Annotated in this window: 52 protein-coding genes (1 of these 52 only partly in view); 16 read left to right on the top strand and 36 right to left on the bottom strand. The window is 66.0% G+C overall.

What is annotated here, in order from left to right:
* A protein-coding gene (locus tag A1351_RS19940) for an SRPBCC family protein (RefSeq protein ID WP_198022745.1) crosses the window boundary here: on the top strand, positions 1-116 show its 3' end. Its footprint begins 1,246 nt before the window's first position; only the last 116 of its 1,362 coding nucleotides appear in the window; its start codon lies off the left edge, out of view; its stop codon occupies positions 114-116.
* On the opposite strand, the gene rimO is transcribed toward A1351_RS19940, so the two are convergent.
* Positions 117-1,475, bottom strand: coding sequence for a 30S ribosomal protein S12 methylthiotransferase RimO (gene rimO, locus A1351_RS19935; RefSeq protein ID WP_064033753.1), 1,359 nt, complete (start codon positions 1,473-1,475; stop codon positions 117-119).
* 211 nt (positions 1,476-1,686) lie between these two features.
* Between rimO and A1351_RS19930 the strand changes: the two genes are divergently transcribed.
* Complete coding sequence (locus tag A1351_RS19930) at positions 1,687-2,664, top strand: beta-ketoacyl-ACP synthase III (RefSeq protein ID WP_024878928.1); 978 nt, start codon at positions 1,687-1,689, stop codon at positions 2,662-2,664.
* Between the two features lie 7 nt (positions 2,665-2,671).
* On the opposite strand, the gene A1351_RS19925 is transcribed toward A1351_RS19930, so the two are convergent.
* The 12 genes from A1351_RS19925 to A1351_RS19870 all read right to left on the bottom strand — a co-directional run bounded on the left by A1351_RS19925 (position 2,672) and on the right by A1351_RS19870 (position 14,836).
* Positions 2,672-4,450, bottom strand: coding sequence for an FAD-dependent oxidoreductase (locus tag A1351_RS19925; protein WP_064033751.1), 1,779 nt, complete (start codon positions 4,448-4,450; stop codon positions 2,672-2,674).
* Positions 4,451-4,481: 31 nt separating this feature from the next.
* Complete coding sequence (locus A1351_RS19920) at positions 4,482-4,769, bottom strand: hypothetical protein (RefSeq protein WP_134188020.1); 288 nt, start codon at positions 4,767-4,769, stop codon at positions 4,482-4,484.
* 11 nt (positions 4,770-4,780) lie between these two features.
* Positions 4,781-7,204, bottom strand: a complete 2,424-nt coding sequence (pheT, locus tag A1351_RS19915; RefSeq protein ID WP_064033750.1) for a phenylalanine--tRNA ligase subunit beta — start codon at positions 7,202-7,204, stop codon at positions 4,781-4,783.
* 26 nt (positions 7,205-7,230) lie between these two features.
* Positions 7,231-7,500 (bottom strand): DUF2442 domain-containing protein, encoded by a 270-nt coding sequence (locus A1351_RS19910; RefSeq protein WP_051592349.1) that lies wholly within the window; start codon positions 7,498-7,500, stop codon positions 7,231-7,233.
* Positions 7,481-7,717 carry a DUF4160 domain-containing protein gene (locus A1351_RS19905; protein ID WP_026597904.1) on the bottom strand — a complete coding sequence of 79 codons (237 nt, stop codon included), beginning with the start codon at positions 7,715-7,717 and terminating at the stop codon, positions 7,481-7,483. Before A1351_RS19905 ends, A1351_RS19910 begins: the two co-directional genes overlap by 20 nt.
* A 3-nt stretch (positions 7,718-7,720) precedes the next feature.
* Positions 7,721-8,803 (bottom strand): phenylalanine--tRNA ligase subunit alpha, encoded by a 1,083-nt coding sequence (gene pheS, locus A1351_RS19900; RefSeq protein WP_064033749.1) that lies wholly within the window; start codon positions 8,801-8,803, stop codon positions 7,721-7,723.
* 161 nt (positions 8,804-8,964) lie between these two features.
* Complete coding sequence (locus tag A1351_RS19895) at positions 8,965-10,098, bottom strand: hypothetical protein (RefSeq protein WP_024878934.1); 1,134 nt, start codon at positions 10,096-10,098, stop codon at positions 8,965-8,967.
* 319 nt (positions 10,099-10,417) lie between these two features.
* A complete protein-coding gene (locus A1351_RS19890; RefSeq protein WP_024878935.1) occupies positions 10,418-11,602 on the bottom strand; it encodes an acetate/propionate family kinase in 1,185 nt (394 codons plus the stop codon).
* On the bottom strand, positions 11,599-12,555 hold the full coding sequence (locus A1351_RS19885) for a bifunctional enoyl-CoA hydratase/phosphate acetyltransferase (RefSeq protein ID WP_064033748.1): 957 nt from the start codon (positions 12,553-12,555) through the stop codon (positions 11,599-11,601). The genes A1351_RS19890 and A1351_RS19885 overlap by 4 nt, the downstream gene beginning before the upstream one ends.
* Before the next feature lie 34 nt (positions 12,556-12,589).
* Positions 12,590-13,033 (bottom strand): ArsC/Spx/MgsR family protein, encoded by a 444-nt coding sequence (locus tag A1351_RS19880; RefSeq protein ID WP_024878936.1) that lies wholly within the window; start codon positions 13,031-13,033, stop codon positions 12,590-12,592.
* 281 nt (positions 13,034-13,314) lie between these two features.
* The gene (locus A1351_RS19875; RefSeq protein WP_024878937.1) at positions 13,315-14,091 is read right to left on the bottom strand and encodes a M48 family metallopeptidase; all 777 of its coding nucleotides are present in this window, start codon (positions 14,089-14,091) and stop codon (positions 13,315-13,317) included.
* A gap of 118 nt (positions 14,092-14,209) precedes the next feature.
* Positions 14,210-14,836, bottom strand: coding sequence for an SCO family protein (locus A1351_RS19870; protein WP_026597909.1), 627 nt, complete (start codon positions 14,834-14,836; stop codon positions 14,210-14,212).
* 328 nt (positions 14,837-15,164) lie between these two features.
* Here A1351_RS19870 and A1351_RS19865 point away from each other — a divergent pair, with 328 nt between their 5' ends.
* Complete coding sequence (locus tag A1351_RS19865) at positions 15,165-16,712, top strand: helicase HerA-like domain-containing protein (RefSeq protein ID WP_024878939.1); 1,548 nt, start codon at positions 15,165-15,167, stop codon at positions 16,710-16,712.
* Positions 16,713-16,778: 66 nt separating this feature from the next.
* Here A1351_RS19865 and A1351_RS19860 read toward each other — a convergent pair whose 3' ends face one another.
* From A1351_RS19860 to A1351_RS19850, 3 genes are read right to left on the bottom strand one after another with little or no spacing between them, the layout of a single operon-like run.
* Entirely contained in the window at positions 16,779-17,027 is a 249-nt protein-coding gene (locus tag A1351_RS19860; RefSeq protein WP_024878940.1) for a type II toxin-antitoxin system Phd/YefM family antitoxin, read from the bottom strand.
* Positions 17,028-17,053: 26 nt separating this feature from the next.
* On the bottom strand, positions 17,054-17,542 hold the full coding sequence (locus A1351_RS19855; RefSeq protein ID WP_024878941.1) for a hypothetical protein: 489 nt from the start codon (positions 17,540-17,542) through the stop codon (positions 17,054-17,056).
* 15 nt (positions 17,543-17,557) lie between these two features.
* Positions 17,558-18,130, bottom strand: a complete 573-nt coding sequence (locus A1351_RS19850; RefSeq protein WP_024878942.1) for an HNH endonuclease — start codon at positions 18,128-18,130, stop codon at positions 17,558-17,560.
* Positions 18,131-18,456: 326 nt separating this feature from the next.
* On the opposite strand from A1351_RS19850, the gene A1351_RS19845 reads away from it, so the two are divergent.
* A complete protein-coding gene (locus A1351_RS19845; RefSeq protein ID WP_024878943.1) occupies positions 18,457-19,956 on the top strand; it encodes an exopolysaccharide biosynthesis polyprenyl glycosylphosphotransferase in 1,500 nt (499 codons plus the stop codon).
* 136 nt (positions 19,957-20,092) lie between these two features.
* Here A1351_RS19845 and A1351_RS19840 read toward each other — a convergent pair whose 3' ends face one another.
* From A1351_RS19840 to A1351_RS19820, 5 genes are all read right to left on the bottom strand, one after another.
* Positions 20,093-20,398, bottom strand: a complete 306-nt coding sequence (locus A1351_RS19840; protein WP_024878944.1) for a hypothetical protein — start codon at positions 20,396-20,398, stop codon at positions 20,093-20,095.
* Positions 20,399-20,441: 43 nt separating this feature from the next.
* Positions 20,442-24,215: an AAA family ATPase gene (locus A1351_RS19835; RefSeq protein WP_024878945.1), complete on the bottom strand. Its 3,774-nt coding sequence runs from the start codon at positions 24,213-24,215 to the stop codon at positions 20,442-20,444.
* Positions 24,215-25,438, bottom strand: coding sequence for an exonuclease SbcCD subunit D C-terminal domain-containing protein (locus A1351_RS19830; protein ID WP_064033747.1), 1,224 nt, complete (start codon positions 25,436-25,438; stop codon positions 24,215-24,217). The genes A1351_RS19835 and A1351_RS19830 overlap by 1 nt, the downstream gene beginning before the upstream one ends.
* A 63-nt stretch (positions 25,439-25,501) precedes the next feature.
* The gene (locus tag A1351_RS19825) at positions 25,502-25,978 is read right to left on the bottom strand and encodes a cupin domain-containing protein (protein ID WP_064033746.1); all 477 of its coding nucleotides are present in this window, start codon (positions 25,976-25,978) and stop codon (positions 25,502-25,504) included.
* Positions 25,979-25,988: 10 nt separating this feature from the next.
* On the bottom strand, positions 25,989-27,704 hold the full coding sequence (locus A1351_RS19820; RefSeq protein ID WP_064033745.1) for an OFA family MFS transporter: 1,716 nt from the start codon (positions 27,702-27,704) through the stop codon (positions 25,989-25,991).
* 107 nt (positions 27,705-27,811) lie between these two features.
* On the opposite strand from A1351_RS19820, the gene A1351_RS19815 reads away from it, so the two are divergent.
* From A1351_RS19815 to A1351_RS19795, 6 genes are all read left to right on the top strand, one after another.
* The gene (locus A1351_RS19815; protein WP_064033744.1) at positions 27,812-28,045 is read left to right on the top strand and encodes a hypothetical protein; all 234 of its coding nucleotides are present in this window, start codon (positions 27,812-27,814) and stop codon (positions 28,043-28,045) included.
* Positions 28,046-28,114: 69 nt separating this feature from the next.
* A complete protein-coding gene (locus A1351_RS19810; protein WP_026597918.1) occupies positions 28,115-29,113 on the top strand; it encodes an LLM class flavin-dependent oxidoreductase in 999 nt (332 codons plus the stop codon).
* Between the two features lie 285 nt (positions 29,114-29,398).
* Entirely contained in the window at positions 29,399-30,064 is a 666-nt protein-coding gene (locus tag A1351_RS24925) for a hypothetical protein (protein WP_157096396.1), read from the top strand.
* 140 nt (positions 30,065-30,204) lie between these two features.
* On the top strand, positions 30,205-30,909 hold the full coding sequence (gene lexA / locus A1351_RS19805; RefSeq protein ID WP_064033743.1) for a transcriptional repressor LexA: 705 nt from the start codon (positions 30,205-30,207) through the stop codon (positions 30,907-30,909).
* Positions 30,910-31,150: 241 nt separating this feature from the next.
* The gene (locus A1351_RS19800; protein ID WP_245291690.1) at positions 31,151-33,031 is read left to right on the top strand and encodes an AsmA family protein; all 1,881 of its coding nucleotides are present in this window, start codon (positions 31,151-31,153) and stop codon (positions 33,029-33,031) included.
* A gap of 69 nt (positions 33,032-33,100) precedes the next feature.
* Positions 33,101-33,466, top strand: coding sequence for a hypothetical protein (locus A1351_RS19795; protein WP_024878953.1), 366 nt, complete (start codon positions 33,101-33,103; stop codon positions 33,464-33,466).
* Between the two features lie 21 nt (positions 33,467-33,487).
* Here the strand turns inward: A1351_RS19795 and A1351_RS19790 are convergent, their stop codons facing one another.
* The 6 genes from A1351_RS19790 to xth are packed head-to-tail and all read right to left on the bottom strand — an operon-like array spanning position 33,488 to position 38,280.
* The gene (locus A1351_RS19790) at positions 33,488-34,282 is read right to left on the bottom strand and encodes an ABC transporter permease subunit (RefSeq protein ID WP_024878954.1); all 795 of its coding nucleotides are present in this window, start codon (positions 34,280-34,282) and stop codon (positions 33,488-33,490) included.
* Complete coding sequence (locus A1351_RS19785; RefSeq protein ID WP_064033742.1) at positions 34,279-35,193, bottom strand: ABC transporter permease; 915 nt, start codon at positions 35,191-35,193, stop codon at positions 34,279-34,281. The genes A1351_RS19790 and A1351_RS19785 overlap by 4 nt, the downstream gene beginning before the upstream one ends.
* Positions 35,193-36,251, bottom strand: coding sequence for an ABC transporter ATP-binding protein (locus A1351_RS19780; protein ID WP_064033741.1), 1,059 nt, complete (start codon positions 36,249-36,251; stop codon positions 35,193-35,195). The genes A1351_RS19785 and A1351_RS19780 overlap by 1 nt, the downstream gene beginning before the upstream one ends.
* A 55-nt stretch (positions 36,252-36,306) precedes the next feature.
* Positions 36,307-37,017, bottom strand: coding sequence for a bifunctional 2-polyprenyl-6-hydroxyphenol methylase/3-demethylubiquinol 3-O-methyltransferase UbiG (locus A1351_RS19775; RefSeq protein WP_064033740.1), 711 nt, complete (start codon positions 37,015-37,017; stop codon positions 36,307-36,309).
* A complete protein-coding gene (locus A1351_RS19770; protein WP_064033739.1) occupies positions 36,999-37,466 on the bottom strand; it encodes a DNA polymerase III subunit chi in 468 nt (155 codons plus the stop codon). The genes A1351_RS19775 and A1351_RS19770 overlap by 19 nt, the downstream gene beginning before the upstream one ends.
* 37 nt (positions 37,467-37,503) lie before the next feature.
* Positions 37,504-38,280, bottom strand: coding sequence for an exodeoxyribonuclease III (gene xth / locus A1351_RS19765; protein ID WP_064033738.1), 777 nt, complete (start codon positions 38,278-38,280; stop codon positions 37,504-37,506).
* 122 nt (positions 38,281-38,402) lie between these two features.
* Between xth and A1351_RS19760 the strand changes: the two genes are divergently transcribed.
* On the top strand, positions 38,403-39,020 hold the full coding sequence (locus A1351_RS19760; RefSeq protein WP_064033737.1) for an HAD family phosphatase: 618 nt from the start codon (positions 38,403-38,405) through the stop codon (positions 39,018-39,020).
* A 9-nt stretch (positions 39,021-39,029) separates the two neighbouring features.
* On the opposite strand, the gene pyrF is transcribed toward A1351_RS19760, so the two are convergent.
* From pyrF to dnaK, 4 genes are all read right to left on the bottom strand, one after another.
* Entirely contained in the window at positions 39,030-39,746 is a 717-nt protein-coding gene (pyrF, locus tag A1351_RS19755; protein ID WP_064033736.1) for an orotidine-5'-phosphate decarboxylase, read from the bottom strand.
* A 1-nt stretch (position 39,747) separates the two neighbouring features.
* A complete protein-coding gene (locus A1351_RS19750; protein WP_083967428.1) occupies positions 39,748-40,353 on the bottom strand; it encodes a class I SAM-dependent methyltransferase in 606 nt (201 codons plus the stop codon).
* Positions 40,354-40,429: 76 nt separating this feature from the next.
* Entirely contained in the window at positions 40,430-41,548 is a 1,119-nt protein-coding gene (gene dnaJ, locus A1351_RS19745) for a molecular chaperone DnaJ (protein WP_024878963.1), read from the bottom strand.
* Positions 41,549-42,083: 535 nt separating this feature from the next.
* A complete protein-coding gene (gene dnaK, locus A1351_RS19740) occupies positions 42,084-43,985 on the bottom strand; it encodes a molecular chaperone DnaK (RefSeq protein ID WP_064033734.1) in 1,902 nt (633 codons plus the stop codon).
* A 352-nt stretch (positions 43,986-44,337) separates the two neighbouring features.
* On the opposite strand from dnaK, the gene A1351_RS19735 reads away from it, so the two are divergent.
* The 4 genes from A1351_RS19735 to A1351_RS19720 all read left to right on the top strand — a co-directional run bounded on the left by A1351_RS19735 (position 44,338) and on the right by A1351_RS19720 (position 50,003).
* Complete coding sequence (locus tag A1351_RS19735) at positions 44,338-44,928, top strand: phosphatase PAP2 family protein (RefSeq protein ID WP_024878965.1); 591 nt, start codon at positions 44,338-44,340, stop codon at positions 44,926-44,928.
* 169 nt (positions 44,929-45,097) lie between these two features.
* Positions 45,098-46,183, top strand: coding sequence for an efflux RND transporter periplasmic adaptor subunit (locus tag A1351_RS19730; RefSeq protein ID WP_024878966.1), 1,086 nt, complete (start codon positions 45,098-45,100; stop codon positions 46,181-46,183).
* 11 nt (positions 46,184-46,194) lie between these two features.
* Entirely contained in the window at positions 46,195-49,320 is a 3,126-nt protein-coding gene (locus tag A1351_RS19725; RefSeq protein WP_026597936.1) for an efflux RND transporter permease subunit, read from the top strand.
* Positions 49,321-49,472: 152 nt separating this feature from the next.
* Positions 49,473-50,003: a DUF2059 domain-containing protein gene (locus tag A1351_RS19720; protein ID WP_157096394.1), complete on the top strand. Its 531-nt coding sequence runs from the start codon at positions 49,473-49,475 to the stop codon at positions 50,001-50,003.
* Between the two features lie 111 nt (positions 50,004-50,114).
* On the opposite strand, the gene A1351_RS19715 is transcribed toward A1351_RS19720, so the two are convergent.
* The 5 genes from A1351_RS19715 to A1351_RS19695 form a co-directional block, all read right to left on the bottom strand.
* A complete protein-coding gene (locus tag A1351_RS19715) occupies positions 50,115-51,944 on the bottom strand; it encodes a tetratricopeptide repeat protein (RefSeq protein ID WP_024878969.1) in 1,830 nt (609 codons plus the stop codon).
* Positions 51,945-52,105: 161 nt separating this feature from the next.
* Entirely contained in the window at positions 52,106-53,305 is a 1,200-nt protein-coding gene (gene sucC / locus A1351_RS19710) for an ADP-forming succinate--CoA ligase subunit beta (RefSeq protein ID WP_024878970.1), read from the bottom strand.
* A 77-nt stretch (positions 53,306-53,382) separates the two neighbouring features.
* Positions 53,383-54,345: a malate dehydrogenase gene (gene mdh, locus A1351_RS19705; RefSeq protein WP_064033732.1), complete on the bottom strand. Its 963-nt coding sequence runs from the start codon at positions 54,343-54,345 to the stop codon at positions 53,383-53,385.
* 181 nt (positions 54,346-54,526) lie between these two features.
* A complete protein-coding gene (locus A1351_RS19700; protein ID WP_024878972.1) occupies positions 54,527-54,949 on the bottom strand; it encodes an EVE domain-containing protein in 423 nt (140 codons plus the stop codon).
* Entirely contained in the window at positions 54,949-55,236 is a 288-nt protein-coding gene (locus tag A1351_RS19695) for a YciI family protein (RefSeq protein ID WP_024878973.1), read from the bottom strand. Before A1351_RS19695 ends, A1351_RS19700 begins: the two co-directional genes overlap by 1 nt.
* Positions 55,237-55,694: 458 nt before the next feature.
* Here A1351_RS19695 and A1351_RS19690 point away from each other — a divergent pair, with 458 nt between their 5' ends.
* Positions 55,695-56,753 (top strand): 30S ribosomal protein S2, encoded by a 1,059-nt coding sequence (locus tag A1351_RS19690; protein WP_026597939.1) that lies wholly within the window; start codon positions 55,695-55,697, stop codon positions 56,751-56,753.
* Positions 56,754-56,835: the final 82 nt, after the last annotated feature.

The following is a 56,835-nucleotide window of genomic DNA, read 5'->3' as shown; positions in this document are numbered from 1 at the left end:
CGACGCTGGCCGCGCTCGTCGCGACGTTCATCGTCTATGCCGGAGCGGCGCAATATTTTCTGCCGACGGCGACGGCGGCCTTGCAGAGCGATGCCGACGCTTCGACCACCGAATAGTCACACCGCCGCGCCGTAGAGATCATAGGCGTCGGCGCGGTCGATCTTCACCGTTACGATGTCGCCGGCGCGCAGCGGACGGCGCGAGGAGATATGCACCGTTCCGTCGATCTGCGGGGCGTCCGCCTTGCTGCGTCCACGCGCGAGGCCGGTCGCGCCGCCGCCCGGTTCGTCCACCAGAACTTGCAGGCGCTTGCCGATCTTCCGCTTCAGCAAGCGGGCGCTCACCTTCTGCTGGCGCTCCATGAAGCGCTTCCAGCGCTGGTCCTTCACCTCGGGCGGGATGGCGTCGAGCGGCAGATCATTGGCCGGCGCGCCGGCCACGGGCTCGTAGCGGAAGGCGCCGGCGCGGTCGATCTCCGCCTCCTCCAGCCAATCGAGCAGATAGGCGAAATCCTCCTCCGTCTCGCCGGGGAAGCCGACGATGAAGGTGGAGCGCAGCGCGAGATCGGGGCAGATGCGCCGCCACGCCTTTATCCGCTCCAGCGTCTTTTCCTCATTGGCGGGACGCTTCATCGCCTTCAGCACGGAAGGGGCGGCGTGCTGAAAGGGAATGTCGAGATAGGGCAGGATATTGCCCTGCGCCATCAGCTCGACGACCTCGTCCACATGCGGATAGGGGTAGACATAATGTAGCCGCACCCAGGCCCCGAGCGAGCCCAGCTCGCGTGTGAGATCCAAAAAGCGCGCGCGCACGCTGCGGTCGCCCCATTGGCTCTCGGAGTAGCGCAGATCGCGGCCATAGGCGCTCGTGTCCTGCGAGATGACGAGCAGCTCCTTGACGCCCGCCTTCACCAGCCGCTCGGCCTCGCGCAGCACCTCGCCGGCCGGTCGCGAGGCCAGTGAGCCGCGCAAATGCGGAATGATGCAGAAGGAGCAGCTGTTGTCGCAGCCTTCCGAGATTTTGAGATAGGCGTAATGGCGCGGCGTGAGCTTGACGCCCTGCTCGGGCACGAGATCGAGAAACGGATCATGGCTCGGCGCGGCGGCGGCGTGGACGGCCTCGACCACGCTCTCATAGGCTTGCGGGCCGGTGATCGCGAGAACGTCGGGGAAGCGCTCGGTGATCGCCTGCGGTTCGGCGCCCATGCAGCCGGTGACGACGACCTTGCCATTCTCCTTCAGCGCCGCGCCGATCGCCTCCAGCGACTCGGCCTTGGCGCTGTCCAGAAAGCCGCAGGTGTTCACCACGACGACATCGGCCCCCGCATGGGTGCGCGAAAGCTCATAGCCTTCGGCGCGCAGGCGCGTGAGAATGCGCTCGCTGTCGACGAGCGCCTTGGGGCAGCCGAGCGAGACGAAGGAGACGCGCGGCGCCTCTTTGGCGGGCGCGGGCGGGTCGGAGGGGACGTTCTGCATGGGCGAAGGCTTGCCATGGCGCGCGCGCCGTGGCAATCGCCCCCGGCGCGGATCGAAACGTGAACTCGGCCGAACTCGAGCTGGGCCAATCTCGAGCTAGGCTTGGGGATTAACGAATTTTAAGGTTCGCGCCTCGCCGATCCCTGCTAGGCATGAGGTTTCCCCAGCGGCGCACGTCCGCCCGGGGTCAGAAGGAAGAGGCTGCACGCCGTTGCTCAGAACCGTCATACTCGGAACCGGATCCTACGCCCCCGCGAAGGTTCTGACCAACGCCGACCTCGAGAAAATGGTCGCGACCAATGGCGCCTGGATCGTCAGCCGCACCGGGATCGAGGAGCGGCGCATCGCCGCGCCGGGCGAATCCACCTCCGATATGGCCGCCGCCGCGGCGAAAAACGCGCTGGAGCTCGCCGGCGTCGATCCGCGCGAGCTGGATCTCATCATCGTCGCCACCGTGACCGGCGACGCTCAGACGCCCGCCTGCGCCGCCTTTCTGCAGGCCAAGATCGGGGCCGAGAACGCTTTCGCCTTCGATGTCTCGGCCGCCTGCGCCGGCTCGCTCTATGCGCTCTCCATCGCCGATCAGTTCATCAAGACCGGCAAGGTCCGCCGGGCCCTGGTCGTCGGGGCGGAGACGCTGAGCCGCGTCGTCGATTGGACTAATCGCGAGACCTGCGTGCTGTTCGGCGACGCCGCCGGCGCCATGGTGCTGGGGCCGGGCGAAGAGGAGGGCCGCGGCCTGCTCTCCACCAGCCTGCGCACCGATGGGACCATGACCGGCATTCTCGGCATTCCGCGCGCCTATGATCCGCGTCAGGACGGGCCGACGCCGGGGGAGGCGCATAAGATCAAAATGCGTGGCCGCGAGGTCTATAAGGTCGCGCTGCGCCTATTGCCGGAGATCGTGACCGAGGCGCTGGCCATGGCCGGCCTCGAGGCGAAGGATGTCGATCACGTCATCGCGCATCAGGCCAACGCCCGCATCATAGAGGCGTCGCTGGCGCAGCTCGGCGTGCCGCTCGAGAAATGCTGGATGAATATTTCCCGCTTCGGCAACACGTCGAGCGCCTCCATGCCGATCACGCTGGACGAGGCCAATCGCGCCGGCCGGCTGAAGAAAGGCGATGTGATCGCGATGATGGCGATCGGCGCCGGAATGACCTGGGGCGGCGCGGTGCTGCGCTGGTAAGGCGTTTTCAACGTCGCGCCGTCTCCAGCGCCTGCAGCGCGGCGCGGCGGCCGGAGCCGATCGCGCTCTCGATAGAGGGGGCGCCTTCGACATGCTGGCCTGCGAAAACGATCGGCCCCAGAGGCGCGCAGGCGATGCGCCGCGGCGCCTGGGCGCGGTCGAGCTTTCCACTCGCGTCTCGCGTCGCGCCGAAGAGAAAGCCCGGCGGCGGCCGCAACATGCTGTGGCCCCACCGATAGAGGAAGAGCGCGCGCACATCGCGATCGAAATCGAAATCCACGCCGCGCATCAGCCGTGACAGATCGGCGCGGAGCGAGTCTTCGTAATCGGAGAAGGGCGTGTGCATCAGCTTCATGCGCGCTTCGGCGAGGCCGTCGAGCGGCGCGTCGCAGCCGCCATAGAAGGTGAGAATCGTTTGCCGCTCGGGATCGGCGCGCTTGTCGCTCATCCAATCGGCGACGATGTAATTGACGAAATGCCGGCCGCCCCACCAGCTCTGACTGTAACCGAGCCCGAGCTGCGATAAGGGCGCCGCGCGGCGCAGCGCCACATTGGCGGTGACGAGCGGCGCCGCATGGAATTGCGTCCAGGCCGCTTTGCGCGCGCCGTCGGAAAGATGCGCGACGAGATGGCGCGCGCTCTGCGCCGGAGCGGCGACGATGATCCGCTCGCCGAAGATGCGATGAAAGCGGCCATCCTGGAAATAGACGACACTCGCGCCCCGCGCCATCGCCTCGATCCGTAGCGCCGTGGCGTTGGTTTCGAAATGCGGCGGCGTCTCGCTCTGCGTCAGCCGGCGCAGCGTGCGGCGCGCGATTTCCGACGTTCCGCCCGGATAGGTGAAGACCGAGCCGCGGGTCAGCTCGCTCGACAAGAATGTGATGGCGCTGTGAGCGTTCACCTGCGCTGCTGTTCCGCCGAAAGCTGTCAGCGTATAGGCGGTGAAAAAGCGCGAGACGATCGCGTCGCAACCGAGCGTCGTCTCGAGATGCTGCGCGAGGCTGACGCTCGAGAGATCGTCGAGCGCGGGATCGCTCTCATCGGCCGGATCGGCGAGGCCTTTTTCGCCGAGCGCGCGGATCGCCGCGAAAGCGCGGGCGAAATCTTCCCGCAGGCGCGCGTCATAGGGAAGATGCGCGGCGCCGCGCTCGAATGTGTCTATGTTCCAGCCGTGCGCGCCGACGCCGAGGCCTGGCGCGAATTGGTCGAAATAAAAGCTGCTCTCCGGGCCGGGGACGCTCTGCGCCAGCCAATCGACGTCGATCGCGCGATAGAATTGCCTCAGCCAATCGGCGGAAGGCGCGGCTCCATAGGCGCCGGCGGTGGAGGCCGGGCTGGGGAGGGGCGGGGCGTCGTCACGGCCTGCATTGCCGCCGAGGACAGGCGCCGCCTCGAGGATCAGCAGGCGCGCCCGCGGGCGCTCGCGCAGCAGGTGATGCGCGGCGGAAAGGCCAGAAATGCCGCCGCCGATGACGATGAAGTCGAAGCTTCCGTTCGCATCGAGAACGGGAAAAGTTCCGGCGCTCTCGTCGCATCCCGGCGCGAGCGAGACGGAGCCTTTCTCGAACGTCAGGCGACCGTCGCGCAGCCAATGCGAGACGGCGAAGACGGAGGGAAGATTGCCGCCGCGCAGAGCGCGCGGATCGAGGCCGATCGGCCCGTCGCAGGTCCCGCCCGCGAATGCGCGCGCGGGAACGCTGCGCAAAACGGCGCCGCCCGCGGCGATCAGCAGGCCATTGAGAAAATCGCGTCGCGCTATGCCGTCGGGGAAGGGCGCTCGAGCCATTGGTCTCGCTCCTCCCTCGCCGGCGGCGGCGTCAGCGGCCGCCGGGCGTGAACATCATGCGCAGGCGCCCGCGGTGGCCGCGCTCGGCGAAAGCGCCGGGGCGCTTGACGCTATGCGGGACCTGCTCCTCCGGCGCGAAGGAGAGCGCGGAATGGCTGTTGCGCGCATGGGCCGCCGGGCCGAAGGAGGCGAGGCACCGATTATAGGCGTCCGCCGCCTGTATCTGCTCGCAATCGCCTATGTTGCGCGGTTCGGCCGCCGCCGCGCCGGCGGCGAGGCAAGAACCGGCGAGGCAAGCAATGAAGACGAAGCGAATCATGCGAAGCATCGTCATCCTCTGAGTTGGGCGCCCGTTTTCTTGCCCGCCTCTGTGACAATTTTGTGGGCGAGCGCCTCGATCTCCACATCGGTGAGCGTTTTGTCGCGGGGCTGCAGCCGCACGGCGACGCCGACCGATTTCTTACCCTCCGGCACGCCTTGTCCTTCGTAAATGTCGAAGACGCTGACATCGGTGATGAGCGCGCGATCGGCGCCCTGCACGGCGCGAATGAGATCTCCGGCCGGCTGGCCGCGATCCAGCAGAAAGGCGAAATCGCGCGAGACCGGCTGGAGATCGGAGAGCTCCAATTTCGCCTTGGCCTTGGTGGGCTTGGCCTTGGGCGCCGGAAGCGCGTCGAGAATAATCTCGAAAGCGGCGATCGGCCCCTCGACGTCGAGCGCTTGCAGCACGCGCGGATGCAATTCGCCGAAATGGCCGATGACCGCCTTGGGGCCGAATTGCAGCGTTGCCGAGCGGCCCGGATGGAGCCAGGAAGGCCCGCCGGCGACGATCTGCAAGCCGCCGGTGGCGACGCCGAGCGTCTGCAGCAGCGCGAGGGCGTCGGCCTTCACATCGAAGACGCCGACCGCGCGCTCCTTGCCCGACCAATGGCGGCCAGCGCCCGAGGGCAGAGCGAAGCCGCGGCGCAGGCCCGTGGCGGCGATCTTCTGGCCCTTCTCATCCTCGCCGAGGAAGATTTGCCCGACCTCGAACAGCGCGACATCGGGAAAGCCGCGCGCGGCGTTGCGGCCGGCGGCGGTCACGAGGCCGGGCAGCAGGCTCGGTCGCATGTCGGAGAGCTCGGCGGCGATCGGATTGGCGAGGGCGAGGCGATTGTCGTCGCTGCTTCCGAAAGCCTGCGCCTGCTCCTTGGAGACGAAGGACCAGGTGACGGCCTCGACGAGCCCACGCGCGGCGAGCGCGCGCCGCGCCGCGCGCGTGCGCTTCTGCAGCAGAGTGAGAACCGGCTCGGTTACGCCGGCGTTGCGCGGCAGCGGCGCGGCGGCGATGGTGTCGAAGCCGGCGATGCGGGCGATCTCCTCGACGAGATCGGCCTTGCCTTCAATGTCCGGGCGCCAGCTGGGGACGCCCACCAGCGCGTCCTCGCCCGCCGCTTCGACCGTGAAGCCGAGGCGCGTGAGTATGGCGGTCGATTCGTCTTTCGAGACGTCGAGGCCGGTGAGGCGCTTCGTCTCGCTCCAGGGGAAGCGCAGCTGGCGCGTCGGCGTTTCCGCCGAGCCGCAAATGGCGACATCCGAAGCCTCGCCGCCGCAGAATTCCAGCACCAGTTTCGTCGCCAGCTCGAGGCCGGGCAGAGCGAAGGCCGGATCGACGCCGCGCTCGAAACGATAGCGGGCGTCGGTGGAGATGCCGAGCTTGCGCCCCGTATGGGCGATATTGGCCGGATCCCACAGCGCGGTCTCGATCAGCACGTCCGTCGTGTCGTCGGAGCAGCCGGAATGCTCGCCGCCCATGACGCCAGCGAGAGATTCGGGGCCTTTGTCATCGGCGATGACGACCATGTCGGCATCGAGTCTATAGGTCTTGCCGTCGAGCGCGAGCAGCTCCTCGCCGGCGCGGGCGCGGCGCACCACGAGATCGCCGGCCACCTTCTTCGCGTCGAAGACATGCAGCGGACGCGCGCGGTCGAAGGTCAGATAATTGGTGATATCGACGAGCGCATTGATCGGGCGCAGGCCGATGGCGCGCAGGCGATCCTGCAACCAGGCCGGGCTCGGGCCATTCTTCACGCCGCGCACCAGACGCAGCGCGAAGAGCGGCGCGAGATGCTCGTCCGCATCCACGAAATCGAGCGTGACGCGCTGCGGAATGGCGAAGCCGCCCTCGAGCGTCTCGACCGCCGGCGTCTTCAGCGTTCCGAGGCCCGCGGCGGCGAGATCGCGCGCAATGCCGTAAATGCCGGCGGCGTCGGAGCGGTTGGGCGTAAGATTGATCTCTATGACCGGATCGTCGAGCCCTGCCCATTGCGCGTAGACCGCGCCGATGGGGGCGTCCTCTGGCAGCTCGATGATGCCGTCGTGATCGTTGGAGAGTTCCAGCTCGGCGGCCGAGCACAGCATGCCGAGCGATTCGACGCCGCGGATGACGCCCTTGCCGAGCGTGATCTTCTTGGCCGGAATATAGGTTCCCGGCGCGGAGAAGACGGTCTTCAATCCCGTGCGGGCATTGGGCGCGCCGCAGACGACCTGCACCGGCGCGCCTTCGCCGGTATCGACCATGCAGACGCGCAGGCGATCGGCGTTGGGATGCGGCTTGGCCTCGATCACATGCGCGATGCGGAAATCTTTCAGCTGCGCGGCGGGGTCGTGCAAGTGCTCGACCTCGAGGCCGATGCGCGTCAGAGTTTCGACGACCTGCTCGAGCGAGGCGCTCGTCTCGAGATGGTCTTTCAGCCAGGAGAGTGTGAGTTTCATGCGTCCAGCTTTCGAAAGCTTTCTGTCTATTGAATCGGCGGCGTCGCGCCCGGCGCTTTTTGACCGCGCAGCATGCTCGCGACGCTGATGTCTTCGTCGATCTGCGGCCAATGCATTCCCATCGGCATGAATTCGACGACATTGCGCGCCGAAGGCGAAGCGCTCGCGAGGCGGGGATACCACCATAGAGGCGTGCGCAACTCGCGGCCGTCGGCGAGCGTCACATTCAAGAAGCCGTCGTCGCAATGCGCGGCGATCGGGCGGCTATCCTCGATGTCAATTTGCAAAATAGTCATGCCACGCCTCCAGAAAGATATCGCGCTCCTCGCGCGTCTTTCGGATGATCTCGTTCAACTCCTTGGCGGAGTAACCGAGATTGATCGCGAGATTGAGGTCGTTCAGCCAGATTTTCGCTTCCTTGCCGTCCTTGACTACATGGATATGAGGCGGCTCCCATCCATCCGCCGAGTAGAAGAAGAAGCGATAGCCTCGCCATCGCAGCAGGGACGGCATGCCTCACCCGCTCAAGCCCCCCGCCAGCGTCGGGAAATCCAGCGGCCGGAATCCATAATGCGTCAGCCAGCGCGCGTCGGCCTCGAAGAAGGCGCGCAGATCGGACATGCCGTATTTCAGCATGGCGAGACGATCTATGCCGACGCCGAAGGCGAAGCCCTGATATTTGTCCGGATCGAGCCCGCAATTGCGCAGCACATTGGGATGCACCATGCCGCAGCCCAATATCTCCATCCAATCCTCGCCCTCGCCGAAGCGAATGTCGCCGTCCTTGCGGCGGCATTGCACATCCACTTCCGCGGAAGGCTCGGTGAAGGGGAAGAAGGAGGGGCGAAAGCGCATCTTCACCGATTTGACCTCGAAGAATGCCTTCAGAAACTCCTCCAGCACCCATTTCAAATGGCCCATATGGGTCGTCTCGTCGATGACGAGCCCCTCGACCTGATGGAACATGGGCGTATGCGTCTGGTCGCTGTCGCAGCGATAGGTGCGGCCGGGGCAGATCACGCGGATCGGCGGCGCCTTGCTCAGCATGGTGCGCACCTGCACTGGGCTCGTATGCGTGCGCAGCAGCTTGCGCTTGCCGTCGGCGCCCGGCGGGAAGAAGAAAGTGTCGTGCATCTCCCGCGCGGGATGCCCCTCGGGGAAGTTCAGCTTGGTGAAGTTGTAATCGTCGCTTTCAATGTCCGGACCCTCGGCGACGGAGAAGCCCATATCGGCGAAGATCGCGGTCAATTCGTCCATCACTTGCGAGATCGGATGAATGCGGCCGAGCTCCTGGCCGCTCTCCTGCACCGGCAGCGTCACATCCACGGTCTCGGCGGAAAGGCGCTTCTCCAGCGCCTCGGCCTGAAGGACGTCGCGACGCGCGGCGATCGCCTCTTGGGCCTTGTCCTTCAGCGCATTGATCTTGGCGCCTTCGGTCTTGCGGTCATCGGGCGACATTTTGCCGAGCGTCGCCAGCAGCGCCGAAATGCTTCCCTTCTTGCCCAGCGCGCCGACGCGCACGGCCTCGAGCGCGGCCTCGTCGGCCGCCGCCGCGATCGCCGCCAGAGTCTCGGTCTCCAGTTCCGCTATATCCGTCATCGTCCCGCCACGGCTTTTGATTTTCTGGGGCGGGTTGTGCCACGCTCGGCAGGCGATGTCGAGAACGCGGGCGGGGCGCCGCGCCCCGCCGCTCGATCCCTCAGCGTCGAGTTCGCATGTTCTTTTTACGAAAACCGCTTCGCACTATTCGGGAGCATGCTCTAGATTTTCCAGCGCAGCGCCATGCCGGCCTGCCAATTTTTGGAGAGCTGCGGCCCCTCGAGGCTCTGATAGACGGGAATGCCCGCCTCCAGCGCGATGGTGAGCGCCTCCTGGCCGATGAGGCCGCCGCCGATCGTCGCGCCGCCCCATAGCTCCACGCGCTGGCCGCCGTAGAAATTGGGATTGGCCGCCTGCGCCTTGCCGCGGATCATCGGATCGAGTCCGCGAATCTCGCCCTGCGTCGTCGCGTTGACGCGGAAAGTGGTGGTAAGGCCCTTTATCCAGCTATAGCCGGCCCAGCCGTTGAACTCGTGCAGATCGCCGTAGAGATAGCCTTCCGGATTGGCGGCCAGCGGAAAGCGGCCGCGGTAGGAGAGGCCCCAGGACCATTTGTCGATATGCCCGGCGTAGACGATTCCGGGCATGACGTCGAAAGTGCCGGCGCCGGGCTGCAATGCGTAGAAGGCGCGGCTCGTCGCATAGCTGCCGTCCGGCAGCAGCAGGCGGAATGTGTTGTGGGTGCTTCCCGTCGGGAAGCTCATGCCCAGATTGAGCTGAATGCGATGTATCGGGTCCTGATAGGCGCGATAGATCGTCGAGGCGGTGAAATCGGTGAGGCCGTCGGTTCCCGTATGGCTGAGCCCGAGTCGGTTGAGACTCGTCGGCCCTTGGAATGTCAGCATGTCGAGATTGCGCTCGATCATGCCGCCGGTAACGACAACGGACAGATAATTGGTGATTCCATAGGCGAGCGCCAGCGTTTGCGAGGCGACGGAGACATTCTGCGGCACCAGCCGGAGCTTCGATGTCGGATGGCCGAACCAGGGCGTCGTCGCGACGACCTCCTCCGAAGAAACCTGCCGCGTTCCCTTCAGCGTATGCGAGAGATTGGCGAATTGCGGAATGATGGAGACGACGAGCTTGCCGGCGGCCGGCATATCGGCGCCGAAGACGCCGAGCGGCGCGGGCGGCGGCGGAGCAGAGGCGGCGACATCGGGCGCGGGCGCGGCGACGAGCTTGGCGGGCGCGTCCGCCGCTGCGGCCTCTCCGACGCAGACGCCGAGCAGAGCGGCGGCGACGGCCAAAGTCTTCGCGCTCACAAAGATCGGGCGCGGCGGAGCGCTTCGTTTCATTCTCATCATTTTCGTGTCTGCCCCTCGTCGGCGTCGCGCTCCGTCGGGGCGCGACGGACAAAAAAAGCCGCCGTCCAACGATCGCGCTTTGGGCGCGACTCGATCGGAACAGCGGCGTTGCTGATCTTGGCCCCTCTTTGGGCCACGCCGAGGCTCACGCCACGGCGGGAGACTACTCGCAATCTGGGCGCCAGACCAGCGCCGCGAGCCTCATCTCGACAATTCAGCTATTTGTGAAAAGCGGCTCTGCAGCAACGCGAAAACGCGCCTGCAAATCATGCGACCGGCGCCGAATTGCTGTGCGATTTTCGGCGCTTCATCAGCCGCGAAGCAGCGCCCGCGCGGTCTCGGCGATCACCGCTTCCTCATTGGTGGGAAGCACGAGGGCCTCGATGCGGCTCGACGGCGCGCTGATGATCTGAGCATTCGCCGCATTCGCCTCATCGTCGAGGGCGAGGCCGAGAAAACCGAGATAGGCGCAGATGCGCGCGCGCATGGACGGCGAATTCTCGCCGACGCCGGCCGTGAAGACGAGACGGTCGAGCCCGTTCAGCGCGCTCGCCAGCGAGCCGATCTCGCGTGCGGCGCGATAGGCGAAGAGCGCCATTGCCTCCTCCGCCGCGGGGGAAGCGCTCGCCTCGAGCGCGCGCAGATCGTCGCTGATCGCGGAGACGCCGAGCAGGCCGGATCGCTCATAGAGCAGCGCATGGACCTCTTTGGGCGAAAAGCCCTCCTGCATCACGAGATGCAGCAGCAGGCCCGGATCGATCGCGCCGCTGCGCGTGCCCATCATCAGCCCGTCGAGCGCGGTGAAGCCCATTGTCGTGGCGACGCTCTCGAGATCGCGCATGGCGCAGAGGCTGGCGCCATGGCCGAGATGCGCGACGATCGCGCGGCCCGGCGCGCGCTCGAGGCGGCGCAGCTCTTCCGCGATGAATTGATAGGAGAGGCCGTGAAAGCCGTAGCGCAGCACGCCGCGCTCGGCGAATTCGCGCGGCAGCGGAAACAGCTGCGCGAGACGGGGCTGCGTGCGGTGAAAGGCCGTGTCGAAACAGGCGATCTGCGGCAGGTTCGGCGCGCTGTCGAGCAGGCTGCGGATCGGCGCGAGATTATGTGGCTGATGGCTCGGCGCGAGCGGCGAGAGCGCCTCCAGCTGCCGCAAAATGTCCGGCGTCACCAGGACCGGGCGGTCGAATTCCGCGCCGCCATGGACGATCCTATGCCCAACGGCGGCGAGGGGAAGCTCCGCCAGCCGCTCGCCGATCGCCGAGATGAGCCAGCGCGCCGCGCCTTCATGGTCTATGTCCGGCGCGGGGCCGGGGCCTGCGGAGAGCGCCGCCGCGACCTCGCCTTTGACAGAAAAGCGCGCCGGCTGGTCTTTCTCCTTTATGGCGGTGACGCCGCCGCGGCAAAGAGGCGCGAGCGTCGCCGCATCATAGAGCGCGAATTTGAGGCTCGAGGAGCCGGCGTTGAGCGCCAATAGGACTTTCGCCGCAGCGCTCACACACCCTCCACCACGCGATGGGCGAAGAGCTGCGCCAGCGCGCAGGAGACGATGCGGGCGCGCACGCCATCGGCGCGGCTCGTCAGCACGATCGGCGCGCGGGCGCCGAGCACGATGCCGGCGTCCTCGGCGTCGGCGAGATAGACGAGCTGCTTGGCGAGAATATTGCCGGCCTCGAGATCGGGGACGAGGAGAATGTCGGCATAGCCGGCGACATTGGAGACAATGCCTTTCGCCTTCGCCGCCTCCGGCGAGATGGCGTTGTCGAAGGCGAGAGGCCCGTCCACATCGGCGCCGGTGATCTGGCCGCGATCGGCCATTTTGCACAGCGCCGCCGCCTCTATCGTCGAGGGGATCTTGGCGTCGACCGTCTCCACGGCGGAAAGAACAGCGAGCTTGGGGCGCTCTATGCCGAGCGCATGCGCGAGGTCTATGGCGTTCTGCGCAATGTCGCGCTTCTCTGCGAGCGTGGGGGCGATGTTGATCGCCGCGTCGGTGACGAGCAGAGGCTTGCAGTAATTGGGCACGTCGAGAACGAAGACATGGCTGACGCGCCGCTCGGTGCGCAGGCCCGTTCCCTCGCGCACCACGGCCCCCATCAGTTCATCGGTGTGGAGCGAGCCTTTCATCAGCGCCTCGAGCTCGCCGCGCCGCACCAGCTCGACGGCGGCGTCGGCGGCGGCGTGGCTATGGGGCGCGTCGATGATCTCGACGCCCTCGAGCGAGAGATTGGCCGCGGCGGCTGCGGCCATGATTTTGGCGCGCGGCCCGACCAGAACGGGAGTGATGAGCCCCTGATCGCGTGCGGCGAGCGCGCCTTGCACGGAAACCGCGTCGCAAGGATGCACCACGCCGATGCGAATGGGCCGCATCGCGCGGCAACGCTCGAGCAGCGACTCGAAATACAAGCCGCAAGGCGCGCCGGAGCCCGCGACATCGCGCCGGAACAGCATCAGACCTCCTTGTGACCTTCGCTCGCTCCCGCGATCAGTCGGCGGGCGCGGCTCCGGCCTCGCTTTCGGCGCGTAGCGCCGCCGCTTCGGTCCGCACGCAGGTGTCGCTCACCCGCTTCTCGGTCGGCTGCAGCCCGATCCAGGCGCCGATCCGCTCAGGATCGAAGCCCGCCTCGCAGCGGCCGCCGACCTTGATGAGCGGCCTGCGGATCAATATCGGATCGATGATCATCATGACCAGCGCCGCCTGCGGCGTGACGGTCTCTATGTCGATCTCGCCGGATTTGACGCGCGGCGCCGCGAGATTGAACCATTCGCGCACCGGCGTCTCGCCGAAATAAGGCCGCAGGCTGGAGACGCTCCAAGGCTCGGCGAGCAGATTGCGCACCTGCAGCGCATGGCCGGAGGAGAGCAGCAGAGCCTTTTGACGCGCATTTCCGGCGCAGCCGGGTTTCTCGTAGAAGATAACGTCGGCCATACGTCACCTCGATGAGCGAATACCGAAGAAGGAGCTTTGTCTCTTTCATAGCGCATTTTTGTGCGCCGCGGAACGGCCGTGATTCGTTCGGGAGGAGAATTTTAACGAATCAGAAACCATTGGCGGTGAAGCGCCGATGACCGCGCGTCTTTACTTAGAAGGGCATGACGCGCCGATGACAGCGCGTCTCGCGAAGGGGCGGGCCGCGCGTTTCATAAAGAGGCATGCCGCGCCGATGACGGCGCGGTCGTTTCATAAAGAGGAAGGTGAGAAGGCCGCGTCTATTCGGTCGCGCCGAATTTATGCAAATGCGCGCCATGCGTGGAGAGCCAGCCCTCGGCGCGATCCGTCTCCGCGCAGAGGCGCCGCGTCAGCGCCCAGAATCGATCCGAATGATCGAGATATTCGAGATGGGCGACCTCATGCGCGGCGAGATAGTCGAGCACGAAAGCGGGCGCCATGATGAGCCGCCAGGAGAAATTCAGCGAGCCCGACGCCGAGCAGGAGCCCCAGCGGCTCACCGTGTCGCGCAATCCGACGCTGCGCGCGGGCAGGCCGAGCGCGCGCGTGTGGCGCTCCACCGCCGCCTCGAGATCGTGGCGCGCCTCGCGCTTCAGAAAATCGACGATGCGGCGATGCACATGCTCCTCGCGGCCGGCGACGCAGAGGTCGAAACCGTCGCAGAGCGCCGTGTCGAGAGCAAAACGCGTCTCCGCCCACACGGTCCCGCGCGCGCTGGGGCGATGCGCGATGGAATGATCGACGCCGCGCAGCGGCACGACGGCGCCGTCGCGAAAGGGAATCGTGTCCGGCAGCCGGTTGAGCCGCGCGGCGATCCAGGCGGCGTGACGCTCGGTGAACTCGCGCGCCTCGCGTAAGGAGGCGCGCGCGGGCATTGTGAGCACGGCGTCGCGCGCAGCGAAGCGCACGCGCAGCGTGAAGCGTCGCGCGCTGCGCAGACGGCGCAGCGAGACGGTGAGCGTCTCGCCCGCATGTGTGAGTGTCAGGGCGGTGGAGCCCGCGGCTTTCGCGAGCCCGTCGCGTCGAAGACGAAGCATGATTCGATGCTAACGCAAAGCCGCGCCGAGTCGCGACAGGGAAGTTCGCGACTTACGCAAAAAAATGTCGACTGTGTCGTTTCTGCGTCTCTGCGTCTTCGCGTCTCGGCGTCTCGCGTCACAGAAAGCGTTCGAGATCGCGCGCGGCGTCGGCGGGCTTGCGTCCGACATTGAAGGAGCTGACGAAGCGGCCGTTCTTGTCCATCAGATAGACGACGGTCGTGTGGTCGACCGCATAGTCCTCGCCGCTTTCCGCAGCCTTCTTCGAATAGATGCGATATTCCTTCAGCATCGGATCGAGCTGCGCGCGCTCGCCGGAGACGCCGACGATGCGCGGATCGAAATTGGAGAGATAGTCCTTGAGCACGGCGGGCGTGTCGCGCTCCGGATCGACGGTCACGAATAATGCGCCGGCATTGGCCTTCGGCCCCAGCGCGCGCAGCACCTCGGAAATCTCGAACAGAGTGGTGTGGCAGATGTCCGGGCAATGCGTGTAGCCGAAGAAGACGAGGAAGGGCCTGCCGAGAAAGTCCTTCTCGGTGACTGTCTGGCCATTGTGCGCGACGAGCTGGAACGGCCCGCCGATGGCGGAGGCGGGCGGCGGCGGCGGCTTGAGGCTGGTGAACGCCACCAATGCGGCGAAGGCCGCAAGGAAGACTCCGCCGATCGCGAAGAGAGGCAGCTTGGGAAGGTCGCGGCCCTTGGCGCGACCCTTTTGCGAACTCTTGGCGTAGCTCTTGGACATGCGTTTCTTCCCGAAGATATGGCGTCGTTTCTCGTTATCGCCGCGGCCGAGGGGATCGCGGCGTATCGCGATCATCGGCGGCTCTGAAGAGCTGCTGGGCCGGGCGGCGGCGATCTCGCGTGACGCTCCTCTCTATGCGCGGAACTTAGCCTGCGGAGGGGCGTTCGCCAAGCGTCACAGCAGAGCGTCACAGCAGAGCGTCGCCGCGGAGCGAGGCCGTCGCCGCGGCGCCGCGCCGCAGCACGCCTTACGAAATCGCCCGCGGCGGCGACGGCTGGATATATAATGTCGGCGCATCGATTCTCCCATTGAGCGCAGGCGCGAGAACATGACTGACGATCCGAACGCCAGCCCCGGAAAAATCCTCGTCGGCGCGAGCACTGACGGCGTTTATAGTTACCTCACCCTTTCCGTCGGCAATCGCCACGGCCTCATCGCGGGCGCGACCGGCGGCGGCAAGACGGTGACGCTGCAAAAGCTCGCGGAAGGCTTCTCCAATGCGGGGACCGCCGTCTTTCTCGCCGATGTGAAAGGCGATCTCGCCGGCTTGTCGCAGCCGGGCGAGATGCGCCAGGCTTTCGTCGATCGTTCGCTCGAGATCGGCCTCGCCTATGCGGTGGACCGTTTCCCCGTCGTGTTCTGGGATTTGTTCGGCGAGCAGGGGCATCCGGTGCGCGCCACCATTTCCGAAATGGGGCCGCTGCTGCTCGCGCGCCTGCTCGAGCTCAATGATGTTCAAGAGGGCGTGCTCAATGTGACGTTCCGCGTCGCCGACGAGCAGGGCCTCTTGCTGCTAGACCTCAAGGATCTGCGCGCCGCGCTCACCTATGTCGCCGACAATGCGGGCTCTTTGAAGACAAAATACGGCAATGTCGCGCCCGCGACCGTCGGGGCCATTCAGCGCCAGCTGCTGGTGCTGGAGACTCAAGGGGCCGAGAAATTCTTCGGCGAGCCGGCGCTCGATATTTCCGATTTTCTGCGCGTCGATCGCGACGGCCGCGGCGTCATCAACGTGCTCGCTGCCGATAAGCTGATGCGCTCGCCGCGGCTCTACGCCACCTTCCTGCTGTGGCTCTTGTCGGAGCTGTTCGAGCAGCTGCCGGAGGTCGGCGATCTCGCGCAGCCCAAGCTCGTCTTCTTCTTCGACGAGGCGCATCTTCTCTTCGACGACGCGCCCAAGGCGCTGCTGACGGCGATCGAGCAAGTGGTGCGGCTCATCCGCTCCAAGGGCGTCGGCGTTTATTTCGTCACGCAAAATCCGCTGGATGTGCCGGACAGCGTGCTCGGCCAGCTCGGCAATCGCGTGCAGCATGCGCTGCGCGCATTCACCCCCCGCGACCAGAAGGCGGTGCGCGCGGCGGCGGAGACCTTCCGCCAAAATCCCGCCTTCGACACGGCGGAGGCGATCATGCAGCTCTCCGTCGGCGAGGCGCTCGTGTCCATGCTCGACGCCAAGGGCAAGCCGGAGATCGTCGATCGCGTGCTGATCGCGCCGCCCGCCGCGCGCGTCGGGCCGATCACCGCCGAGGAGCGCGCGAATGTTCTGGCGGAGAGCGCGCTGCGCGGCAAATACGACACGCCCATCGACCGCGAATCGGCCTTTGAAATATTGCAGAAGCGCGCCGAGGGCCATTTGACCTCGGCCGGCGCCGGCCCCGCCCGACCCGAGGCGCAGACGACGCAGGCGAGCGCCGGCGGCGGCCTCATCGGCACGCTCGGCGGCGTGGTCGGGGGATTGTTCAAGCGCGAGAATCCAAAGCGCATGTCCACCGGCGAGCTGGCCGTGCGCTCGGCGGTGCAATCGGCGGCGCGCTCCATCGGCACGCAGATCGCGAAGGAAGTTTTGCGCGGCGTGCTGGGCGGTATATCGCGCTGAGCGCGCAATATTGCCGCTCTCAGTCGATGGAAGGCGTCGGGGCGCGACGACGGCGGATTTGTATCGTCAAAGCTCGACGTCTCGCGACGGCCAGCCGTCGCGTTCCAATTCGCCGCCGGGAAAAGCTTTCAAATAGCCGACGAGGCTTGGTCGATCGCGCTTCATCGCCGCGTGGGCGATCCCGGCCGCCTCGATCGAGACGAGAGCCGCCGCCGGCTCGCCGTGACGCGTGATCGTCTCGGGCTCCCCGCGCATGGCGCGATCGACGAGATCGGAGGGGTTCGCCTTCGCGTCGTTCAGATCGATGGTCGCCATGCAATGACCCGCCTGATGGTCAGCTATCAGCCGCGCAGCTCGCGACCGCGCATCTCTCTGTCGCGCGGCTCTCGCCCGCGCATGGCGATCAGCCAATAGATCGTCCCCGTCAAAGCCCCGGCGAGGAAGAACAGCAGCGCGAAGCGCCCTTCGGCCGGGCTCGCCTCGACGAGGCGGCCGCTCCCACGCGCGGCGCGGAGAATCGTGGGCGCGGCGGCGGCGAGCAGCGCTGTCGCCCCGGCATACCAAGTATAGGCGCGCGCCCCGGCGATCTCGCCGATGAGCGCTACAATGGCGAGCGGAGCCGCGCAGCCGGCGATCCCCATGGCCCACAGCACATAGCCGAAGGCCGCCGCCACATCATCGGGCTCGGCCCAGAACAGCGCGCCCATAGCCAGGGACGAGCCGGCCTCGCGCGTCGCGGTATCGCTGAGCGCGGCGATCGGCAGGAAGATCATGCCCGCGCCGGCGGCGAGCACGAAGGCGAAAGAGACGACGAGAAGGCGACGCAGCATGTGGCTCGATTGCGATCAGGGCTCCAGCACCGAATCCCAATAGAGATAATCGAGCCAGCTGTCGTGGAGATAATTGGGCGGGAACAGCCGTCCATTGCGGTGAAGATCGGCGACGCTCGGCTGAAAGGGCGGCTGGGCCGGCAGCATATGCGCCTCATGCGGCAGCCGGTCGGCCTTGCGCAGATTGCAGGCCGAGCAGGCGGCGACGACATTTTCCCAGGTGGTGGCGCCGCCCTTGGAGCGGGGGATCACGTGATCGAAGGTGAGATCGTCCTGCTGTCCGCAATATTGGCAGGTGAAGCGGTCGCGAAGAAATACATTGAATCGGGTGAAGGCGGGATGGCGGGCGGGCTTTACATAGGCTTTGAGCGAAACGACAGAGGGCAATCTTATTTCGAAACTCGGACTTTTGACCGTCTTGTCATATTCCGAGACGATGTTGACCCTGTCGAGGAAGACCGCCTTTATCGCGTCCTGCCACCCCCATAGGGACAGAGGATAGTAGCTCAGCGGCCGATAGTCGGCGTTGAGAACCAACGCAGGACAGGCCTGCGGCGAAACATTTGACTGGCGAAAGTGAACGGTCACCTCGGCCCTCTTTCCGCGAATCGTTCGGACGCCCTCCAGCCCCCGAGCCGCGGCCATAGTCTATAGGCAGGATGACGCCATTGTGAAGGCTTCTCTCGGCGCCGCGGCGCCGCGGCCGCGCGATTTCGCCCTGAAATATGGTAAATATTTTATTTATCAATGAGTTGGGCGCGGTCTTCGCTTTCGCCTCCCCGCCGCTCGCTCCGATTCGCCGCTTTTTCGCCGCTCTGCGGGCAGGCGGCTTGCAGCTTCCGACCCGAAAGCCGGCCAAAACGGGGGAATTGCTCCATTACGGCACGGTGGCAGTATCGGGTTGGAGACGAGCCGTGTCGAGTATCGCCGATCTTCCCTTTTCGTCGCTCCGCAAGGACGACGCTCGCGTCAAAGCTGGAACCGACAGCGCAGCATTGCGCAGCGGCTGGTCGCGCGCCATGCCGAGCCCGAATGCGGCGCTGATGCGCGCCTCCTTCTCGGTGATCGCGGCGCTGATCGATGTGGCGGTCATTCTCGCCACGGCCATCGCCTGCGAGACGCTGTATCATTATTTCGCCTATGGCTATGACGGCTCGACGCTTCCCAATCTGCGGCTGTGCATGTTCGCGGCGATCCTCTTCGTGCTCTCCAACGTCATGCGGCACGAATATGCGATCAAGAATTATCTGACGCTGGACGGCCATGGCTGGCGCGGCGCGGTGCTGTGGAGCGTCGCTTTCGTCTGCGCCTTGACCTTCGGCTTTCTCGCCAAGGCGACCGAGGAATCCTCGCGCGGCGCCTTCGTGCTCTTCTATGCGACGGGATTTCTCTCCGTCTATGCGGCGCGCGCGGCGCTGGTCGGCGTGGTTCGGCGCAGCGCCGAGCGTGGCGGAGCCTCGGCGCGTCGCGTGTTTCTCGTCGGTTTCGAGAGCGACATCGACGAGTTCATGCGTCGCTATCAGCCTTGGGAGAGCGGCATGAATGTCGTCGCCGCCGTGGCGCTGCGCGACCGCGCCGACGCCATGCAGGACGATCTCGCTCTGGCGCAGGCCTCCGCGCGCATGCTGCTGCCCGACGATGTGTTCATTCTGGCGCCCTGGAGCCGCACCGACGTCATCGACGATTGCGTGACCGCCTTCCTGCGCGTCCCGGCGTCGATTCATCTCGGGCCGGAGCGCGTGCTCGACCGTTTCGTCGATGCGCATATCAACAAGATCGGCTCGATCGCCAGCCTCAATCTCAGCGGCCGCCGCGCCGACTCGCTCGAGATCATCGCCAAGCGGCTCTTCGATATCGTCTTCTCGTCGCTCGGCCTCATCGCTCTGTCGCCGCTGCTGCTCGCCGTCGCGGCGGCGATCAAGCTCGACAGCAAAGGCCCGGCGCTGTTCTTCCAGCGCCGCCACGGCTTTAATCGCGAGCCCTTCCGCATCGCCAAATTCCGCTCCATGACGACGATGGAGGACGGCCGCGAGATCACCCAGGCGACAGCCGGCGACAAGCGCGTGACGCGCGTCGGCCGCTTCATCCGCCGCTACAATATCGACGAGCTGCCGCAGCTCATCAATGTGCTGCGCGGCGAGATGTCGCTCGTCGGCCCGCGCCCGCATGCGCTGGCGCATGACCAGATCTTCGAGCGCAAGATCGCCCTCTATGCGCGCCGCCACAATGTGAAGCCCGGCATCACCGGCTGGGCGCAGGTGAACGGGCTGCGCGGCGAGATCGACTCGCCGGAGAAGATCCGCCTGCGCGTCGAGCATGATCTCTATTACATCGACCATTGGTCGCTGCCGCTCGACGTGTGGATCATCTTCATGACGATCTTCTCGCGCAAGGCCTATCGCAACGCGCTGTGAGGCCATTTCCAAGTGATTGCTTCGCTCGAAGAAGCGATGATCGCCGTGGCCGTCATTGCGAGCGAAGCGAAGCAATCCAGAGCCGTGAGGCGGCAGAAAAAAAACGTATGACACGGCCGTCCCGGCGCGCGTCAATTCAGTCGATCGCTTGCTCTCCGATGGTCAAGGCGGCGAGAATGCCGAGGGAGACGACAGGAAACGCCAGCAAAAAGCCGAGCAGAAGCGAATCGGCGTGAGCAATTTTGGCGAGGCGGATCGAGCAGGCGGCGAACACCGAGTAGACAATCACGAAGGGTATCAGGATTTGCGGGTAGGTCGATTCGTTCGGCAGTCCGATGAAACGAAACAGTGTCGCGACCAGTGTCGCCATCCAGATCAGGATCGGGAAGGCGAACACTGTTCCGACAGAGAGTCCGAGCAAGAATCCGATGAAGAACCGCATTTGATATTCCCATTTTCGAACGACCGTCGGAGGCGCCGCGTCATCATGTCGGTTGCAGCGCAGCGATCCATCCTCCTCGCGCCTCTATGCGCACCGCGCTGCGGCCGCCGCCGCGTTTCTCGACCCTTATCTGCACAGGAATGCGCTGACGCAGCGACTCGACATGGCTGATGACGCCGACCTTGCGGCCCTGCCCATGCAGCCTCTCCAGCGCGTCCATGGCGACGTCGAGCGTTCCTTGATCCAGCGTGCCGAAGCCCTCGTCGATGAACAGCGTGTCGACGAAGGAGCCGCGCCCCTCGAGGCTGCATAGGCCGAGCGCCAGCGCGAGCGACGCCAAAAAGCGCTCGCCGCCGGAGAGCGAGCGCGTCGAGCGGCGCTCGTCGCAAAGATCGCGATCGACGATCTGCAGACCGAGATCGGCCGTGTCGCTGGCGGAGCGCTCCAGCCGATAGCGCGTCGTCAGCGTCGCCAGATTGCGATTGGCGAGCACGACGAGATGCTCCAGCGTCACGCTCTGCGCGAAGCGGCGGAACTTGTCGCCGCTCGCCGAGCCGATGGCGGCGTCGACCTCGGCCCAGCTCTTATGCGTCGCCTCCGCTGCGGCGATCTCGCCGGCCAGCGTCTGCGCGCGACCATGCGCGAGATCATCGGCGGCGAGCCGCTCGCCGATCTCGCCGAGCCGCCGCGCCAGCGCTTCCAATTTCGCCTCCGCCGCGGCGCGGCGCGTGTCCGCAATTGCGACATCCTGCTCCGGGCGTCCGGCGGCGAGCGCATCGGCGAGATCGCGCCCGCGCGCTTCTTTTTCCGTGCGTGCGGCGGCGAGCGCTGCGTCCGCCGTCGCCAGCCGCGCGCGCAATTCGGCTCGCTCCTGTGGCGAGACGGCGAGCAGGGTGAGCGCCGCCGCTTCGTCGATTTGCGCGATGGTCAGAGCGTCGGCGAAATTCCGCGCATCCGTCTCGCTCCGCGCGCGCGCTTCTGCGAGCGCCTCGCCGGCATGGGCGAGATCGCGCTCGGCGCCCGTGCGGCGCGCCTCGGTCTCGGCGCTGTCGCGCGTGGCGGATTCGAGCGCCTGCTGCGCGAGGAGACGCGCGTCATTGCAGCGTGTGCGATGGATCGCCGTCGGCTCGCCGCCGAGCAATTCGCCGCGTTGCGCGCGACGCTCGGCGAGGACGCTGGCGCGCTCGCTCTGCTGAAACTTCGCCGCCGCCGCCGCCTCGGCGCGCGCGCGCGCCTCTATGCGCAGGCCGGCGAGATTTTGCGTCAGCTCCTCGAGGCTGCGCGCCATATGCGCGGCGCTCTCCTGCGCATTGCGAAAATCCTCGCCTTTCGTCCTCAGTCGCCGCATGGCGCCCTCAGCATCGCGATCGAGATCGGCGAGCGAGAGATCGCAGAGCGGCAGAAAGGGCGCGAGCGCACGATCCACGGCGCTCAGACTCTCGGCCGCGGCGGCGCGGGTCTCGCCGATGCGCGCCGTCTCTTCACGCGCGGCGGCGATGTGCGCGACAATTTCGTCGCGCCTTTGCCGGCGCTCGTCGATCGCGGCGGCGAGACGATCATGCGCGAGACGTAGCGCATCCATATCGGCGCGCAGCGCCCGCGCGCTCTTCAGCCGCTCGTCGAGCGCATTGCTCTCGCGCTCGAGGCTTTCCGCGAGGCGCGCGAGCAATGCGCTATCCTCGATCGAGGTCGGCGCCGGCGCATCCGCGGGCCAGCGCGCGCGCGCTTCATCGTAATCTCTCGCGGCCTCGTCGCTTTCGGCGAGCGCCTCGTCGCGTCGGCGCGTGGCGTCGGCGGCGCGCTCCTGCGCTGCGGAGAGGCGGCCGCTCGCCGCGGCGATCGCGCGCTCGGCTTCCACCATCTCGCGGCGCAGCGCGTCGCGTCGCGCGCGCAGCTCGGCGATCAGCGCATCGGCGGCCTCGCTCTCATGCGCATGGGGATGCGCGCGCGCGCCGCAGACCGGGCAGGGCGCGCCATCGACGAGGCTCGCGCGTAGCGCCAAAGCCTGCTTGGAGACGGCGGCGTCGGCGATCTCGCCCAGCCGCTCCACCTCGCCGCGCTTCGCCTCGCAAAGCTCGCGCGCGTCGCTCGCATCGCGCAGCGCGCGCGTCTCGCTTTCCTGCACGACATTCGCGCCCTCGAGATCGAGCATGGCGCGGCGCCATAGGTCTCGCGCCTTCGCATGGCGGCGCATTTGCGTCTCGATCTGCGCGGCGAGACGCGCGAGCGCGTCCAGCGCGCGGCGGCGCTCGCTCGCCTCGTCTTCCTTCAGCTGCGCGAGCGCGGCGCTGCGCGTCTCTATCCGTTCCGCCAGAGTGGCGCGCTCGGCTTTCGCCTCGCGATCCGCGCCATCGAGCGTCTCCATCTCGCGCGTCGCGGCGTCGATCTCCGCGCCGAGCGTTTTCGCGCGCGTTGCATCGCGGGCGAGCGACTTCGCCGCCTCGCCTCGACGTCCAAGCCATTCGGCGATTTCGCTCCAGCGCGTGAGCAGCGGCTCTGCTGTGGCGAGACGCTCCAGCGCGGCGCGCACCGTCTCGGCTCCTGCTCGCGCGGTCGCGACTTGCGCGATCAGCGCGGTCTCTTCGTCGGCTTTCTGCTGCGCGATGCGCGCGGCCTCATGCGCGATTTTTTCGGCTTGCATCGCCTCTCGCTCCGCCGCGAGGATTTCGGCGTCGAGATGTTCGGCCGCCGACCATAGCGGGCCGAAGTGTTTGAATTCGGTTTCCGCCGCCTCCAAACGCGCGCGCTTTTGCGCTTCTCTCTCGCGCCCCTCCTCGAGCGCGGCCTGCGCTTTCGCTGCGGCTTCGCGCGCGGCGATCTCGCTGATCGTCGCACGCGCGAGATTTTGCGTCGCCGCCTCGCGCGCGGCGAGGGGCGCGCGCAGCGGCTCGGCGAGATCGAGTGTCTTCGCCCGCTCGCGCGTTTCCGCCAAGGATTCCTGCGCGGCGAGCGCCGACTGCTCGCGGGTTTCCGCCTCGGCGAGGCGCGTCTCCATTTGCGTGATCGCCGCATGGCGCTGCAGCAGAGCGGCGGCTTCGTCGCGCTCGCGCGCAGCCTCGGCGCGGGCGGCGGCGGAGGTGTCGCGCTCGTTCTCCAGCGCGGCGCGCGCTTCCGCCGGCAGCAGGCCGATCTCGTCGCGGCGGCGGCGCAGACGATCCAGCGCCTCCAGCGCAGCCTTGGTGCGCAGATAGACGCGCTTGGAAATCTCCGCATAGACGGAGGCGCCGGTGATCTTCTCGAGCAGATCGGCGCGCTCTTTCGAATCGGCGCGCAGAAAAGCGTCGAAATCGCCTTGCGCCAGCAGCACGGTGCGGCGAAATTGCTCGAAGGTGAGATCGGTGAGCTCTATGACCTTGGCGCGCACAGGCTCGACGCCCGAGGCGACTGCCGCAACCACCGCGCCTTCCGCATCCAGCCGATGCAGCGCGCGGCTGCGCTGCTGAAGATTGCCGGTCGCTCGCCCGCGAGCGCGCGCAATGTCGCAGCGGGCGCGATAGCGCTCGCCGTCGCGGCCGAGAAAATCGACCTCCGCGAAGCCGCGTCCGGCGCCGCGGCGCAGAATGGAGCGCGGATCGGCGGCGCTCACCGTCTGGCCGCTGGGGTCGGGAACGCTCTCATTGACGCCCTGCGCGGCGACGCGCGGAAAAGCGTCATAGAGCGCGAGGCAGAGCGCATCGAGAATCGTCGATTTGCCGGCGCCGGTCTCGCCGGTAATGGCGAAGAGGCCGGCGCCGCGCAGAGGCTCCTTCTCGAAATCGATCTCGAAACGCTCGGCGAGGCTTGCGAGATTTTCGCCGCGGATCGCGAGAATGCGCACTATTCCTCCATCGCGGCGGAATGGAACAAAGTGAGATGCTCCGCGGTCGGCTCGGCTTTGTGGGTGAGCGCGAAAGCCTCGCGAAACAGCTCGACCGGCTGGCGTTCCGAAAGGCGCAGAGCGGCGGGCGCCGGCGCCTCTGTTTCCGCGCGCTGCGGGCGCTCGACGGTGAGCGAGGCGAGGCGGATCGGAAATTTCTCCGCTATCGCGTCGATCTCGGCGTCCAGGCCGACGATCGGCCCTTCGGCGGCGATGGTGAGGTGAATAAACGGCTTCTCATCCGCTGGCGTCGCGGGATCGAGGGCGAGCGCGGCGAAAGCGGATTCGACATCGTTCCGCGCCATGCCGCCGCGCGGCGGAATGCGCAGGCAAAGAGTCGGACGCGGCAGCGGGACATGCTCGACCGTCGTCGCGGCGCCCGCGATCGTGACGATCGACACGCCGTGACGATAGTCGATCTCCGTCTTGGAGAGCGGAAACAGCGAGCCGGAATAGCGGATGCTCTCACGGCCGATCGCCTGTGGCCGATGCAAATGGCCGAGCGCGACATAGGCGACATCCGGCGGAAACACGTCCGGCGGAACCGCATGCTCGCCGCCGACGAGAATGCGGCGCTCGGCGCCTTCCGATTCGAGGGCGCCGGCGACATGCAAATGGCCGGTGACGATGAGCGGCGCCGCGCCGATGCGCGCCCGCGCCGCGGCGATCAGCTCGCCATAGAGCGCGCGCACGGAGCGCACGACGGGCGAGCCCTCGCTCTCACCTTCCAGAACCGGCAGATCGGCGGCGCGCGGATAGGGCACGGCGAGAAGATGCGCCTCGACGCCGCCGCCGGCGCCGCGCAGCGGCACGAGATGCACGTCGGCGTCGATCTCGCCATTCTTCCGCGCGATCGTGCCGACGCCGGCGACATTGACGAGATCGAACAGAGCGCGCGGCGCTTCTATGCGGCCGGCGGGATCGTGATTGCCGGCGAGCAGCACGATGGTCGCAGCGGGCAGGGCGGCGCGCAGTTCCTTCAGCGTGTCGTAGAGGAGCTTCTGCGCCTCGGCGGACGGGTTGAGGCTGTCGAATATGTCGCCGGCGACGATCACCGCATCGACGCGGCGCTCGGCGGCGATGGCGACCAGCGCGCGCAGGACCTTGCGATGCTCCGCCTCGCGCGGCCAACCTTGCAGCTGCGCGCCGAGATGCCAATCGGCCGTATGGAGGAGGGTGAGCAGCGTCTTGTCCTTCGCGTCTTCGTGGCTCGATCTACCATGAAGATGCGGAAGACAAGAAGGCGATCAGCGCTGTGGAGCGGGCTTTGGCCACAGGCTGGCGCCGGAAGGGCCGACGCCAGTCTCGAGCAATAGGACCTCACCGTCCTTCGCCCAGCCGAAATGAACCGTCTCCGCCGGCACGACGATGGAATCGCCGGGGCCGAGGAGGCGCAGCGATTTCTCGTCGAGCTCGCCGCCGACGCCGGCGTAGAAGCGCCCGGAGATCACCGTCACCAGGCGCGCGTCGGGATGCGTATGCGGCAATGATTTCGCGCCGGCCGCATATTTCACCGAGAGCGCATAGAGCGCGCCCGGCTGCGTCGCCGTGCCGCTGACCGGGGCGGCGGTGACGCCTGAAAAGATCGGCACGGGCGCATATTTCAATTCGCTCTGCAGCACGGCCGGCGGCGGGCCGTCGGCCAGCGCCGCGCCGGCCGAGGACGCCAGCGCCGCGCCGGCAAAGAACGCCAGCGCGAAGCCGAGAAGATTGCGCGCGCGCATGAGGCCTCCGTCAGTGGAAGAGGACGAAGGTCTTCTGCAGCGTGATCGACACGCCCCAGGCGAGCGGAATGCCGACGGCGGCCCAGGCGGCGAAGAGCAGAATGCGCGAATTGCCATTCTGCGCGGCGGCGGCGCGGCGCGCCTCGGCCGCGGCGGCTTCCGCAGCCTGTCCTTCCTCGACATAATCCTCGAAATCGGCGTGCGGCTCTCTTTCTTCCTGCGCGATGGCGGCGACGCTGGTCTTCTTTTCCGCGGCGACCTCCTCATCGGTCATGAACAGCTTCTCGGCGACCGGCCGCACCGAGAGATCGCAGATGAGGCCGAGAATGAGCAGGCCGGCGAGAATATACATGGTCTGATTATAGACCGCGTCACGCGCGACGCCGTGGTCGAGCTGATAGTCGCGCAGATAATTGACGAGCACCGGACCGAGCACGCCCGCCGTCGACCAGGCGGTGAGCAGACGGCCGTGAATCGCGCCCACATAATGCGTGCCGAAAATATCGGCGAGATAGGCGGGAATAGTGGCGAAGCCGCCGCCATACATGGACAGGATCACGCAGAAGAACAGCACGAAGAGCACGATATTGCCCTGCTGCGCGGCCCAGGGCGCGGCCGAATAGAGAATAATGCCGAGGATGAAGAAGACGGCGTAGGTGGTCTTGCGGCCGAGCTTGTCGGACCATGTCGCCCAGGCGAGGCGGCCGCCGATGTTGCAGAGGCTAAGCAGGCCGGTGAAGCCGGCGGCGATGGCGGCGATCTTCGCCTTTTGCGCCGCGTCGAGCTCGGAAAAGCCGATGTCGAGGCCGATGAGCTTGCCGCCGAATACTTCCTGCAGCATGGGCGAGGCCATGCCGAGCACGCCGATGCCGGCGCTGACATTGAGCATCAGCACCGCCCATAGCAGCCAGAATTGCGGAGTCTTCCAGGCGACGTTCAGATGTACGTGGCGGCTCGTCACCATCTTGTTGGCGGCCGTCGTGGACGGCGCCCAGCCCTCCGGCTTCCAGCCGTCGCGCGGCACGCGATAGCCCAGCGAACCGCCCACCATGAAGACGAAATAGATCGCCGCCATGGTGACGAAGGTCTGCCACACGCCGACCGAGCCGGGCGTCGCGTAAAAGGACATCAGCCTGTCGGCGAGCGGCGCGCCGATCATCGCGCCGCCGCCGAAGCCCATGATCGCCATGCCGGTCGCCATGCCGCGCCGGTCCGGGAACCATTTGATGAGCGTCGAGACAGGCGAAATATAGCCGAGCCCGAGGCCGATGCCGCCGATGACGCCGGAGCCGAGCCACAGCATCCAGATCTGATGCAGATAGACGCCGGCCGCCGAGATCAGCAGGCCGCCGCACCAGCATACCGACGCCGCCAGGCCCGCCTTGCGCGGACCGGCGGTCTCCAGCCAATGGCCGAACACCGCCGCCGAGGAGCCGAGAAAGACGAAGAACAGCGTGAAGGTCCAGCCGAGCATGCTGATCTTCCAATCGCAGCTCGTGGCGAAGACGCTGGCGAAAAAGCCCATATCCGCGGGGCAGGCCTTCGGCTCGGCGCCGCCGATGACGCGCGACAGCGGAAGCCAGAACACGCTGAATCCATAGGCCATGCCGATGCACAAATGCACGGCGAGAGCCGCCGGCGGCACCAGCCAACGATTGAAGCCGGGCGCTGCGATGGAGCGCTCCCGGCTGAAAAATTGCCGGGATGGCATAGCGGCTACCGACATGAAATCCTCCGAAAATCGAGCCGCGCTTCCTCTGCGGCGTCGTGAGCGGTCCCCCGAACGCCGCCCCCGCGGCGCCCGCTTTTTCGCGATGAGCGCCCTCGCGGCGCGTGCTGGTTTTCGACAATGCCGAGCGTTGCGACTTTTTCAACTCTTTCTATCGGAAAATCGTCACAGCGCCGATGATCGATCAATATGTTTTTCTCGTCGCTTTATTTGATTTCTCTATTATGACGCCTATGCGCCGGATTGGACGAGAGCTTTCTATCGGCCGACCGAAATTCGCACGCGACGCCAATGTTTTTGCGCTTGCGGGCGGGCTTTTGCGTCCATATTCTGTATGACAATATGTAACTGCCGTATATAGCCAAGGCGCGCATGGGAGCGGCGGCGCGCATCTCGAGGCCCTCGCCATGCGGTTCGGCGTCTTCTCCACTTACGAAAACCCGCAGCAGGATTTCGCGCGCTGCTTCGAGACGCAGACGCGCCTGGTGCGCCACGCCGAGGCGCTCGGCTTCGAGGAGGCCTGGGTCGCCGAGCATCATTTCGAGCCGGACGCCGCCTGTCCCTCCATTCTCACGCTTCTCTCCTATCTCGCGGGCGTGACGACCACGATACGGCTCGGCTCGGCGGCGGTGCTGCTCGCCTTCCGCAACCCGATTCAGGTGGCGGAGGATGTCGCCACCATCGACCTTCTCTCCAAGGGCCGGTTCGATTTTGGCGTGGCGCGCGGCGGACCTTTCGAATTGCAGAATCGCCATTTCGGCGCCGGCAAGGATTCGACGCGGGAGATGACTCTGGAGGCGCTCGGCCTCGTCAACCGCCTGCTCTATGAGGACAAGGTGACTTTCACCGGCGCGCATTACGAGGCCAATGGCCTCAGCCTCACGCCGCGCCCGCTGCAAAAGCCCATCCCCACCTATCTCGCCACCACCACGCCGGGGGCGATTCGCTACGCCGCGCGCAATGGCCATGGCGTGATGGCCGGCCCGCCTTTCCCCATAGAGCAGATCAAGGAGACCTTGCGCATTTATCGCGAGGCCGCGGGGCCGGAGGGCGATCCGCGCTTCACCATGGCGCGCTTTTATTTCGCTGCGCCGCGCCGCGAGCAGGCGCTGGCCGAGGCTGTTCCCTTCCTCTCCCGCTTCGCCGAGCGCATGCGCGGCAATTTCGCCCGCCAGGACGGCGCGGCGCCGGCCTCGCTGACCGAGGAGGGACTGCTGCAACGCTCGCTGATCGGCGATTTCGACGAAGTGGCGGAGAAGATCGCCGCCTATCGCGAGGAGACCGACGCGCGGGCGATATTGCTGAAGCCGATCTCGCGGGATCCGGAGAAGAACTTGCGCTCGCTAGAGGATTTCGCGCGGCATGTGCGGCCGATGCTGGGGGTGGAGGCGGCGGCGGCGCAGTAGAGGGGCGGAACCGTAGGATCGTAGCCTGTGTGAGCGACTCTTCGAATCAAGCAAGAACTCTGCTATTCTTAGCGAATGGAAACTAGAGAATCTGAGCCCGCAACGGCGTCACATCAACGGATAGTTGATGTTATAATAAATGCCGGTTCGCAAATTTGGCCCTTTGCAACCTCGTTGCCGGCCCTCGTTTCCGCCTACTGGGAAGGGTTGCCTATCGCGGCGACCGTCGTTCTCCTAGCCGCTGCCGTGGCATCCGGGTATCTAGTTTTTCTTGCTCGAAATGACATGAAGGGGCGTCTGATATGGTTCGTGGCTGGCGCCGTCTTTTCCGCAATAATTCTTGGCATTTTTCAGCTAAATAAAGATAGGTTTTTCTTATCGAATATTGACCGAGAAGTTTTTGACACGGCTAAAGAGTTTGGGGGAAAATTATCGGTTGAGCATTGGGCTGTTCAGAAGAGTGATGTGGCGTCGCAGACCCATTTTGACAGTGGGGCTACTATTTTATTTTTTAGCTCACGATCTGATCTTTATGTATTGTTATCAACAAACGAGGCTTTTATGTTCCCGCCAGCAGAAGTTGTAGTCGAGAAAGAGTGGTTCGATGAGGCGTATGTGAGACAACAACTAGGGGTCCCGCCAAACAAAGTTTCTCCTCGCGGAGGGGTAGCAAAATACTGGCATGAAATTAACAAGCGTGTGCCTGGAGGCGTGCAATTGGGTTGGCCTGATTGGTTTTGTGATACCGACAAGTTTAGCGTCATCTCAAAGGGGTATGAAAACGGGGTGATTGCGGGGCCATTCCGTTCTTCGGGACGGGACAATGTTAATGACCGAGGGCAGTGGTTTGTCATTAACAGTCGGGATAAATCGCTTGAATGGCGTTCTCAGCGAGCCCGAATAGATTTGGATCACGATGTTTCTGACTGGAAATGCATTCATGCTCCCTGACCAAGGACCGCCGAAGAGTCTCCCTTGCGGAACGCACCGAGAACGCCTATCCTCCCGTTCATGATTTGTTTATGAACCCGCGCCATCATGGCTAGGTTCGGACGTGGCGCGACGCGGGCGGGCGGCGCCGGGGGGCTTCCATGCTGACCAAGAAACAGAGCGATCTGCTGCGCTTCATCCATGAGCGCCTGAAGGAGACTGGCGTGCCGCCCTCCTTCGACGAGATGAAGGACGCGCTCGATCTGCGCTCCAAATCCGGCATTCACAGGCTCATTCTCGCGCTCGAGGAGCGCGGCTTCATTCGCCGTCTGCCCAATCGCGCCCGCGCGCTCGAGGTGTTGCGCCTGCCCGAATCGGCGACGCCCCGCGTCGCCGCGCGCGGCGGCAAATTCTCGCCCTCGGTCATAGAGGGCGCGCTCGGCCGCGTGCGCCCCGTCCCGGCCGGCGAGCCCGAGTCCGATCAGCAGGTGGCGATCCCGGTCATGGGCCGCATCGCCGCCGGCACGCCCATTTCCGCGCTGCAGAATCGCAGCCACACCATCAGCCTGCCGCCGGATATGCTCGGCGGCGGCGAGCATTTCGCGCTCGAGGTGCGCGGCGATTCGATGATCGAGGCCGGCATTCTCGACGGCGACGTCGTCGTGGTGAAGAAGCAGGACAGCGCCGACACCGGCGATATCGTCGTCGCCCTCATCGACGACGAGGAGGCGACATTGAAGCGCCTGCGCAAGCGCGGCGCGTCAATAGCGCTCGAGGCCGCCAATCCGGCCTATGAGACGCGCATTTTCGGGCCTGATCGCGTCCGCATCCAAGGCCGTCTGGTCAGCCTTCTGCGCAAATACTGAGGGCCTCGCGCCGCCACGATCTCGCCGCCCTTTGCCGCCATGGTCCGGCCTCGCGCGCTTTTGGCGCGCGGGCCTTTTCGCGTAGCGGCAGAGCGATAAAGGCATGTTGCTCTCGTCTCGCGCCCTCGCCGAGGGCGCGCGCTGTGTCGCCAGCGGCCCGTGGCCGCCCCGCCTTTTTTTCATGGACGATGGAATGTCGCACTCGACCGGCCCGATGCGCGAAATCGAAGGATCGAAGCCCTTGGGCCAAAGCCGCCGCCTGCCTTTCCCGCGCCTCTCGCGCCGCTGGCTGATCGCTCTCGGCGCCGTCGCCGCAGTGGCGCTCGGCGCGGCGCTCGCGCCTTGGACCTTCTCGACCAATGCGCTGCTCGAGGAGATTTCGGGCCAGCTCAACGCCTCATCCGGCCTGTTCATCGCCGCCAAAGGCCGCTCGACCTTCTCGCTGCTGCCGCGCCCGCACATCACCATAGACAGCATCGCCTTCGCCGATCCCACCGCCGCGCTGACCATCGAGGCGGAGAGGCTGCACGGCAATGTGCTGCTGCTGCCGCTGCTGGCCGGCCGTTTGGAAATCGCCGATATCGAGCTCATCCGCCCCGCCATAGAGGTCGATCTCGATCGCAAGCCGATGAGCACGTCCGGCGCAGCTGTGCGCGCCGCGGCGGCGCGGCCCTCGACGCCGGCGGCCGAGAAGGCCGATCGCGCCCGGCTCGGCGGCGTCTCCATCGTCTCCGGCGTCGCAAGGCTCAAATATTCGGGCGGCGAGGAAACGCTGCAGGACATTGACGCGACGCTCGATTGGCGCACCGTCGGCTCGCCGGCGACGCTCGACGCCGCTTTCTCCTGGGGCGGCGAGCGGCCGCGCGCCATGCTCTGGGTGCTGAAGCCCGGCGCGCTGCTGCGCGGCGAGCAGACGCCGGTCACTGTGCGGCTCGATTCGGACAGCGTGCGGCTGGAGGCGGAAGGCTTCGGCCAGATCGGCGCCAAGCCGCGCTATATGGGGCGGCTCAACGCCTCTTCGCCCTCGCTGCGCCATGCGCTCGGCCTCGCCAAGGTGAGCGCGCCGCTGCCCGGCGCCTTCGAGAATGTGCAGCTCTCCGCCAAGGCCAGCGTCGGCCTGCGCGATTTTCAGCTGACCGATGTGAAGCTCTCGGCCGACGACAATGAGTTCGAGGGCACATTCGCGCTGCGGCACGAGGGCGAAAAGCCCATCGTCCATGCGACTCTCGCCAGCAATTTCGTGTCGCTGAAGCCGATGATCGCCGATCTGCCGCCGCTCTCCGGCGCCGACGGCCAATGGAGCCGCGACGCTTTCGTCCTGCCGAATATTCAGGACGCCGATGTCGATCTGCGCCTTTCGGCGACGCGCGCCCGCATATTGCGGCTGAATCTCGAGGACGCCGCTCTATCGCTGCTGCTGCGCGGCGGAAGGCTCGAGCTCTCGCTCGCCGAGGCGCAGGCCTATAAGGGGACGGTGAAGGGCCGCGCCACTTTCGCCGCCAATGCGGCGGGCGCGCTGGAGTTTCACGGCAATGCGCAGCTGACCGGGGTCGACGCCGGCGCGCTCGCCTGGGACCTCGCCGCACGGCCCGATCTCGGCGGCGCGCTGGACGCCAATTTCACGCTCGACGCCACTGGCGACAGCGTCGCGCAGATCACGCGCGATCTCGACGGCCGCGCCAGCCTCACGCTGAGCGAGGGCGAGGTCGGCGGCATAGATCTCGAGCGCGCGCTGCGCCGCGTCGACAAGCGGCCTTTGTCGAGCGCGATGGATATTCGCTCCGGCCATTCGCTGGTGGATCGCGCCAGCGCGACCATCAAGATCGTCAAAGGAACCGCGAATATAGAGGACGGCCAGGCGCATGGGCCGGGCTTCGCGCTGGCCTTCGCCGGCCAGACGCGCATTCCCGAGCGCAGCCTCGCGATGAAGGCGCAGGCCAATGAGGCCGACGCCGCCGGCAAGCCGCGCGAGAAGGGCGTGCAGATCGGCTTCGATCTCTCCGGCGCCTGGGACGATCCCGTCTTCGCGCCGGACGCCGCCGCGCTGATCAAGCGCTCGGGCGCGGCCGCGCCGCTGCTGCCGCGCGTCGAGCCGGAGGCGGGCGCGGCGAAGGAGCGGTGAGAGCTTCCCGCTGTTTTTCTCGTTCACTCGCGCGAGCGTCACGAGACCGCAGCGAGCTCGGGGGCGGCAATGATGGGTCGTGAGGAGCTTTTGGGCGCATTGGTTGCCGCCTCTGGTGGCGTGCAGGCTGCATACGAGGAAATCCTCGACGCGTGGGGGTCGGAAGAGCCGCCTGTCACGACGCTCCTCGCCGCCCTAGGCTATCGGATCGCCGAGGACTTCGATAGCACGGACGTCGACGCCAACCGCCGCCTGTTCTCGTTGATCGAGCAGGCTATGGAGAGTGGCGATAACGGATTGAGGACCGTTGTCGCTACAGGCCTGATCGAAGCTTTGGCGGTTCGGGCTGTCCAAACTGAGGGCCTGTGGAAGCGGATGGCGCCACTTCTCGGCCCGCGATCTCTGTATCACGCAGAGGCTTGGTTGTCCGAGTGACGTAGAGCGCAGAGAGCCCGGCTAGCCCGCCCCGCCGCCCTTGGCGCGCCCGCGCGTGAGCAGCGCCGAGAGGCCGAGCGCGATGGCGACGAAGCCGAGCAGCAGCGTCGAAATGGCGTTGACCTCAGGCGACACGCCGAGCCGCACTTGCGAATAGATGCGCATCGGCAAGGTGGTGGCGCCGGGGCCGGTGGTGAAGCTCGCGATCACGAGATCGTCGAGCGAGATGATGAAGGCGAGGAGATAGGCGCTGACGACGGAGGGCGCGATCAGCGGCAGGGTGACGAGCGCGAAGGCGCGGACCGGCGTCGCGCCGAGATCCATCGCCGCTTCCTCGAGCGTGCGGTCGCAGCCTTTCAGCGCGGCGTGGATCATCACAGTGGCGAAGCACATTGTGAAGGAGGCGTGCGCCAGCACGAGGGTGAGAAAGCCGCGCTCGACGCCGAAAGCGACGAAGACCAGCAGCAGGCCGAGGCCGAGCACCACTTCCGGCATCACCAGCGGCGCATAGATGGAGCCCGCGAAGAGCGTGCGCGAGCGGAAGCCGCCGAAACGCGCCAGCGCCAGCGCCGCCAGCAATCCGTTGAGCGTCGCGATGAGCGCGGAGAGCGCCGCGGCGGAGAGGCTGATCTGCGCCGCGCGCAACAATTGCTCGTCATGGAGGAGGGCGGCGTACCATTTGGTGGAGAAGCCGCCCCACACTGTCACCAGCCGCGAGGCGTTGAAGCTCATCGTCGCCAATATGACGATCGGCCCATAGAGAAAGCCGAAGCCGAGAAGCAGCGCGGCGAGGCGCAGAAGACGCGCGCCGCTCATCGCGCGCCCTCGCGCAATTGCGCGCGCTCATAGAGAAGAATGGGGACGAGCAGCAGCGCCAGCAGCGCCACAGCCGCGGCGGAGGCCGCCGGCCAATCGCGATTGGCGAAGAAATCATTCCATAATGTGCGGCCGATCATCAGCGTGTCGGAGCCGCCGAGCAGATCGGGAATGACGAATTCGCCGACCGAGGGAATGAAGACGAGCAGCGCGCCGGCGACGATGCCGCGGCGCGACAGCGGCAAAGTGACATGCAGAAAGACTTGGAACGGCGTCGCGCCGAGATCGGCGGCGGCCTCGCGTAGCGAAGCGTCTTGCCTCTCGATCGCCGCATAGAGCGGCAGCAGCATGAAGGGCAGATAGGAATAGACGATGCCGACGACCACCGCGCCGCTGGTCGCGAACATGGGCAGAGGCGCGTCGATAACGCCGAGCGCCATCAATGCATGATTGATGATCCCCTCGTCCTTCAGCAGCGTGATCCAGGCGTAGACGCGGATCAGAAAGCTCGTCCAAAAGGGCGCGACAGCGAAGCCGATGAGCACGGGGCGCAAGCGGCGCGGCGCGCGCGCTATGGCGAGCGCGAAAGGATAGGCGATGAGAAGGCAGACCAGCGTCGCGCCGCCGGCGATGGTCAAAGAGGAGAGATAGGAATCGAGATAGAGCGTGTCCTCGGCGAGGCCGCGATAGGCGTCGAGGCCGAGCTGCGGGAGCTTCTCGAAAAAGCCGGCGAGGCCGGCGCCATCGAAGACGGGCTCATAGGGCGGGCGCGTCTGCGCCGGATGCGACAGCGAGATTTTGACGATGAGCGCGAAAGGCGCGAGGAAGAACAGCGCGATCCAGGCGTAGGGCGCGGCGATGACGAGCGTCTCGCCGCGCGTGAGCCTGCGTCTTTTGCCGCCCTCCGGCATCACTCGCTCGCGAAGATGCGCCCGGCTTCGGGCGCGATGGAGATGCGCGCCGTGTCGCCGACGCAAAAAGGCGCGCCGCTATCGGCGCCGCGCGAGACGCGCAAGGCCTCGCCGCCGGAAAGGCGCAGGCGAAAATGCGTCGTCTCGCCGCGAAAGGCGACGTCTTCCACCACGCCGTCGAAGCCTGGGGTTTCTTCGGTCGTTGGCGCGATGGCGATGCGCTCCGGCCGCACGGCGAGCACGGCTTTCGCGCCTTGCGAGAGGCCGCCGCCTTCCGCCGGCAGACGGCCGAAGGCGCCGACGAAAGCGCCGTTCTCGATATGGCCCTCGAGGAAATTCATCTGGCCGATGAAGCCGGCGACGAAGCGCGTCGCTGGGCGCTCATAGACCTCTGTCGGCGCGCCGATCTGCTCTATGCGGCCGGCGCGCATCACGGCGATGCGATCGGCCATCACCAGCGCCTCGTCTTGATCATGCGTGACGACGACGAAGCTCGTCTTCAGCCTGCGCTGGATTTCCTTGATCTGAAATTGCGTCTCCTCGCGCAATTGCCGATCGAGCGCGCCCAAGGGCTCGTCGAGCAGCAGCAGCCGCGGGCCGGGCGCGAGGGCTCTCGCGAGCGCCACGCGCTGGCGCTGGCCGCCGGAGAGAAGGTCGGGCCGGCGCGCCTCGACGCCCTCGAGCCGCACGATTTGCAGCAGCTCGGCGACGCGGGCGGCGATCTCCGCTCTGCCCTTGCCCTGGCGGCGCAGGCCGAAGGCGATATTGTCGAAGACGGAGAGATGCGGAAACAGCGCGTAAGATTGGAACATGAGATTGACCGGCCGGCGATGCGGCGGCGCGCCGCTCATATCGGCGCCGCCGATCTCGATGCGGCCGGCGTCCAAGGTCTCGAAGCCGGCGACGAGGCGCATCAGCGTGGTCTTGCCGCAGCCCGACGGGCCGAGCAGCGCGAAAAACTCGCCGGCGCCCACCTCGAGCGAAACGTCCTCGAGCGCCGCGATCGCGCCGAAGCGCTTGGACGCGCCTTTGATCGAGAGTAGCGGCGCGTCGGTCATTTCGCTCCCGTTCTGCGATCATGGCGTCGCGAGCCGTCCGGCTCGCCGATTGCCGTCAGCCGTCCCGGCGGAAGGACGCGCGCCAATGGCGGACCATGGCGTTCGTCGCGGAAATATCCTCGAGCGTCTCGCAACGCAAGCCGCCCACGGCGAGCGCTTCGATGCGGCTCGGCGGCAGCGGCCAGGGCGGGCCGGAGGCCTCCTGGCCCTCATCGCGGGCGCGGGCGATGACGAGCAGCAGCCCGCCCGGCGCGACCAGGCCGGCGAGCGCCTCTGCCGCTCTATCCAGCAGCGTGTCGGGCAGGGCTTGCAGCGTGTAGCATTCATGGACGAGATCGAAGCCTCCGCGCCATTCTTCCGGCGTAGCGAAGAGATCGGCGACGCGATAATCGACGGCGCTCTGTGGAAAGCGGCGCTTCGCCCAGGCGACGGCGTCCTCGACGAGGTCGAAGGCGGTCACGCGCGCGCCGGCGGCGGCGAGCGCCTCGGCGTTGTCGCCGAGACCGCAGCCGATATCGAGCGCGCGCAGACCGTCGAGGCGCCGGGTCGCGAGCCTGTCGGCGAGCAGCGGATGCGGCGCGAGATGCGCCCATGGCACACCGGCGGCGTCGCCCTCGGCGAGGCGATAGACGGCCTCGAACCAATCCTTGCGCTGCGGATCGGCCTCGACGCCGCCGGGCCTCTTATGCGGGTCGATCTCGTCGAGACGGGCTCGCGCAGCGGCGCGGCGCGCGAAAAACTCCTCGGTCACGCCTGCTTCTCCCATTTGCCTTCCTCGCTCTGGCGCCAATAGGAGAGCGTGTGGCCGTCCGTCTTCAGCTGCCGCCATTGCGCGCGCGCGGCCAGCACCGCCGCTTCGTCATTGCCGTCGAACATGAGTATGGCGCGGTCTTCCGGCGCGCTCGCAGGGTTTGCGAGCACGGGAGACAGCTCCGCATTTTCCACGAAGAAGCGGACATGGGCGCGATTGGGATTGTCCCGGCCGATGGTGAGGAAGATCGGCTGCGTCTCGGGATCGTCGTCCTTGGCCGAGCCATGCGGCAGAAAACCATCCCCCGCATAGGACCAGAGCAGATCGTCGAGCGCCTCCAGCCGCCGCGCGCTGGTCGCCTGCACCACGACACGCCAGTCGCGCGCCAGCGATAGCTCGAGCAGCTTGGGCAGAGCGCTCTCCAGCGGGAGGCGCTGGAGATGATAGAACCAGACATCGGTCATGGCGTGAGCTTCCATGCTTCGCGCGTGATCATGGGCGTCACGCGAGCTCGCATCTGATCGGCACATGGTCGGAGGGCTTCGCGCCGGCGCGCAGCTCCTTGTCGATGGTCACGCTCTGCAAGCGGTCGGCGGCCTGCGGCGAGAGCAGAAGATGGTCGATGCGAATGCCATTGTTCTTCTGCCAGGCGCCGGCCTGATAATCCCAGAATGTATAGAGGCCGGCGGCGTCGGTGGAGGCGCGCAGCGCTTCCGTATAGCCGAGGTTCAGCAGCTCTTGGAATTTGGCCCGCGTCTGCGGCAGGAACAGCGCGTCGCCGGCCCAGGCTTTGGGGTCGTGGACGTCGCCGGCCGCGGGAATGACATTGTAGTCGCCGGCCAGAACCACCGGCTCCTCTAGCGCCAGAAGACTCGCCGCATGGGCGATGAGGCAGTCCATGAAGGCGAGCTTATATGTGTATTTCTCTGTGTCCGGCGGATTGCCATTGGGCAGATAGATGCTGGCGACGCGCACGGCGCCATGATCGGTGGAGACGACGGCCTCTATGTAGCGGGCCTGCGGATCATGCTCGAATTTCGGCAGGCCGCGCACCACCTCTATCGGCGTCTTGGAGAGAATGGCGACGCCGTTGAAGGTCTTCTGCCCATGCGTCTCGACATTATAGCCGAGATCCTCGATCTCGGCGCGCGGGAAGGCCTTGTCCTCGCATTTGATCTCTTGCAGGCACAGCACGTCCGGCGCGACCTCGCGCAGATAGGCGGTGAGCGGCTCCAGCCGCTGGCGGACGGAATTGACGTTCCAAGTGGCGATGCGCAAGGCGGGCTCCCGGTCATGGACCGGACCTCGTCATAGCGCGCGCGCCGCCGGAATGAAACGTGCCGCTCCAATTGTCGTCACAGGCCGAGGCTATATGCTCGCCTCGAGCCCGGAGCCCCCGAATGTTCGTGAAATCCCACGTCACCACCGTCGTCTTCGATGTCGGCAATGTGCTGGTCGATTGGAATCCCCGCTATCTCTATCGCAAGCTCTTCGACGATTCGCAGGCGATGGAGCGCTTCCTCGGCGAGGTCTGCACCTCGGATTGGAATCTGGAATTGGATCGCGGCCGCCCCTTCGCCGAGGCGGTGGCCGAGCGCGTCGCGCTCTTTCCCGATCTCGCCGATCTCATTCGCGCCTATGACGCGCGTTGGAGCGAGATGATCGCCGGGCCGATCGCCGGCACGGTGGCGCTGCTGGAGCGGCTCGCCGCGCGCGGGACGCCGCTCTATGGGCTCACCAATTTCTCGGATGAGAAATATGGCGAGACCTATGAGCGCTTCGCCTTTTTCCAGCGCTTCGCGGGCGTCGTCGTTTCCGGCCGGGTGGGGCTGCTGAAGCCCGACGCCGCCATCTATCGGCTGCTGCTCGAGAGCTACGGGCTCGATCCGGCGGCCTGCATTTTCATCGATGATTCGGCGGCCAATGTGGAAGGCGCGCGCGCTGTCGGCATGCATGCGACGCGATTCGAGAGCCCGGAACAGGTCGAGCGCGATTTGCGGGAGCTGGCGCTGCTGTGAAGGGCGCGCTCAGCCGCCCATAGCGGCGGAGATTTCCGCAACGATCATGTCCGCGGCGGCGCGTGGGGCGGGCGCCTGCGTCACCGGCCGGCCGACGACGAGATGATCCGCCCCGGCGGCGATGGCCTCGCCCGGCGTCATCACGCGTTTCTGATCGCCGAGCGCGGCGCCGGCGGGGCGCACGCCCGGCGTCACCAGCGCCATTTTCGGCCCGACGAGCGCGCGAATCGGCGCCACTTCCTGCGGCGACAGGATCAGCCCGTCGATTCCCGCGTCCTTCGCCTGAACCGCGCGGCGCGAAACCAGCTCGGCGACGCCGATAGAATAGCCGGCCTCGGCGAGATCGGAATCGTCATAGGAGGTCATCACCGTGACGGCGAGCAGCCGCAGGCCGCTATCGCCCGCGCCCTGGCGGGCGGCGCGCATCGTCTGCGGAAAGCCGTGAATGGTGAGGAAATCCGCGCCGAGCCGGGCGATCTGCCGCGTCGCGCGCTCGACCGTCTGGCCGATGTCGTGCAGCTTCAGATCGACGAAGACCTTCTTGCCGCCGGCCTTCAGCTCCTCGACCAGCGGCAGGCCGCCGCCATAGGCGAGCTCCATGCCGATCTTGTAGAAGGAGACCGAATCGCCGAGCCGCGCGACGAGCACGCGCGCCGCTTCCACACCGTCGACGTCCAGCGCGACGATGAGGCGATCTCGCGCCGGGATCGTCGCGCCATTCGTCATGTCAGCCCGCCCGCCGGCTGTAGCGCCACACGCGCGCCGGCGGAATATTCGCCCAGACCTGCGAGCCCGTAGCCGTGAAGGCGGAGCCGTTCGGATGGCGCTTCAGCGGCATGGGCGAGAACAGGCCATAGGTGAACTGAATGATGATGCCGCCCGGCGCCATCATCTCGAAGCCCTGATCGAGCAGGCGCAACCGGTCCGATTCGGGCTGGTTGAGCAGCGGCAGGCTCGAGACGATGGTGGAGATCGGCCCTTCGACCTTGCCGGCCAGCGTCTGCTTCAGCGAATAGGCGTCGCCCTGCACCACCTCGACGCCCGGAAAGCGCTGGTGCAGGAGATCGCAAAAAGCGGTCTCATATTCGACCAGCAGCAGGCGCGAGGCGGGAACGCCATGCTCCAGCAGCGCCTGCGTGACCGGGCCGGTACCCGGTCCGAGCTCGACGATCGGCCCCTCGCGGGAGAGATCGACATAGCTCGCCATGGCGCGGGCGAGCATAGGCCCCGAGGGCGAGACGGCGCCGACGCCGCGAGGATTTTCCATCCAAGACCGCAGAAAGCGCGCATTATCGGCGAGAGCGGATTTCAGTGGCTCGATATTCAGTGACACGCTGAGACAGCCTCTCGATCGTTCCAAACGCGCGCGAACATGTATGAGGTCGCACGCCCGGTCAATGGCGTCCGCCTCATTTGCCGAACAGGTCTTTCATCTTCGCGAAGAATCCGGTCGCCTCCGGATGCGTCTGGTGGGACGATTCCTCCTCGAATTCGGTGAGCAGCTCGCGTTGGCGCTTGGTGAGACTTTGCGGCGTCTCGACGCTGATCTGCACATAGAGATCGCCCGATTCGCGACCGCGCAGCAGTGGCATGCCCTTGGCTTTCACCTTGATCTGCTTGCCGGTTTGCGCGCCTTCGGGAATTTTGATCTCGGTCTCGCCGCCGTCGATCGTATGCACTGTGATCTTGCCGCCGAGCGCCGCGCGCACCATGGAGATCGGCACGCGGCAATAGAGATCGGCGCCGTCGCGCTGGAAGAACGTATGCGGCTTCACCGACAGGAAAATATAGAGGTCGCCGGAGGGGCCGCCGCGCAGCCCGGCCTCGCCCTCGCCGGCGAGGCGGATGCGCGTGCCGTCCTCGACGCCGGGCGGCACATTGACCGAGAGCGTGCGCTCTATGGTGGCGCGGCCGGTTCCCGAGCAGGCGGTGCAGGGATTGTCGATCACCTCGCCGCGGCCCTGGCAGGTGGGGCAGGTGCGCTCTATGGCGAAGAAGCCCTGCTGGGCGCGAACGCGGCCATGACCGGCGCAGGTAGGGCAGGTCTTGGGCTTGGAGCCCTTTTTGGCGCCTGTGCCGCCGCAGGGCTCGCAGGAGACGGAGGTCGGCAGCTTCAGCGTCGCCGCCTTGCCGTGGAAGGCCTCCTCCAGCGTGATTTCCATATTGTAGCGCAGGTCCGAGCCGCGCTCGCGCGCGGAGCCGCGGCCGCCGCCGCGCCGTCCCATCACCTCGCCGAAGAGATCGTCGAAAATATCGGCCATGGAGGCGGCGAAGCCGTCGCCGCCGCCGAAGCCGCCGCCTTGCTCGAAGGCGGCGTGGCCGAACCGGTCATAGGCGGCGCGCTTCTGCGTGTCGGAGAGGCATTGATAGGCCTCATTGACCTCCTTGAAGCGCGCCTCGGCCTCCGAGTCGCCGGGATTGCGGTCCGGATGATATTGCATCGCGGCCTTGCGAAAGGCGATCTTGAGCTCGACGTCGGTCGAGGTCTTGGCGACGCCGAGAATTTCGTAGAAGTCGCGTTTGGACATGGGGTCGGTCGATAGGAGTTGGGGAAGGCGTCCTGCGGGCGGAAGCGCCGAGGATCGCAGCCGATATAGGAACTCGGAAAATTTGTTACCACGGTTTGACGGACGCGCCAAAGTCGCGTTTCCGAACCCGCTGGGGTCTTTCGCGCCTCGGCGAAATTGCGCCCGATCCTGTTTGTCAGCGTCGACTGTCTCAGCGCGAAAAGCGTGGCGGGCGTGAACCGAGGCTGGCCGCGCTCGCTCTCGACGCGCCTCTCCTTCTCCCACTCGTGGGAGAAGGTGGCCCGACGCAGCCGGGTCGGATGAGGGTTCCGCGAGCTTAGAGCGCTTTCCGATCGAACGGAAACGGTCGATCGATTAGAATTCGCTCCAACGAAAAAAGGCGAGAGCGCCATCCGATCCAGTTGGATCAAGTGGCGCTCTACAGCGTCGTCGAATGTCGGCGGAATGCGATAGGGACCCTCATCCGACCCTCGCTGACGCGAGGGCCGCCTTCTCCCGCGAGCGGGAGAAGGGAGCGCCCTTTCGACGAACCGGCTTACTTCTTCTTCTCGTCGCCGCCGACTTCCTTGAAATCCGCGTCGATCACATCGTCCTGCGCATGGGTCTCGCCCGTCGGGGCGGCGCCTTCGGACTGCTGGGCCTTGTACATCGCCTCTCCGAGCTTCATCGAAGCCTGGGTCAGCTCATTGGTCTTGGTCTTGATCGCCTCGGCGTCCTCGCCCTCGAGCGCGGTCTTCAGCGCCGCAATGGCGGCCTCGATCGCGCTCTTGTCGGCGGTCGACACCTTGTCGCCGAACTCGGCCAGCGACTTCTCGGCCGAATGCACGGCCGCCTCGCCATGGTTCTTGGTGTCGACGAGCTCACGGCGCGCCTTGTCCTCGGTGGCGTGCGCCTCGGCGTCCTTGACCATTTTGTCGATGTCGGCGTCCGACAGGCCGCCGGAGGCCTGGATGCGGATCTGCTGCTCCTTGTTGGTGGCCTTGTCCTTCGCCGTCACATTGACGATGCCATTGGCGTCGATGTCGAAGGTCACCTCGATCTGCGGCACGCCGCGCGGCGCCGGCGGAATGCCGACGAGATCGAACTGGCCGAGCAGCTTATTGTCCTGCGCCATCTCGCGCTCGCCCTGGAAGACGCGAATGGTGACGGCGGTCTGATTGTCCTCGGCCGTGGAGAACACCTGGCTCTTCTTGGTCGGGATCGTCGTGTTGCGGTCGATGAGGCGCGTGAACACGCCGCCCAGCGTCTCGATGCCGAGCGACAGAGGCGTCACATCGAGCAGCAGCACGTCCTTCACATCGCCCTGCAGAACGCCGGCCTGCACCGCCGCGCCGATGGCGACGACCTCGTCCGGGTTGACGCCCTTATGCGGCTCCTTGCCGAAGAACTGCTTCACCACCTCCTGCACTTTCGGCATGCGGGTCATGCCGCCGACGAGCACCACCTCGCCGATCTCGGCCGCGGAGAGGCCGGCGTCCTTCAGCGCCTTGCGGCAGGGCTCGATGGTGCGCTGGATGAGATCGTCGACCAGCGCCTCGAATTTCGCGCGCGTCAGCTTCAGGGTCAGATGCTTCGGACCGGAGGAGTCCGCGGTGATGTAGGGCAGGTTGATCTCGGTCTGCGTCGCGGAGGAGAGCTCGATCTTCGCCTTCTCGGCGGCTTCCTTCAGGCGCTGAAGGGCGAGCTTGTCCTTGGTGAGATCGATGCCCTGCTCCTTCTTGAACTCGCCGGCGAGATATTCGACGAGACGGCCGTCGAAGTCCTCGCCGCCGAGGAAGGTGTCGCCATTGGTGGACTTCACCTCGAACACGCCGTCGCCGATCTCGAGGATGGACACGTCGAAGGTGCCGCCGCCGAGGTCATAGACCGCGATCGTGCCGGCGCCCTTCTTGTCGAGGCCATAGGCGAGCGCGGCCGCTGTCGGCTCGTTGATGATGCGCAGCACCTCGAGACCGGCGATCTTGCCGGCGTCCTTGGTGGCCTGACGCTGGGCGTCGTTGAAGTAAGCGGGAACGGTGATGACCGCTTGAGTCACGGTCTGGCCGAGATAGGCCTCGGCCGTCTCCTTCATCTTCTGCAGGATGAAGGCGGAAATCTGCGAGGGCGAATATTGCTTGCCGTCCGACTGCACCCAGGCGTCGCCATTGGGGGCCTTGACGATATTATAGGGGACGAGGCCGATGTCCTTCTTGGTCATCGGATCGTCGAAGGAACGACCGATGAGTCGCTTTATCGCGAAGAAGGTGCGCTCTGGATTGGTCACCGCCTGACGCTTGGCGGGCTGGCCGACGAGACGCTCTCCGTCCTCTGTGAAAGCGACGATGGACGGCGTCGTGCGCGCGCCTTCCGCGTTCTCGATGACCTTGGGGCTCGACCCTTCCATGACGGCCACGCAGGAATTGGTCGTGCCGAGGTCGATGCCGATGATTTTAGCCATATCGCCGTTCCTTTCGTTCTTTCGAAATCGGGTCCCGAAGCGGCCCGTATGTCGCCGATCCTTCGGCGGCTCGCATTTTCAGCCCGCCGCGCATCGGCTGTTCATCGTCACTTCAGATTGTAATCGGCCTGCATCGGCGCAAGTGCGATCTGCATATAGAGCGCGCCGGGCATATAGAATGAAGGCTCCCATGGCGGCAAGCGCCGTCGGGGCCGGGATTTTCTGTTCTTCCGTCGGCTTTGCCGCTCGGGCTCGCTTTCGCTTATTCTCCTCGCAGCGATTCGCGAAGCGAAGCTCGGCCGCGGACGAGCCCGCGCCTATTTCCGAACTCTGATTGCGAACAGGCCGACGCGTGCTTCCCCACTCGATCGAACCCATTCTGCGAATCGTCGCCGTCCTCGGCGACGCCGGCTTCGTCCTGCCGGCGAGCGGCGGCCTCGCCGCGGCGCTGTGGGCGGCCGGCGATCGCCGCGCGGCCGTCGCATTCCTCGGCGCCATAGCGGTCTGCGGCGTCATGGCGACCTTCGCCAAGATAATCTCCATGGCCTTCGGCCCGCCGGCGCTGCACAGCCCCAGCGGCCACGCCGCGCTCGCGGCGGCCTTCTTCCTGCCGCTCTCCGCAATTTTCATGCGCGTTCGCGAGAAGCGCGCCGGAATTTTGGCCGCCGCCCTCTGCCTGGCGGCGGCCGTGCTCGTCGCCATCATCAGAGTGGCGCAGGGCGCGCATACGGAGCCGGAGGCTTTCGCCGGATTTTTCATAGGCTTGGCGTCATTCGGCGTGTTTCTGCGCGCCGCCCCGGCGCAGGTCTCGATCGGCGCTCCGGCGATCATCGTCTTCTTCATCGTCGCTGTCGCGATTCAGTCCCAGATCGGGCTCAGCATAGAAGTAGAAGGGCCGCTCGAGCGCATTGCGACACGGCTCGCCGAGATGCTGTCGCTCTAGCTCCAATGTTTCTATCTTGTTTCTTTTGCGCTTTCGAAAAAACCTCGGGGCCGGAAGCGGATAGGCTCTTCTCGCGCGGCGCGGCTGACGCCTGACAATATTTGATTTTCATCACGAAGCGTGCGATTCGACACGATAGGAATAGCGTTTTTGGCGGAGAAACGCCGCAATGCAGAAGAGTCGATTGTTGCGGTCCGCGGCGGCGTTATCCATTCTCCTCCTGCTTTCCGCCTGTGACAATTCCGGCCGCAAGGCCGAGGACCCGGCGCGGGTCGTGCTCGTCGCGCCGGTTCATTACGCGCCGCGCTCGCCGACGCGCCAATTCGTCGCCGCCATCCGTCCTCGCGTCGAGACCGACCAATCCTTCCGCGTCGCCGGCAAGGTGGTGCGCCGCCTCGTCGAGAATGGGCAGGCCGTCAAGGCCGGCGATCTTCTGGCGGTGCTGGACGAGGCCGATCTGCGCCTGCAGAAGGAGCAGGCCGAGGCGGAACTCTCCGCCGCGCGCATGGCGCTGGAGCAGGCCGCCGCCGACGAGCGCCGCGCGCAGACCTTGCGCAAGGATGGCTGGACCGCGCAGGCGGCGCTCGATCGCCAGAAAGCCCAGGCCGAGGAGGCGCGCGGCCGCCAGCAGCGCGCGCTGCGGGCCGTCGAGCTCGCCAAGAATGCGCTGGATTACGCCTCGCTGCGCGCCGATTCGGACGGCGTGGCGACGGCGACCTTCATCGAGCCGGGGCAGGTGGTCGCGGCGGGTCAGGCGGCGGTGCGCGTCGCCCGCGCCGGCGCGCTCGAGGCCGTCGTCGCTCTGCCGGAGGCCTTCGCCTCCGTCGCCGGAGCGGGGGAGGCGAGCCTCTTTCTCTGGTCCGATCCAGCCAAGACCTATCGCGCCAGCCTGCGCGAGCTCGGCGCTTCCGCCGACGCCGCCACCCGCACCTTCTCCGCGCGCTATTCGATCGTCGGCGCCGATGAGAAGGTCGGGCTCGGCATGAGCGCGACGCTGACGCTCGCCGGCAAGGATCAGGGCGTCGCCGCGGCTCTGCCGCTGGCGGCTCTGTTCGATCAAGGCTCCGGCCCCAGCGTGTGGAAGGTGGAGGAGGGCGGCAAGCTCACCCTCGCGCCCGTCTCTGTGCTGCGCTACGAGGCCAAGACGGCGCTGATTACCGCCGGCGTCGCCGAGGGCGACCGCGTGGTCGTGCTCGGCGCCCATAAGCTCGATCCCGGCCAGCGTGTGCGTCCGGTCGACGCCGAGAGTCTGTGAGGCGCAGGGCGATGGGCTTCAATCTCTCTCTTTGGGCGGTCAAGCGTCAGACGCTCACTCTGGCGCTGATTCTGGCCGTGGCCATCGCCGGGGTCTTCTCCTATTTCCGCCTCGGCCGCGCCGAGGACCCGTCCTTCACCATCAAGGTCGCCAATCTCACAGCGATCTGGCCGGGCGTCACCGCGCTCGAGATGCGCGATCAGGTGGCCGACCGCCTGGAGAAGAAGCTGCAGGAGCTTCCCTATCTCGAGAAGATCGAGACCTATGTGAAGCCGAGCTTCCTCGCCATGCAGGTGACGTTCAAGGACACGACGCCGCCCGCGCAAGTGCCGACCCTCTTCTATCAATTGCGCAAGAAGCTCCACGACATTCAGCCGGAGCTGCCGCAGGGCGTGATCGGCCCCGACGTCAATGACGAGTTCGGCGACGTCGACGCCGTGCTCTACGCCGTCCATGGCTCCGGCGCCGATTATCACCAGCTCGACCGCGTGGTGGAGATGTTCCGCCAGCGCCTGCTGGAGACGACGGACATCGTCAAGGTCAATGTCTATGGCGAGCAGGATCGCAAGATCTTCGTCGAGTTCAGCCAGGCCAAGCTCGCCAATCTCGGCGTGACGCCGCAGGCGCTGTTCGAATCGCTCGCCAAGCAGAATGCGGTGAACGCCTCCGGCGTCTTCGAGACGCCGGCCAATCGCGTGCCCTTGCGCGTCACCGGCGCGCTGAAGGGCGCGGAGGCCATCGCCGCGACGCCGGTGGAGGCGAGCGGCCATGTGTTTCGCCTGGGCGACGTCGCCGATGTCGTGTCTGGCTATCAGGACCCGCCGAACTTTCTGGCGCGCTACAAGGGCGAGCCGACCATCGTTGTCGGCGCGGTGATGGCGCGTGGCGGCAATGTCCTCACCCTCGGCAAGAATCTCGAGGCCACAATGGCCGAGGTTCGCGCCGAGACGCCGGTCGGCATAGAGATCACGCAGATCGCCGATCAGCCGACCGTCGTCTCTCATGCAGTCGGCGAGTTCACGCGCTCCTTCGTCGAGGCGCTGGTCATCGTCCTTTTCGTGAGCTTCGTCTCGCTCGGCTTTCGCACCGGAATCATCGTCGCCCTGTCGGCGCCGCTGGTGCTCGCCGTCGTCTTCGTGTTCATGAACGCCTTTGGCGTCGATCTTCAGCGCATCTCGCTCGGCGCGCTCATCATCGCGCTCGGCCTGCTGGTCGATGACGCCATCATCGCCGTCGAGATGATGACGGTGAAGATGGAGCAGGGCGAAGATCGCATCAGCGCGGCGACCTTCGCCTGGACGTCCACGGCCTTTCCCATGCTCACCGGCACTCTGGTGACGGTGGCGGGCTTCATGCCGGTCGGCTTTGCCGCCTCCTCCACCGGCGAATATACGGGCTCGCTGTTCTTCGTGCTGGCCGTGGCGCTCGTCGCCTCCTGGTTCGTCGCCGTGCTGTTCACGCCCTATCTCGGCGTGAAGCTGCTGCCGGATTTCTCGCGCCATGCGCATCACGATCCAGAGGCGATCTATTCGACTCCCTTCTATCTCGGCCTGCGCCGGCTCATCACCTGGGCAGTCGACAATCGCCTGCTCGTCGTTTGCGCGACGGGGGGGATTTTCGTCGCGGCGGTCCTCGGCTTCGGCCATGTGCAGAAGCAGTTCTTCCCCATTTCCGAGCGGCCGGAGCTGTTCTTCCAGCTGCGCATGCCGGAGGGCTCGTCCATATTCGCGACGGCCGCGGCGGTGGACGAGGCCGAGAAGCTGCTGAAGGGCGATGAGGACGCCGTCCATTACACGAGCTATATCGGCCGCGGCCCGCCGCGCTTCTGGCTCGGCCTCAGCCCGGCGCTGCCCAATGAGGCCTATGCGGAGATCGTCATCGTCGCCAAGGATCTCGAGGCGCGCGAGCGGCTGAAGGTCCGCCTGTCGAAGGCGCTGGAGGATGGCGCCGTCTCGCAGGCGCGCGCCCGCGTCGATCGCTTCAACTTCGGCCCGCCGGTAGGCTTTCCGGTGCAGTTTCGCGTCATCGGCCGCGATCCGGCGGAGGTGCGCGCCATCGCCTATCGCGTGCGCGATCTAATGCGCGAGGACAAGGCCGTCGTCGAGCCGCATCTGCAATGGAACGAGCAGACGCCAGCGGTGCGGCTCGTCATCGATCAGGACCGCGCGCGCGTCATGGGCCTCACGCCGCAAGAGGTGGCGAATCGGCTGCAGATGATGGTCTCCGGCGTGACGATCACCAGCCTGCGCGACGGCATAGACCGCGTCGATGTGGTCGCCCGCGCCACGCCTGGCGAGCGCGGCGATCTCGGGCGGCTCGACGATATTGTGATATTGACGCGCGCGGGGGCGCCCGTGCCCGTCTCGCAGATCGCCAAGATCGTCTATGAGCATGAGGAGCCGATCATCTGGCGGCGCAATCGCAACATGCTCGTCACCGTGCGCGCCGATGTGAAGGACGGCGTGCAGGCGCCGGACGTCACCAATCGCATTTGGCCGCGCCTCGCCGAGATTCGCGAGCATCTGCCGCCGGGCTATCGGCTCGAGATCGGCGGCGCGATCGAGGAATCCGCCAAGGCCAATTCCTCCATCGCCGCCGTGGCGCCGGTCATGATTCTCGTCATGCTGGTGATCGTGATGTTCCAGCTGCAGGACTTCACGCGGCTCGGCCTCGTTATGATGAGCGCGCCGCTCGGCCTCATCGGCTCCTCGCTGGCGCTCAATCTCGCGGGCGCGCCTTTCGGCTTCGTCGCTCTGCTCGGCCTCATCGCGCTCTCCGGCATGGACATGCGCAACTCGATCATCCTGGTCGATCAAGTGCGTCAGGATCTCGAGAAGGGCGCCAATTATCGCGAGGCCATCATCGGCGCCACGGTGCGCCGCGCGCGGCCGGTGGCGCTCACCGCGATGGCCGCCATTCTCGGCATGATTCCGCTGACGCGCTCGCTGTTCTGGGGGCCGATGGCGCTCACCATAATGGGCGGCCTCTTCGTCGCGACCTTTCTGACGGTGCTGTTCCTGCCGGCGCTCTATGCGATGTGGTTCCGCCGCAAGCTCGGCGACACGCTGGTCGAGACGCAGCCGCCGCCGGCTGCCGCGCAATTCGCTTATTGCGAGCTGCCGAGGGTGGCGGAATGAGCGGGAGCCCCGCCCGCCGCGGCTGAAGCGGTTTGCCGAGCGCGGAAGGTAATATAGCCGCATTCCGGTTTGCCAGAATGCGGCTAACGATAGAGTGGAACCATTGAGCGAGCGCTCTGCGTCGAGCGCGCAATATTTCTTCGGAGCGGCATATGCGTAAATCATTGGCCGTGGCGGCCCTTTTGACCAATCTCCTCTGCGGCGCGACCGCCGTTCGCGCGGATGCGTCGCTGGAGGATGTCCGCGTCGCGCGACAAGTCGTCGACGCGCTCCATTTGAGCGATCAAATGGCGGCGATTCTGCCGCAGCTCGTCGACGCCGTGGGGCGCGGGCTCACCGCGCATTATCCCCAGCACGCCCAAGAGATTTCCGAGATCATGCCGCGACTGAAAGTCAAAGCGGCGGCGCGGATCGACGAATTCATGAGCCTCATGGCCACGGCCTTGGCCCCGAAACTGTCGTCGATGGAGCTGCGCGAGTTGCGGAGCTTCGCCACCGGACCGCGCGACGTCGCGGCGCGTAATGATTTCGCGCGCTCGCCGACAGGAATCAAATTTTTCTCCCTGCGCGAAGAGTTCAAGCGCGAAATGCGGGAGCGGGGAGAGCAATGGGGCGCGAAAATCGGACGCGAGGTCGATGAGGAGTTCAAGGCCGAGCTGAAGAGCCGCGGCGTCCATTTATAGAAACTGCTATCGCGCCGTCTTTGAAAATGAATTGCGCCGCTCCTTCGTTAAGAAGGGCGGCGCTGAAACCTCCAGAGAATATGCGGCTCGAGGGGAGCGATTCCCGCCCCCTCAGCCGCCGTTCTTCTTCTTGCTCTGATCGCTGGCGATGGGCGAGGCGTCGGTGAGGCCCTTGTCGATCTTCTCGAGGATCTTCGGCAGATCGTCCGGATCGGGGCTCATGTCGCGCGCGTGATTCCATTGGAAGCGCGCCTCGAGCTTGCGATTGACGCGCCAATAGGCGTCGCCGAGATGGTCGTTGATGACCGGATCGGAAGGCTTGAGATCGACCGCCTTCTCGAGCTCGCGCACCGCCTCGTCATAGCGGCCGAGGCGGTAATAGGCCCAGCCGAGACTGTCGACGACATAGCCGTCGCGCGCGCGCAGATCGACGGCGCGGCGCAGCATTTTGAACGCCTCGTCGAGATTGACGCCCTGATCCACCCAAGAATAGCCGAGATAATTCAAAACCAGCGGCTGGTCCGGATAGAGCTCCAGCGCCTTTTTGAGATCGGCCTCGGCGGTCGGCCAGTTCTTGCGGCGCTCATTGGCGATGCCGCGATAATAATAGAGCAGCCACTGGCTCTTGTCCGTCTGCGGCTGCAGGTCCAGCACCTTGGTGTAGGTGGTGACCGAATCGGCGAAGAGCTTGCGCGAGCGCTGTATGTTGCCGAGCGCGGTCAGCGCCTCCTGATCCTTGGGATGCTCGACGATCACCGCCTGGAGGTGGTCGGTCGCCTCCTTGGTCTTGCCGAGCGTCTCCAGCAGCAGCGCCGCCTGCACATCGGCGTTGACGCGCAGCGGGTTTTCCTTCGGCACGCTGTCGTAGAGATCGATGGCGATCTCCTCCTGCTTCATGCGCTCATAGATGTCGGCGAGGGTGATCGTCGCCAGCGCATTGTCGGGCGCGAGGAAGAGCGAGAGGCGCAGATAGATCAGCGAGGCGAGCTCGTCGCCCTGGCGGCCGCCGATCGCGCCGAGGCCATAGAGCACCTCGGCCGCGCCGGCGTCTGCGTCGCGAACGAAGGGCGTGAGCGGCTTGCCCGTGTCGATGTCGGCGATCGCCGCGGTGACGATGGGATGACGCGGGGCGAGATCGTCGAAGGCGCGATAGACGCGGCGCGCCTCCTCGCGGCTGCCATGCGCGACGAGGAAGCGCGCATAGGCGTCGACGAGGCGCAGCGTATTGCGCTCGGAGCCATAGGCGGATTTGAAGCGCTTGGTCGCCTCGGCCTTGTCGCTGTTCTTCGCCGAATCGACGATGAGCGCGGCGTGATAGTCGCGGAAGACGGCGAAGGCGTCTTCCTTGAGCTTGTCGGCCGTGGCCAGCGCCTGCTTGGTCTCGCCGGCGCCCGCATAGGCCCAGGCGGTGAGCAGCGTGGAGGTGACGTCATGCTTGCGGTCGAGCCCGCCTTTGGCGAGGACGGCGCGGGCCTTGGCGAATTTCTTGGCCTTTATCGCCTCGACGCCGAGCGTCAGATTGGCGAGGCCATTGTTTTTGTCGAAGGTCGCGACGCGGGCGGCGAGGGCGAAGGCCTCCTGCATATTGCCATTGGCGAGAGCGGCGACGAAGGCGCGCTCGGTCAGCTCGCGATTGCGCGGATCATTGCGCAGCGCCTCGCGGAAAAATGTGGATGCGGCCAGCGTGTCGCGTTCCGCCCCGGCGACGATGGCGGCGAGGTAATTTCCGGACGCGCTCTCGCCGACCTCGAAGGGCGTCGCGATGGAGAGAGACGATTCGCGGGCGTGAGCCGAGCCCTCGCCGACGAAGGAGATTTTGCCGGCGAAATCATCGACCCCGAGCGAAAGCGCGCAAAACGCCGCGGCGGCATAGGCCGCGCGGGTCGAGAAAGAGCGAACGCGGCGCCGTCCAGGCGCATCGGACGAGAAGAATCTGTTCACGTGCTGTTTCCCGCAATCGGCCGCAGCGGCGCGGCGCCGGCGCGCCCCGAAAGAGGCCGCCGAGCGCCACCATCATGCGGGAAGATGGCTGTTTTGAGCCGCCCCCGCAAGTGCGAAATATCCCAACGGGGGCAGCCGTCTTTTGTCGCGAAAGCGTCGCGTCAGCTTCGTCCGCGCACGGCGGCGACGATCTTCTGCGCAGCGTCGTCGAGATCGTCGGCAGGGATCACATCGAGGCCCGAGCTGGAAATAATTTCCTTGCCGAGATCGACATTGGTGCCCTCGAGGCGCACCACCAGCGGCACGGCGAGGCCGACTTCCTTCACCGCGGCGATGACGCCCTCGGCGATGACGTCGCAGCGCATGATGCCGCCGAAGATGTTGACGAGAATGCCCTTCACTTTGGGATCGGCGGTGATGATCTTGAAGGCGGCCGTCACCTTCTCCTTGGTGGCGCCGCCGCCGACGTCGAGGAAGTTGGCGGGGTTCTCGCCATAGAGCTTGATGATGTCCATCGTCGCCATCGCGAGGCCGGCGCCGTTCACCATGCAGCCGATGGTGCCGTCGAGCGCGATATAGGCGAGCTCATATTTGGAGGCCTCGATCTCCTTCTCGTCCTCCTCGGTCTTGTCGCGCAGCGCGACCACATCGGGATGACGATAGAGCGCGTTGTCGTCGAAGGAGATCTTCGCGTCGAGGCAGCGCAGGCGGCCGTCCTTGGTGACGATCAGCGGATTGATCTCGAGCAGCTCCATATCCTTGGCGACAAAGGCCGAGAACAGGCGCTCGGTGAGCGAGACCGCCTCCTTCACCAGCGGGCCGGTGAGGCCGAGCGCGTCGGCGACGCGGCGGCCGTGATGCGGCAGCACGCCGGTCGCCGGATCGACGGCGAAAGTCACGATCTTCTCCGGCGTCGCATGGGCGACGGCCTCGATATCCGTGCCGCCCTCGGTGGAGACGACGAAGGAGACGCGCGAGGTGGCGCGATCGATCAGCAGCGAGAGGTAGAATTCCTTGTCGATATCGGCGCCGTCCTCGATATAGAGGCGGTTGACCTGCTTGCCGGCCTCGCCCGTCTGCACCGTGACCAGCGTCGAGCCCAGCATCTCCTTGGCGAAGGTCTCGACCTCGTCGAGCGAGCGGGCGAGGCGCACGCCGCCCTTCTCGCCGGCCGAAGCCTCCTTGAACTTGCCCTTGCCGCGGCCGCCGGCGTGGATCTGCGCCTTGACGACATAGACGGGGCCGGGCAGGCCGCTCGCGGCCTGGCGCGCCTCGTCGGCGGCGAGCGCCGGAGCGCCTTCGGCGACCGGGGCGCCGAACTCACGCAGGATGGCTTTGGCCTGATATTCGTGGATGTTCATTTCTCACCGATCCTGATTGCGACCTTACGTCGCGACAACGCGCCCCTCGCCGGGGGCGGAAACGGGGCTCAGCGCGCTCAGGCGAAGGCGGGGTCGAGCGCCTTGCTGGCGGCGATCAGCGTCTTCACCGAGCCGACGGATTTGTCGAACATCTGCTGCTCGGCCGCATCGAGCGAGATCTCGACGATGCGTTCAACGCCATTGGCGCCGATCACCACTGGCACGCCGACATAGACCCCGCTGACGCCATATTGGCCGTCGAGATAGGCGGCGCAGGGCAGCACGCGGCGTTTGTCCTTCAGATAGCTCTCCGCCATGGCGATGGCCGCGGAGGCCGGCGCGTAATAGGCGGAGCCGGTCTTCAGCAGGCCGACGATCTCGCCGCCGCCTTTGCGCGTGCGGTCGACGATGGCGTCGATCTTCGCCTGAGTGGTCCAGCCCATGGCGACGAGATCGGGCAGGGGAATTCCGGCGACGGTCGAGTAGCGCACGGAGGGAACCATATCGTCGCCATGGCCGCCGAGCACGAAGGCGCTCACATCCTCCACCGAGACGTTCAGCTCCTCGGCCAGAAAGAATCGGAAGCGCGCCGAATCGAGCACGCCCGCCATGCCGACGACCTTATTGGCTGGCAGGCCGCTCGCCTTCTGCAGCGCCCAGACCATGACGTCGAGCGGATTGGTGATGCAGATGACGAAAGCGTTCGGCGCATAGGCCTTGATGCCGGCGCCGACCTTGGAGACGACGCCGAGATTGATGGTGAGCAGATCGTCGCGGCTCATGCCGGGCTGGCGCGGCACGCCCGCCGTCACGATGACGACATCCGCGCCGGCGATGGCGGAATAATCGTCCGCGCCGGCGATGCGCGCGTCGAATCCCTCGACAGGCGCGGATTGGGAGAGGTCGAGCGCCTTGCCCTGAGGCACGCCGCTCGCGATGTCGAACAATACGACGTCGCCGAGCTCCTTGAGGCCGATGAGATGGGCCAGCGTCCCGCCGATATGGCCGGCGCCGATCAGGGCGATTTTCTTGCGCGCCATCTTTTCTCCTATGGGCGTGCCTGGAAATAAACTGCTAGCGCGCTTTTTCCCGTCTGAAAAGGCGAGAGTCGCTTCTAGCGAAGCTTCGCACGAAAATTGAGCAAGCGCGCGAGCCTGCGCCGCGCGGCTGTGGAAATAGGCTGTTCCGAACCCGCTCTCCTTCCGACGCCGCTCCGTGGGTCTAGAGCGCGTCCACGCCGCCGAGCGAGAGAATGAGCTTCCATTCCTCCTCCGAGACGGGCTGCACCGATAGGCGAGAATTATTGACCAGCACCATTTCGGAAAGGCGCGGATCGGACTTGATCTCGGCGAGCGTCACCGGCCTCGCGAATGGCGCGACGGCCTTTATGTCGACCATGCCGAATTTGCCGCTCTCATCCGTATGGTCGGGATAATAGGTCTTGATGACTTCCACCACGCCGACGACGGCCTTGTCCTCGTTGGAATGGTAGAAGAATCCATGCTCGCCGATCTGCATCGCCATCAGCTGCTTCTTGGCGAGATGGTTGCGCACGCCGTTCCAGAATGTGCCCTTCGCGCCGGCCGCGACCTGCTGGTCCCAGGACCATGTTTTGGGCTCGCTCTTGAACAGCCAATGCGCCATCAGAGCTCGGCTCCCACCACGCGCTTCCAAGGCTTGACCTCGACGCTCGCGAACAGCCCGGCCTCGGCGTAAGGGTCCTCGGCGAGCAGAGCCTGCGCCGCGGCGACATCCGCCGCCTCGACGATCAGCAGCGAGCCGACGGGCTTCTCGGCCGAATCGAGAAACGGCCCGCCGAGCTTCACCTGCGCCGCATTGGCGGCGAGGAAGGCGAGATGCGCCTCGCGGGTGGCGAGCCGAAGCTCGACATGGTTCGGCTTGTCCAGGCAGAGAGCGACGAAGAGCGGCAAAGCGGCCTCGTGAAAAGGGGGAAGCGACGGCGCGGCGCTGATTAGCAGATCATGGCGCCGCGGTCGACAGAATTGGACGTGGGAAGCAGGGAATGCGTCGGCGTCAACGCCTTCCGCTCGGAGGGACGATAACGCGCCCGGGGTCGGATGAGCGACGTCGCATTTCGCCTCGAACGTGACGTGACGTCGCATGTCTCATTTCTCAGAGCTTGCAGCGTCAGTCGTTCGGGCAGGCTCGGATACGTTCAGGGGCGCCTATAGTTTAGTGCAGGAAACAGTTCATCCAATCGATGCGCCCTCAATCGATGCGCCCACCTTGCCCCTGCCGCCGTTCTCGCCTATAAGCCGCGCCATCCCACAGGCGAAAGTCTTACGGTTCCTGCTACAAGGCGCCGTTCCGGTGGCCGGTTCTCCGGCTTCTCCATGCTTTCGCCGAGGCTAGAACCGGAGAAAATACAATGGCGATTCCTGATTTCACGATGCGCGGCCTGCTCGAGTCCGGCGCTCATTTCGGCCACCAGTCGCATCGCTGGAACCCGAAGATGGCTCCCTATATCTTCGGCGCGCGCAACAACATCCACATCATCGACCTCGCCCAGACGGTGCCGCTGCTGCATCAGGCGCTGAAGGTCGTCTCCGACACTGTGGCGCGCGGCGGTCGCGTGCTCTTCGTCGGCACCAAGCGTCAGGCGCAGGATCAGATCGCCGACGCCGCCAAGCGCAGCGCGCAATATTTCATCAACTCCCGCTGGCTGGGCGGCACGCTCACCAATTGGAAGACCATCTCCGGCTCCATCCAGCGCCTGCGCAAGCTCGACGAGCAGCTCGGCGCCGGCTCCGCGGGCGTCACCAAGAAAGAGCGTCTGCTGCTCACCCGCGAGCGCGACAAGCTCGAGAAGGCGCTGGGCGGCATCAAGGACATGGGCGGCACGCCCGATCTCATCTTCGTGATCGACACCAATAAGGAGCAGCTGGCGATCAAGGAGGCCAACCGCCTGAAGATCCCGGTGGTGGCGATCCTCGACACCAATTGCGATCCGGACGGCATCACCTTCCCGATCCCCGGCAATGACGACGCCGGCCGCGCCATTGCGCTCTATTGCGATCTCATCGCCCGTGCGGCGATCGACGGCATCTCGCGCAGCCAGGGTCTTTCGGGTCTCGATATCGGCGCCATGGAGTCGCCGACGGCGGAGCCGGCGCTCGGCCGCGTCCACACGGATCTGCGCTCGGCCGACGAAGTCGCCGCCGATGCTGCGACCGCCGAGGTCGAGATCGCGCTCGAGCCCTTCGAGCTGCTCGCCGCTCCGCGCGGCGCTCCGGACGATCTCGCCAAGCTGCATGGCGTCGGTCCGCAGCTGGTCAAGAAGCTCAACGATGGCGGCATCTTCCATTATTGGCAGATCGCGGCCATGGCGCCGGCCGACGTCGAGAAGCTCGATCTGGACCTCAAGCTCAACGGCCGCATCGCCCGCGACGGCTGGGTCGATCAGGCGCGCTCGCTGGCTTCGGCCTGATTTCGCGCCAGAGCGCTTTCCGATCGAACGGAATCGTTCGATCGATCAGAATTCGCTCCCAAATAGAGAAATGAGAGCGTCA

The organism is Methylosinus sp. R-45379 (assembly GCF_001644125.1).
Taxonomy (GTDB): Bacteria; Pseudomonadota; Alphaproteobacteria; order Rhizobiales; family Beijerinckiaceae; genus Methylosinus.
This window is presented reverse-complemented; position numbering and strand designations above follow the sequence as displayed.

Excerpts from the sequence above, each read along its gene's own strand:
- rimO (WP_064033753.1), bottom strand. The coding sequence starts at position 1,475 with ATGCAGAACGTCCCCTCCGACCCGCCCGCGCCCGCCAAAGAGGCGCCG.
- A1351_RS19925 (WP_064033751.1), bottom strand. The coding sequence starts at position 4,450 with ATGGCTCGAGCGCCCTTCCCCGACGGCATAGCGCGACGCGATTTTCTC.
- A1351_RS19920 (WP_134188020.1), bottom strand. The coding sequence starts at position 4,769 with ATGATTCGCTTCGTCTTCATTGCTTGCCTCGCCGGTTCTTGCCTCGCC.
- pheT (WP_064033750.1), bottom strand. The coding sequence starts at position 7,204 with ATGAAACTCACACTCTCCTGGCTGAAAGACCATCTCGAGACGAGCGCC.
- A1351_RS19910 (WP_051592349.1), bottom strand. The coding sequence starts at position 7,500 with ATGACTATTTTGCAAATTGACATCGAGGATAGCCGCCCGATCGCCGCG.
- A1351_RS19905 (WP_026597904.1), bottom strand. The coding sequence starts at position 7,717 with ATGCCGTCCCTGCTGCGATGGCGAGGCTATCGCTTCTTCTTCTACTCG.
- pheS (WP_064033749.1), bottom strand. The coding sequence starts at position 8,803 with ATGACGGATATAGCGGAACTGGAGACCGAGACTCTGGCGGCGATCGCG.
- A1351_RS19895 (WP_024878934.1), bottom strand. The coding sequence starts at position 10,098 with ATGAAACGAAGCGCTCCGCCGCGCCCGATCTTTGTGAGCGCGAAGACT.
- A1351_RS19885 (WP_064033748.1), bottom strand. The coding sequence starts at position 12,555 with ATGCTGTTCCGGCGCGATGTCGCGGGCTCCGGCGCGCCTTGCGGCTTG.
- A1351_RS19880 (WP_024878936.1), bottom strand. The coding sequence starts at position 13,033 with ATGGCCGACGTTATCTTCTACGAGAAACCCGGCTGCGCCGGAAATGCG.
- A1351_RS19875 (WP_024878937.1), bottom strand. The coding sequence starts at position 14,091 with ATGCTTCGTCTTCGACGCGACGGGCTCGCGAAAGCCGCGGGCTCCACC.
- A1351_RS19870 (WP_026597909.1), bottom strand. The coding sequence starts at position 14,836 with ATGTCCAAGAGCTACGCCAAGAGTTCGCAAAAGGGTCGCGCCAAGGGC.
- A1351_RS19865 (WP_024878939.1), top strand. The coding sequence starts at position 15,165 with ATGACTGACGATCCGAACGCCAGCCCCGGAAAAATCCTCGTCGGCGCG.
- A1351_RS19860 (WP_024878940.1), bottom strand. The coding sequence starts at position 17,027 with ATGGCGACCATCGATCTGAACGACGCGAAGGCGAACCCCTCCGATCTC.
- A1351_RS19855 (WP_024878941.1), bottom strand. The coding sequence starts at position 17,542 with ATGCTGCGTCGCCTTCTCGTCGTCTCTTTCGCCTTCGTGCTCGCCGCC.
- A1351_RS19840 (WP_024878944.1), bottom strand. The coding sequence starts at position 20,398 with ATGCGGTTCTTCATCGGATTCTTGCTCGGACTCTCTGTCGGAACAGTG.
- A1351_RS19825 (WP_064033746.1), bottom strand. The coding sequence starts at position 25,978 with ATGCGCGCGCGCAATCTTCTCGGCTTCGCGCTGGCGTTCTTTGCCGGC.
- A1351_RS19820 (WP_064033745.1), bottom strand. The coding sequence starts at position 27,704 with ATGTCGGTAGCCGCTATGCCATCCCGGCAATTTTTCAGCCGGGAGCGC.
- A1351_RS19810 (WP_026597918.1), top strand. The coding sequence starts at position 28,115 with ATGCGGTTCGGCGTCTTCTCCACTTACGAAAACCCGCAGCAGGATTTC.
- A1351_RS24925 (WP_157096396.1), top strand. The coding sequence starts at position 29,399 with ATGAAGGGGCGTCTGATATGGTTCGTGGCTGGCGCCGTCTTTTCCGCA.
- lexA (WP_064033743.1), top strand. The coding sequence starts at position 30,205 with ATGCTGACCAAGAAACAGAGCGATCTGCTGCGCTTCATCCATGAGCGC.
- A1351_RS19795 (WP_024878953.1), top strand. The coding sequence starts at position 33,101 with ATGATGGGTCGTGAGGAGCTTTTGGGCGCATTGGTTGCCGCCTCTGGT.
- A1351_RS19790 (WP_024878954.1), bottom strand. The coding sequence starts at position 34,282 with ATGAGCGGCGCGCGTCTTCTGCGCCTCGCCGCGCTGCTTCTCGGCTTC.
- A1351_RS19785 (WP_064033742.1), bottom strand. The coding sequence starts at position 35,193 with ATGCCGGAGGGCGGCAAAAGACGCAGGCTCACGCGCGGCGAGACGCTC.
- A1351_RS19780 (WP_064033741.1), bottom strand. The coding sequence starts at position 36,251 with ATGACCGACGCGCCGCTACTCTCGATCAAAGGCGCGTCCAAGCGCTTC.
- A1351_RS19775 (WP_064033740.1), bottom strand. The coding sequence starts at position 37,017 with ATGGGAGAAGCAGGCGTGACCGAGGAGTTTTTCGCGCGCCGCGCCGCT.
- A1351_RS19770 (WP_064033739.1), bottom strand. The coding sequence starts at position 37,466 with ATGACCGATGTCTGGTTCTATCATCTCCAGCGCCTCCCGCTGGAGAGC.
- A1351_RS19760 (WP_064033737.1), top strand. The coding sequence starts at position 38,403 with ATGTTCGTGAAATCCCACGTCACCACCGTCGTCTTCGATGTCGGCAAT.
- pyrF (WP_064033736.1), bottom strand. The coding sequence starts at position 39,746 with ATGACGAATGGCGCGACGATCCCGGCGCGAGATCGCCTCATCGTCGCG.
- dnaJ (WP_024878963.1), bottom strand. The coding sequence starts at position 41,548 with ATGTCCAAACGCGACTTCTACGAAATTCTCGGCGTCGCCAAGACCTCG.
- dnaK (WP_064033734.1), bottom strand. The coding sequence starts at position 43,985 with ATGGCTAAAATCATCGGCATCGACCTCGGCACGACCAATTCCTGCGTG.
- A1351_RS19730 (WP_024878966.1), top strand. The coding sequence starts at position 45,098 with ATGCAGAAGAGTCGATTGTTGCGGTCCGCGGCGGCGTTATCCATTCTC.
- A1351_RS19725 (WP_026597936.1), top strand. The coding sequence starts at position 46,195 with ATGGGCTTCAATCTCTCTCTTTGGGCGGTCAAGCGTCAGACGCTCACT.
- A1351_RS19720 (WP_157096394.1), top strand. The coding sequence starts at position 49,473 with ATGCGTAAATCATTGGCCGTGGCGGCCCTTTTGACCAATCTCCTCTGC.
- sucC (WP_024878970.1), bottom strand. The coding sequence starts at position 53,305 with ATGAACATCCACGAATATCAGGCCAAAGCCATCCTGCGTGAGTTCGGC.
- mdh (WP_064033732.1), bottom strand. The coding sequence starts at position 54,345 with ATGGCGCGCAAGAAAATCGCCCTGATCGGCGCCGGCCATATCGGCGGG.
- A1351_RS19700 (WP_024878972.1), bottom strand. The coding sequence starts at position 54,949 with ATGGCGCATTGGCTGTTCAAGAGCGAGCCCAAAACATGGTCCTGGGAC.
- A1351_RS19690 (WP_026597939.1), top strand. The coding sequence starts at position 55,695 with ATGGCGATTCCTGATTTCACGATGCGCGGCCTGCTCGAGTCCGGCGCT.